The 57,671-nt window shown below is 44.6% G+C and carries 59 protein-coding genes (1 of these 59 running past the window's edge); 41 read left to right on the forward strand and 18 right to left on the reverse strand.

The features are described 5' to 3' along the window. Nucleotides 1–402 precede the first annotated feature (402 nt). Complete coding sequence (locus AWH61_RS11385; RefSeq protein WP_014975261.1) at nt 403–1,443, reverse strand: UDP-N-acetylglucosamine 2-epimerase; 1,041 nt, start codon at nt 1,441–1,443, stop codon at nt 403–405. 215 nt (nt 1,444–1,658) lie between these two features. Between AWH61_RS11385 and AWH61_RS11390 the strand changes: the two genes are divergently transcribed. After that, nucleotides 1,659–2,201: a gamma carbonic anhydrase family protein gene (locus tag AWH61_RS11390; protein WP_014947739.1), complete on the forward strand. Its 543-nt coding sequence runs from the start codon at nt 1,659–1,661 to the stop codon at nt 2,199–2,201. Here the strand turns inward: AWH61_RS11390 and aroE are convergent. Continuing rightward, complete coding sequence (gene aroE, locus AWH61_RS11395; RefSeq protein WP_075177131.1) at nt 2,198–3,037, reverse strand: shikimate dehydrogenase; 840 nt, start codon at nt 3,035–3,037, stop codon at nt 2,198–2,200. The two genes, AWH61_RS11390 and aroE, sit on opposite strands and share 4 nt — an antisense overlap. Here aroE and AWH61_RS11400 point away from each other — a divergent pair. Further along, complete coding sequence (locus tag AWH61_RS11400) at nt 3,036–3,467, forward strand: group II truncated hemoglobin (RefSeq protein ID WP_014947737.1); 432 nt, start codon at nt 3,036–3,038, stop codon at nt 3,465–3,467. The genes aroE and AWH61_RS11400 overlap by 2 nt on opposite strands. A 124-nt stretch (nt 3,468–3,591) precedes the next feature. Here the strand turns inward: AWH61_RS11400 and AWH61_RS11405 are convergent, their stop codons facing one another. The 7 genes from AWH61_RS11405 to AWH61_RS11435 form a co-directional block, all read right to left on the reverse strand. Further along, entirely contained in the window at nt 3,592–4,272 is a 681-nt protein-coding gene (locus AWH61_RS11405) for an OmpW family outer membrane protein (RefSeq protein WP_014947736.1), read from the reverse strand. 233 nt (nt 4,273–4,505) lie between these two features. Continuing rightward, on the reverse strand, nt 4,506–5,438 hold the full coding sequence (gene hemF / locus AWH61_RS11410; protein WP_075177132.1) for an oxygen-dependent coproporphyrinogen oxidase: 933 nt from the start codon (nt 5,436–5,438) through the stop codon (nt 4,506–4,508). Then, complete coding sequence (gene tsaC, locus AWH61_RS11415; RefSeq protein ID WP_014947734.1) at nt 5,435–6,040, reverse strand: L-threonylcarbamoyladenylate synthase type 1 TsaC; 606 nt, start codon at nt 6,038–6,040, stop codon at nt 5,435–5,437. The genes hemF and tsaC overlap by 4 nt, the downstream gene beginning before the upstream one ends. 44 nt (nt 6,041–6,084) lie before the next feature. Then, nucleotides 6,085–6,627: a DNA topoisomerase family protein gene (locus AWH61_RS11420; RefSeq protein ID WP_014975256.1), complete on the reverse strand. Its 543-nt coding sequence runs from the start codon at nt 6,625–6,627 to the stop codon at nt 6,085–6,087. Between the two features lie 85 nt (nt 6,628–6,712). After that, nucleotides 6,713–7,189: a DUF494 family protein gene (locus AWH61_RS11425; RefSeq protein WP_014947732.1), complete on the reverse strand. Its 477-nt coding sequence runs from the start codon at nt 7,187–7,189 to the stop codon at nt 6,713–6,715. Between the two features lies 1 nt (nt 7,190). Further along, entirely contained in the window at nt 7,191–8,300 is a 1,110-nt protein-coding gene (gene dprA, locus AWH61_RS11430) for a DNA-processing protein DprA (protein WP_075177133.1), read from the reverse strand. Between the two features lie 39 nt (nt 8,301–8,339). Further along, nucleotides 8,340–9,413: a LysM peptidoglycan-binding domain-containing protein gene (locus AWH61_RS11435; RefSeq protein WP_014947730.1), complete on the reverse strand. Its 1,074-nt coding sequence runs from the start codon at nt 9,411–9,413 to the stop codon at nt 8,340–8,342. 216 nt (nt 9,414–9,629) lie between these two features. On the opposite strand from AWH61_RS11435, the gene def reads away from it, so the two are divergent. The 4 genes from def to trkA all read left to right on the forward strand — a co-directional run bounded on the left by def (nt 9,630) and on the right by trkA (nt 13,864). Beyond that, nucleotides 9,630–10,139, forward strand: coding sequence for a peptide deformylase (def, locus tag AWH61_RS11440; protein WP_014947729.1), 510 nt, complete (start codon nt 9,630–9,632; stop codon nt 10,137–10,139). A gap of 8 nt (nt 10,140–10,147) precedes the next feature. Beyond that, nucleotides 10,148–11,098, forward strand: a complete 951-nt coding sequence (fmt, locus tag AWH61_RS11445) for a methionyl-tRNA formyltransferase (protein WP_075177134.1) — start codon at nt 10,148–10,150, stop codon at nt 11,096–11,098. A gap of 2 nt (nt 11,099–11,100) precedes the next feature. Then, nucleotides 11,101–12,420, forward strand: coding sequence for a 16S rRNA (cytosine(967)-C(5))-methyltransferase RsmB (rsmB, locus tag AWH61_RS11450; RefSeq protein ID WP_075177135.1), 1,320 nt, complete (start codon nt 11,101–11,103; stop codon nt 12,418–12,420). A 64-nt stretch (nt 12,421–12,484) separates the two neighbouring features. Next, on the forward strand, nt 12,485–13,864 hold the full coding sequence (gene trkA, locus AWH61_RS11455) for a Trk system potassium transporter TrkA (RefSeq protein WP_014947726.1): 1,380 nt from the start codon (nt 12,485–12,487) through the stop codon (nt 13,862–13,864). Between the two features lie 115 nt (nt 13,865–13,979). Here trkA and AWH61_RS11460 read toward each other — a convergent pair whose 3' ends face one another. Beyond that, a complete protein-coding gene (locus AWH61_RS11460) occupies nt 13,980–15,431 on the reverse strand; it encodes a TrkH family potassium uptake protein (protein ID WP_075177136.1) in 1,452 nt (483 codons plus the stop codon). Nucleotides 15,432–15,697: 266 nt separating this feature from the next. Further along, a complete protein-coding gene (elbB, locus tag AWH61_RS11465) occupies nt 15,698–16,351 on the reverse strand; it encodes an isoprenoid biosynthesis glyoxalase ElbB (protein WP_075177137.1) in 654 nt (217 codons plus the stop codon). A 421-nt stretch (nt 16,352–16,772) separates the two neighbouring features. Here elbB and polA point away from each other — a divergent pair, with 421 nt between their 5' ends. After that, nucleotides 16,773–19,565 carry a DNA polymerase I gene (polA, locus tag AWH61_RS11470; RefSeq protein ID WP_075177138.1) on the forward strand — a complete coding sequence of 931 codons (2,793 nt, stop codon included), beginning with the start codon at nt 16,773–16,775 and terminating at the stop codon, nt 19,563–19,565. Between the two features lie 416 nt (nt 19,566–19,981). On the opposite strand, the gene yihA is transcribed toward polA, so the two are convergent. Next, nucleotides 19,982–20,617 carry a ribosome biogenesis GTP-binding protein YihA/YsxC gene (yihA, locus tag AWH61_RS11475; RefSeq protein WP_014947722.1) on the reverse strand — a complete coding sequence of 212 codons (636 nt, stop codon included), beginning with the start codon at nt 20,615–20,617 and terminating at the stop codon, nt 19,982–19,984. Between the two features lie 174 nt (nt 20,618–20,791). Between yihA and AWH61_RS11480 the strand changes: the two genes are divergently transcribed. From AWH61_RS11480 to AWH61_RS11495, 4 genes are all read left to right on the forward strand, one after another. Continuing rightward, the gene (locus tag AWH61_RS11480) at nt 20,792–21,415 is read left to right on the forward strand and encodes a c-type cytochrome (protein WP_014947721.1); all 624 of its coding nucleotides are present in this window, start codon (nt 20,792–20,794) and stop codon (nt 21,413–21,415) included. Between the two features lie 300 nt (nt 21,416–21,715). After that, complete coding sequence (locus AWH61_RS11485) at nt 21,716–22,417, forward strand: class I SAM-dependent methyltransferase (protein ID WP_081333941.1); 702 nt, start codon at nt 21,716–21,718, stop codon at nt 22,415–22,417. Nucleotides 22,418–22,544: 127 nt separating this feature from the next. Then, the gene (gene yihI, locus AWH61_RS11490) at nt 22,545–23,048 is read left to right on the forward strand and encodes a Der GTPase-activating protein YihI (RefSeq protein WP_014947719.1); all 504 of its coding nucleotides are present in this window, start codon (nt 22,545–22,547) and stop codon (nt 23,046–23,048) included. A gap of 19 nt (nt 23,049–23,067) precedes the next feature. Further along, the gene (locus AWH61_RS11495; RefSeq protein ID WP_075177139.1) at nt 23,068–23,529 is read left to right on the forward strand and encodes a DUF2489 domain-containing protein; all 462 of its coding nucleotides are present in this window, start codon (nt 23,068–23,070) and stop codon (nt 23,527–23,529) included. 112 nt (nt 23,530–23,641) lie between these two features. Here AWH61_RS11495 and AWH61_RS11500 read toward each other — a convergent pair whose 3' ends face one another. Then, on the reverse strand, nt 23,642–24,250 hold the full coding sequence (locus tag AWH61_RS11500) for a DNA-3-methyladenine glycosylase I (RefSeq protein ID WP_075177140.1): 609 nt from the start codon (nt 24,248–24,250) through the stop codon (nt 23,642–23,644). 146 nt (nt 24,251–24,396) lie between these two features. Here AWH61_RS11500 and glyQ point away from each other — a divergent pair, with 146 nt between their 5' ends. The 3 genes from glyQ (at nt 24,397) to AWH61_RS11515 (ending at nt 27,911) form a co-directional block, all read left to right on the forward strand. Continuing rightward, complete coding sequence (glyQ, locus tag AWH61_RS11505; protein ID WP_014996763.1) at nt 24,397–25,302, forward strand: glycine--tRNA ligase subunit alpha; 906 nt, start codon at nt 24,397–24,399, stop codon at nt 25,300–25,302. A 2-nt stretch (nt 25,303–25,304) separates the two neighbouring features. Then, nucleotides 25,305–27,383: a glycine--tRNA ligase subunit beta gene (gene glyS, locus AWH61_RS11510; protein ID WP_075177141.1), complete on the forward strand. Its 2,079-nt coding sequence runs from the start codon at nt 25,305–25,307 to the stop codon at nt 27,381–27,383. Between the two features lie 84 nt (nt 27,384–27,467). Beyond that, complete coding sequence (locus tag AWH61_RS11515) at nt 27,468–27,911, forward strand: hypothetical protein (protein WP_039234509.1); 444 nt, start codon at nt 27,468–27,470, stop codon at nt 27,909–27,911. Between the two features lie 171 nt (nt 27,912–28,082). On the opposite strand, the gene gyrB is transcribed toward AWH61_RS11515, so the two are convergent. The 4 genes from gyrB to dnaA form a co-directional block, all read right to left on the reverse strand. After that, nucleotides 28,083–30,503: a DNA topoisomerase (ATP-hydrolyzing) subunit B gene (gyrB, locus tag AWH61_RS11520; RefSeq protein WP_075177142.1), complete on the reverse strand. Its 2,421-nt coding sequence runs from the start codon at nt 30,501–30,503 to the stop codon at nt 28,083–28,085. Nucleotides 30,504–30,511: 8 nt separating this feature from the next. Beyond that, the gene (gene recF, locus AWH61_RS11525) at nt 30,512–31,600 is read right to left on the reverse strand and encodes a DNA replication/repair protein RecF (RefSeq protein ID WP_075177143.1); all 1,089 of its coding nucleotides are present in this window, start codon (nt 31,598–31,600) and stop codon (nt 30,512–30,514) included. Nucleotides 31,601–31,725: 125 nt separating this feature from the next. Then, complete coding sequence (gene dnaN / locus AWH61_RS11530; protein ID WP_012516526.1) at nt 31,726–32,826, reverse strand: DNA polymerase III subunit beta; 1,101 nt, start codon at nt 32,824–32,826, stop codon at nt 31,726–31,728. 32 nt (nt 32,827–32,858) lie between these two features. Beyond that, on the reverse strand, nt 32,859–34,514 hold the full coding sequence (gene dnaA, locus AWH61_RS11535; protein WP_039228897.1) for a chromosomal replication initiator protein DnaA: 1,656 nt from the start codon (nt 34,512–34,514) through the stop codon (nt 32,859–32,861). 438 nt (nt 34,515–34,952) lie between these two features. On the opposite strand from dnaA, the gene AWH61_RS20145 reads away from it, so the two are divergent. The 25 genes from AWH61_RS20145 (at nt 34,953) to AWH61_RS11655 (ending at nt 56,291) form a co-directional block, all read left to right on the forward strand. Next, complete coding sequence (locus AWH61_RS20145) at nt 34,953–35,120, forward strand: hypothetical protein (RefSeq protein WP_155279887.1); 168 nt, start codon at nt 34,953–34,955, stop codon at nt 35,118–35,120. Nucleotides 35,121–35,140: 20 nt separating this feature from the next. Beyond that, entirely contained in the window at nt 35,141–35,275 is a 135-nt protein-coding gene (gene rpmH, locus AWH61_RS11540; protein ID WP_014290886.1) for a 50S ribosomal protein L34, read from the forward strand. Nucleotides 35,276–35,290: 15 nt separating this feature from the next. Further along, nucleotides 35,291–35,650 carry a ribonuclease P protein component gene (gene rnpA, locus AWH61_RS11545; RefSeq protein ID WP_015000154.1) on the forward strand — a complete coding sequence of 120 codons (360 nt, stop codon included), beginning with the start codon at nt 35,291–35,293 and terminating at the stop codon, nt 35,648–35,650. After that, nucleotides 35,635–35,883, forward strand: coding sequence for a membrane protein insertion efficiency factor YidD (gene yidD / locus AWH61_RS11550; RefSeq protein WP_014951464.1), 249 nt, complete (start codon nt 35,635–35,637; stop codon nt 35,881–35,883). The genes rnpA and yidD overlap by 16 nt, the downstream gene beginning before the upstream one ends. A gap of 10 nt (nt 35,884–35,893) precedes the next feature. Continuing rightward, on the forward strand, nt 35,894–37,552 hold the full coding sequence (gene yidC / locus AWH61_RS11555) for a membrane protein insertase YidC (RefSeq protein WP_069945256.1): 1,659 nt from the start codon (nt 35,894–35,896) through the stop codon (nt 37,550–37,552). A gap of 64 nt (nt 37,553–37,616) precedes the next feature. After that, a complete protein-coding gene (locus tag AWH61_RS11560) occupies nt 37,617–38,099 on the forward strand; it encodes a YajQ family cyclic di-GMP-binding protein (RefSeq protein WP_014977844.1) in 483 nt (160 codons plus the stop codon). 2 nt (nt 38,100–38,101) lie between these two features. Next, nucleotides 38,102–39,490 (forward strand): tRNA uridine-5-carboxymethylaminomethyl(34) synthesis GTPase MnmE, encoded by a 1,389-nt coding sequence (gene mnmE / locus AWH61_RS11565; protein ID WP_014951461.1) that lies wholly within the window; start codon nt 38,102–38,104, stop codon nt 39,488–39,490. Nucleotides 39,491–39,587: 97 nt separating this feature from the next. Then, nucleotides 39,588–40,025, forward strand: coding sequence for an FMN-binding protein MioC (mioC, locus tag AWH61_RS11570; RefSeq protein WP_014977843.1), 438 nt, complete (start codon nt 39,588–39,590; stop codon nt 40,023–40,025). 27 nt (nt 40,026–40,052) lie between these two features. Further along, on the forward strand, nt 40,053–40,721 hold the full coding sequence (locus AWH61_RS11575) for a DnaT-like ssDNA-binding domain-containing protein (protein WP_015000151.1): 669 nt from the start codon (nt 40,053–40,055) through the stop codon (nt 40,719–40,721). Nucleotides 40,722–40,727: 6 nt separating this feature from the next. Further along, nucleotides 40,728–41,555 carry an ATP-binding protein gene (locus AWH61_RS11580; RefSeq protein ID WP_014951458.1) on the forward strand — a complete coding sequence of 276 codons (828 nt, stop codon included), beginning with the start codon at nt 40,728–40,730 and terminating at the stop codon, nt 41,553–41,555. Between the two features lie 896 nt (nt 41,556–42,451). Next, on the forward strand, nt 42,452–44,353 hold the full coding sequence (gene mnmG / locus AWH61_RS11585) for a tRNA uridine-5-carboxymethylaminomethyl(34) synthesis enzyme MnmG (protein WP_039228881.1): 1,902 nt from the start codon (nt 42,452–42,454) through the stop codon (nt 44,351–44,353). 318 nt (nt 44,354–44,671) lie between these two features. Continuing rightward, a complete protein-coding gene (rsmG, locus tag AWH61_RS11590; RefSeq protein WP_075177144.1) occupies nt 44,672–45,307 on the forward strand; it encodes a 16S rRNA (guanine(527)-N(7))-methyltransferase RsmG in 636 nt (211 codons plus the stop codon). 35 nt (nt 45,308–45,342) lie between these two features. After that, nucleotides 45,343–46,137: a ParA family protein gene (locus AWH61_RS11595; RefSeq protein WP_014951455.1), complete on the forward strand. Its 795-nt coding sequence runs from the start codon at nt 45,343–45,345 to the stop codon at nt 46,135–46,137. Between the two features lie 45 nt (nt 46,138–46,182). Further along, the gene (locus AWH61_RS11600) at nt 46,183–47,061 is read left to right on the forward strand and encodes a ParB/RepB/Spo0J family partition protein (protein ID WP_014951454.1); all 879 of its coding nucleotides are present in this window, start codon (nt 46,183–46,185) and stop codon (nt 47,059–47,061) included. 206 nt (nt 47,062–47,267) lie between these two features. Further along, nucleotides 47,268–47,654 (forward strand): ATP synthase subunit I, encoded by a 387-nt coding sequence (locus AWH61_RS11605; RefSeq protein WP_075177315.1) that lies wholly within the window; start codon nt 47,268–47,270, stop codon nt 47,652–47,654. 101 nt (nt 47,655–47,755) lie between these two features. Further along, entirely contained in the window at nt 47,756–48,589 is an 834-nt protein-coding gene (atpB, locus tag AWH61_RS11610; RefSeq protein WP_075177145.1) for a F0F1 ATP synthase subunit A, read from the forward strand. 99 nt (nt 48,590–48,688) lie between these two features. Next, nucleotides 48,689–48,919 (forward strand): F0F1 ATP synthase subunit C, encoded by a 231-nt coding sequence (atpE, locus tag AWH61_RS11615; protein ID WP_075177146.1) that lies wholly within the window; start codon nt 48,689–48,691, stop codon nt 48,917–48,919. Between the two features lie 37 nt (nt 48,920–48,956). Continuing rightward, a complete protein-coding gene (gene atpF, locus AWH61_RS11620) occupies nt 48,957–49,427 on the forward strand; it encodes a F0F1 ATP synthase subunit B (RefSeq protein ID WP_075177147.1) in 471 nt (156 codons plus the stop codon). A gap of 14 nt (nt 49,428–49,441) precedes the next feature. Continuing rightward, complete coding sequence (gene atpH, locus AWH61_RS11625; RefSeq protein ID WP_014951451.1) at nt 49,442–49,975, forward strand: F0F1 ATP synthase subunit delta; 534 nt, start codon at nt 49,442–49,444, stop codon at nt 49,973–49,975. A gap of 13 nt (nt 49,976–49,988) precedes the next feature. After that, the gene (atpA, locus tag AWH61_RS11630; RefSeq protein ID WP_014951450.1) at nt 49,989–51,530 is read left to right on the forward strand and encodes a F0F1 ATP synthase subunit alpha; all 1,542 of its coding nucleotides are present in this window, start codon (nt 49,989–49,991) and stop codon (nt 51,528–51,530) included. Nucleotides 51,531–51,588: 58 nt separating this feature from the next. Then, nucleotides 51,589–52,449: a F0F1 ATP synthase subunit gamma gene (gene atpG / locus AWH61_RS11635; RefSeq protein ID WP_012520217.1), complete on the forward strand. Its 861-nt coding sequence runs from the start codon at nt 51,589–51,591 to the stop codon at nt 52,447–52,449. Between the two features lie 33 nt (nt 52,450–52,482). Then, the gene (gene atpD, locus AWH61_RS11640; protein WP_014951449.1) at nt 52,483–53,868 is read left to right on the forward strand and encodes a F0F1 ATP synthase subunit beta; all 1,386 of its coding nucleotides are present in this window, start codon (nt 52,483–52,485) and stop codon (nt 53,866–53,868) included. 60 nt (nt 53,869–53,928) lie between these two features. Next, nucleotides 53,929–54,342 (forward strand): F0F1 ATP synthase subunit epsilon, encoded by a 414-nt coding sequence (locus tag AWH61_RS11645; RefSeq protein ID WP_014951448.1) that lies wholly within the window; start codon nt 53,929–53,931, stop codon nt 54,340–54,342. Between the two features lie 199 nt (nt 54,343–54,541). Continuing rightward, nucleotides 54,542–55,528 (forward strand): hypothetical protein, encoded by a 987-nt coding sequence (locus tag AWH61_RS11650; protein ID WP_039228875.1) that lies wholly within the window; start codon nt 54,542–54,544, stop codon nt 55,526–55,528. Nucleotides 55,529–55,691: 163 nt separating this feature from the next. Further along, nucleotides 55,692–56,291 (forward strand): glutathione S-transferase family protein, encoded by a 600-nt coding sequence (locus AWH61_RS11655; RefSeq protein ID WP_075177148.1) that lies wholly within the window; start codon nt 55,692–55,694, stop codon nt 56,289–56,291. A gap of 23 nt (nt 56,292–56,314) precedes the next feature. On the opposite strand, the gene AWH61_RS11660 is transcribed toward AWH61_RS11655, so the two are convergent. Further along, complete coding sequence (locus AWH61_RS11660; RefSeq protein WP_069945253.1) at nt 56,315–56,896, reverse strand: tRNA-uridine aminocarboxypropyltransferase; 582 nt, start codon at nt 56,894–56,896, stop codon at nt 56,315–56,317. 79 nt (nt 56,897–56,975) lie between these two features. Between AWH61_RS11660 and AWH61_RS11665 the strand changes: the two genes are divergently transcribed. Both AWH61_RS11665 and AWH61_RS11670 read left to right on the forward strand, forming a co-directional pair. After that, nucleotides 56,976–57,314 carry an MGMT family protein gene (locus AWH61_RS11665; RefSeq protein WP_014951444.1) on the forward strand — a complete coding sequence of 113 codons (339 nt, stop codon included), beginning with the start codon at nt 56,976–56,978 and terminating at the stop codon, nt 57,312–57,314. Between the two features lie 67 nt (nt 57,315–57,381). Beyond that, nucleotides 57,382–57,671, forward strand: the 5' end (the start) of a protein-coding gene (locus tag AWH61_RS11670; RefSeq protein WP_075177149.1) for a cyclic di-GMP phosphodiesterase. The gene runs 910 nt beyond the window's last position; only the first 290 of its 1,200 coding nucleotides appear in the window; the start codon lies at nt 57,382–57,384; the stop codon falls past the right edge of the window.

The raw sequence follows: 57,671 nt of genomic DNA on the forward strand, positions 1-57,671 counted from the left end.
GCGTTCAATCTGAGCCATGATCAAACTCTTCAATTAAATATATCGAAATATGAATCGTCGTTGTGACACTCTTAACGAGTGCCCACACAGATTGTCTTGTCTAAATTTTTAAAGAACATTCACTTGAAGCCGCTGCTTCTTAGTGACTCACCCTGTTCGAGTGAGGTGCGCATTATACGCTGGAAGTTTTCGTTGTCAACACTTTTTGAAAATTTATTTTCTGAAGTGTTGCTTCTAAACTCCCGTCTTTACTGGCCTATAAAGGTAGTAGAGACTTACTTCAGGAGGCTTGCTGTTTTGCTTTTCCCCCGAAGCGGATGCGCATTTTAGGGAAATGAGCGCTCACGTCAACACTTATTTTAAAAAAAGTGTCATATTCGTTTTGAACGCTCAAAATACCAACTATTTCCAGTATTTCAGCTTATTCCTTAACCTGAACTTGCGCCAAAGGTTAAGCGGCTTAGCTTTTATCTTACCTTTATAGTTACTATTAAAGTCATCGACTGCATCTAAAATACGTTCGCAATTACGTCCATCTCTATAGGCTTCATGATAATGGGCAAAGTCATTAACCTCTTTCATTAATGATGCTGGTCGCGTTAATGCAGTTTCAATGGCGTTTTCTACTTCGCTTACTTCTGTGACATTAAGTAAATGTTGTCCAGGGTTTGTATTGCGATAAGTGACAACAGGTTTGTTCATCATCATAAACTCTAAAATTATAGAGCTGCTGTCACACAACATGACATCTGATTGCTGAAAATCTTCAAGACGCACATTATCGACAAACGTAACGTTACTATATTCATCTGCCAGCGCACGATATCTATCTAATAGTGCTTGATCGTTGAGTTTAGGATGGAATGTTAAACGCCAATTCCATTTCTTTTCTTTCACTAACCTACTAATTGTATCGACAAGTACAGGAGCGGAGGTAATGCCTTTAGAAAAAGTGGTGGCGTAGAGAATAGTGGGAACATCGTTTTCCTTCTTATATGAAGAAAAGTAGTCATCCACTTTAGCCCAACCTGTTTGATACACTTTAAAAAACTGATGCTTTGCTTCAAGCTGCTTAAAATACTCTGTGCTACTTGGCCCCTGAGTACAGTACATATCAAACCACCCGCGAATAGAGAAGTGATCATCTGTAGCGCTACTCTTCTCCCCCCGCTTGCCAATCGGGTAACCGTGAAATACTGATACCTTTATACCTGGCAAAAAGTGATAGATGATATTTCCACACGCAAATATGGCTAAGGGGTTGTATTCAATAACATCATTAATAGTATGAAGGCGAATTTCATCAGGCTTTAATAGATCGGGACATTCTCCTTCCAAAAACCACGCTACTTCGTCACCTCTAGCCCTAATGGCCTCTTGTAGTGGTCTATAAATAGGATACGCATAGGAAAGGGCAGTGAAAAATACATAGCGCTTGGGCATTACAACGTCTCGATAAATTCTATTAGCAAGCTACATTATCATTTTTCTCCTTGTGATTTACTACCCTCCTCTTCGCGTGTTGCTACCCCAAGATAGTTACCTGTTGCTTAAAGCATTACAGGTAGGCTCTGTAACCACCCTACTAGTACCAACTCATCGGCATTGCTGTTAGAGTTTGCGTAATTCACTTTCTGCGCAATTTATATGAGTGTGTAATGCATAAATCGATTGATAGTTTTAAAGGTGTTTCTCCTACATTAGGAAAGAATGTCTATGTTGATGGCTCGGCAAGAATCGTCGGTGATGTAGTTTTAGAAGATGATGCGAGTATTTGGCCGCTGGTTGCAGCTCGTGGCGACGTGAACAAAATTCGTATTGGTGCCCGTTCTAATATTCAAGATGGCAGTGTTTTACACGTTACCCGTAAATCTGAGAAAAACCCCAACGGCTTCCCACTTATTATTGGTGAGGACGTTACCGTTGGGCATAAGTGTATGCTGCACGGCTGCCAGTTGGGTAATCGAATTCTCGTTGGCATGGGCGCTATTGTAATGGATGGTGTTGTTGTTGAAGACGATGTGTTTATTGGTGCAGGTACATTAGTACCGCCGAACAAAAGATTAGAAAGCGGATTTCTTTACGTGGGAAACCCCATGCAAAAGAAAAGACCGCTCAACGACGCTGAAATGGCGTTCCTGAAACAATCTGCCGTTAACTATGTTGTATTGAAAGATGAGTACCTTGAAGAAGCGAACTAGTTTCGCTTCTCACCTTGCTCAACGATAGCCCTGACACGTTTTACAATATCTGAAGTATCGGGGCGCTTTTGTGTCCATATGTAGAATGCTTCAGCCGCTTGCTCAACCAGCATCCCTAACCCATCGATTTGTGTTTTAACACCAAGTTCGGCCGCCTCTCTCATAAAGCGCGTGGGTGAGTTTTTGTAAACCATGTCGTACACCACTTCACAGTTTTGTAAAACACCATCATTTAAACGGCACGGCAATTCATTGCTTAAACTGGCGGCTGTTGAATTAATAATAATATGAGGCGCAACATCTGCGATATCTTCAAGCGCAGCCACCTGCACTTTAGCGTTTGAAGCGGCACTTGCCACTTCCTCTGCTTTCGCTTTGGTTCTATTGGTGATGGTTAAAGAGGCGGCCCCTGCTTTTAATAACGGGGAGATTACGCCACGGGCGGCGCCGCCGGCACCAATAAGCAACACGCGCTTACCCTTAATTTCCACACCGCTGTTAAGCAAGTCGTTTACCAGCCCTACACCATCAGTGTTGAATCCCCATATTTCACCGCTTTCACCATTCATCAGCGTATTAACAGCTTGTGCATCTTTGGCTGCTTGGTCATCTACCTTTGCCATGTTGAATGCATCAAGCTTAAAAGGCATGGTGACGTTACAACCTACCGCGCCTTCCTGAGCTAAAAACGCGTTGGCGGCATCTACAAAACCATCCACTGGCGCAAGTATCTTTTCATAAGAAATCTTTTCTCCCACTTGTTCAGCAAACATTTGATGGATAGTTGGTGATAAACTCTGTGCAATAGGATTTCCGAATACAGCGAATTTTTTCATGGGAATACGAGACTTATTTAATATAAAGAAGAAAAGCGATAATCGTGCTTCGCAGAGTACACCATATGAACGTATAGGTGGAGAGGAGAAAGTACGGGAATTAGCAAATACGTTTTACGACATAATGGAAACCGATCCACTCGCCAATGAACTGCTAGCTATTCACCCCCAGCCATTAGACAGAATTCGCCACGTGTTCTTTCTCTATTTAAGTTTATGGCTTGGTGGTCCTGATGATTATCAGCAGCAGTATGGCCACCCGCGTCTGCGTGCACGCCACCTACCTTATACCGTAACACCAGAGTTAAAAGCTCAGTGGATGTATTGTATGCGAAAAGCCATGTTTAAAACGGTTGAAGATATCGCCTTAGCTCAACAGTTGATAGACGCACTTGATCAACTCGCCAATCACATGGTGAATACGAAATAAAAAAGCGCGTTGAAAGGGTTAACCTTTTAACGCGCAACTCCCCTGTTACTGTCTACGCTCTTTATGGCGCATAAAGTAGTGCAATTGTGAAAGCCTAATAGTTAATAAGGCGTGAGACTAATAATTAGAATGTGTAACCCACCGATAAGGTATACACCCAAGGATCTATTTCAATATCACTTACCTTTCCAGCAGCATCACCCACTTTAAAGGTTGCTTCGGTATCTATATCAATGAATCGAACCGATGCATTGACATGCCATTTGGTATCAATTTGGTAATCCATTCCCACCTGTGCTGACAAGCCAAATGAATTATCAAGCGAAAGGTCGCTTAAGCCAGCTGTTTCATTCGCACCTGTAAACTCTTCATCAAATATAAAGGTATAGTTGATACCTGCACCAATGTACGGCTGAAACGCAGAGCTGGCATCATTAAAATAGTAGTTTGCGGTAAGCGTAGGAGGAAGATGCGTGACTTCACCAAGCTGATTACCCGTCCCTAACGGATCAGCAACAGAAAAATTAACGTCGTGCTTAAAGGGCGTTGCGGCAAGCAGCTCAATATTAATGTTGTCAGTAATAAAGTACGCTACATTTAAACCTAGCTGAGTATCGTTATCGATATTAAGGGCCACGCCAAGATCAGTTCCACCCGCGACGATGTTAGAGGTAGATTCGTCAGGAGCAACGGTAGTAAGACCGCCACGAACAATCCAGTCGCCCTGCTGGTGAGCGCTAGCTAAAGGTGAGAGTGCAGCAAGAGTAAGGCAAAGTGCAGATGCAGATAAAAAGTGTTTGCGCATGATATGTCTCATTTGTGGTTAACTAAGATAGGGCTACTTTACGCCTGTAGTTATGAGAAACATTGATCCAGCGCAAGCTTGATAACTCACTGAAACACTGAAGATATTCGACCTTGATATAGATCAAAAAAACGCCGCATTAACGTTAATGCGGCGTTTTTTAGTCATTAAAGGTGAAAGCTGCTATCGGCGGTCCGCTTAAGGATTTAAGCGCAGCCTTATTTAATAATTAATCACCAATCAGTAGGTTTTAACCAGTCTGTCAGCTTGGCTTCGGCGCTACCCGGTGCAGGTGTATAACAATACTCCCAGCGCGCTAGCGGCGGCATCGACATTAAGATAGATTCGGTGCGCCCGCCGGTTTGCAGTCCAAATAAAGTGCCTCGGTCGAATACAAGGTTAAACTCAACGTAGCGGCCCCGGCGATAAAGTTGGAAATCACGCTCTCTTTCGCCGAAATCGGTTTGCTTACGGCGCTCAACAATAGGAACGTAAGCATCGATGAAGCCATTACCAACAGCCTGCATAAATGCAAATGACTGTTCAAAGCCCCATTCATTCAGGTCGTCGAAGAATAAACCGCCCACTCCGCGGGTTTCATTGCGATGCTTTAAGTAAAAGTAGTCGTCGCACCACTTTTTATACTTAGGGTAGACATCATCGCCAAACGGCTTACATAATTTTTTAGCGGTATCATGCCAGTGTACAACGTCATCTTTAAACGGATAAAATGGCGTCAAGTCGAAGCCGCCGCCAAACCACCAGATAGGTGCTTCGCCCTCTTTTTCTGCAATGAAAAAGCGAACATTAGCGTGTGACGTGGGGATATACGGGTTATGTGGATGAATAACGAGTGATACACCCATAGCCTGAAAGTTTCTTCCTGCTAATTCAGGCCGATTAGCCGTTGCTGATGCCGGCATTTGACTGCCAAACACATGGGAAAAGTTAACGCCGCCTTGTTCAATCACCGCACCATTTTTTAGTACTCGAGAGCGGCCACCGCCACCCTCTTCTCGCTGCCAGCTGTCTTCAACAAACTGGCCCTTACCATCGGCAAGTTCAAGGGTTTGGCAAATGGTGTCTTGCAGCCCTAGTAAATAGCTTTTTACTTGTTCTATTACTTCAGCGGCATTTTTACCGTCCAGTAATTCTGCTGATGTCATGCTCTTATTACCTCTGCTGTGTCACCATCGCGAATGGTACTGGGTTTAGTTGCACCGCCTACTTCCCCTTCTACATAAAAAACGGAATCAGCGAATACGGCTTTTGCTTCTTCAGTGGTGGTGGCAGGCGGTTGGCCGGTCAGGTTAGCGCTTGTAGAAACTAACGGTTTACCTAACTTGTTGCACAATTCCACTACTACAGGGTGATTAGTTACGCGCACCGCTATTTTACTATGCTTGCCGGTTAACCAAACTGGCGCAGATGACGACTTAGGTAATAGCCAAGTATTAGGGCCTGGCCAGCTCGAAAAAATATCGGTGCGTCTGTCAGGGCGAATGGCGTTGTCGTTAACATAAGGCAGTAGCTGACTGTAGTTTGCTGCAATCAATATCACGCCCTTTTCTACCGGTCGCTGTTTTATCTCTAACAGCGCATTTACAGCGGCTTCATTGTCGGGGTCACATCCGATGCCCATTACCGCTTCGGTTGGATAAACGATTAAACTGCCAGCTTGGAATGCGGCAACAACAGGGTCTACTTCAGGTGAGTTAGCCTCAACGGGGGTAAACGTGTTTACGTTCCCATTTTGGATATCAGACATGGTTTTAATCTCTACGTATAGTTCTTCTTTAGTTGTTCGTATAATTACTTTTTAAAGCCACAACTAGGCTGAGGACACTGTAACTGCCCCTTTTTATCTATCAATACTCCCCAACCGCAGTCTGGGCAGCTTTCATTAACCGGCGTGAAATTTAGCACATATCGACATTGTGGATAATGGTTGCACGCAAAAAACTGTTTGCCGTATTTGTTAGTACGCGAGATTAGATGCCCTTTCTTACACTTTGGACAATCCACCAAAGTATCTTCTTTTTCTTTAATGGGCTCTATGTGATGGCATGAAGGAAAATTGGTACAGCCGATAAACATGCCAAACCGCCCTTTCTTTATGGCTAAGTCGGATGCGCATTCAGGGCAGGCTACACCGTCTAAGGTTTTCAGTATGGTGGTTTGTTTATCGTGAAGTGGCTTACTAAAGCTACATTCCGGATAGCCCGTACACCCGATAAAAGGGCCGGATTTACTGTTCTTTATATGAAGAGGTTTACCGCACTCGGGGCAATCTCCGAAATTATCATCGAGAGCATGCTCGTGCGCTGAAAAGAGTGAATGGTCTATTTTAGACATGTATTGGACGTTAAGGCCTTAAACGCGCTGTAATTTCACAGCGCATTTTTAAGTAAAGATTCAAATACCAGTGACTACAACTGCATTAATGCAGAACACCATCTGGCTCTTCGAACAAAAGATCTTCCATTTGTGCGTAGGCTTTCTCTTTGCCAGGTACGTTGAATAGTACCATTAGCACAACCCACTTCAGGTCTTCCAAGCAAAATTCATTGGAATCAATTTCCATAACGCGATCTATAACCATTTCGCGTGTGGAGGCATCCAACACATTAACCTGTTCTAAGAACATAAGAAAACCGCGACATTCCACATCTAAACGCATTTGTTCTTCATGCGTGTAAATACGGCTTAAGCTAGTGCTAATACCTTTGCAAAAGTACGGTTTGATGTCTGTCTCTTGCAGTGCCGCTAACTTTTCTAACCATGCGAGGGCTTTATAAATCTCATCGTGATGAAATCCTGCGCGCACAAGCTCTTCCGTTAACTCGTCTTGGTCAACACGAATTTCCGTTTCACTGTGAATGAAGTTTTCAAACAGATACATGAGGATATCGAACATATTATTTTCCCCTCAATTTAACGTAACCACCAGGGACAGCGGCCACTAAACCACGCAACTCATATTCTAATAATGATGCCATTGCTTGCGATACAGATAAGGCATTGCGCTGGGCTATGACATCAATAGCGGTGATGTCATAATCCACACTAGCTAATAATTTATCGGTTGCCAAGCTATTCGCTGTACTTTTTTCGTTTTGCTCGTCAACATTCAAGCCTAGTTGTTCCGGCTGAACCCCAACTTCATCTAGAATATCGTCTATATTAGTTACTAATTTTGCGCCCTGTTGGATTAACCAGTGGCAACCTTCAGCGTAAGCGTTAGCGATATTACCCGGCACAGCGAATACTTCCCGCCCCATATTTGCGGCCAAATTTGCAGTTATCAAGGTGCCACTCTTAATTTTTGCCTCTACCACTAAGGTTCCAAGGGATAACGCTGCGATAATTCGATTTCGCCTTGGAAAATGCCAAGGCTTAGGTCCCTGCCCCGGAAAAAACTCTGTAACGGTAACACCTCCGTCATTGTTGATAGCTTTATAGAGCTTACTATTTTTAGCCGGATATACCTTTTCAGGTCCCGTACCCATTACCGCAATGGTTCCGGTGCTACCAGACAGGGCGCCTTGGTGTGCGGCGCTATCAATGCCCATGGCAAGGCCGCTCGTCACTACAACTCCGCTACTAGATAATCCATAAGCAATGTCGGTTGCGGTACGCTTACCCTGAAGGCTGGCCCTTCTGCTTCCCACTATAGCAATCTGTGGTTTTTGAAATAGCGCTTTGTTTCCCGTGGCAAATAGCGCGAGGGGCGGACTATCCAATTGTTTAAGTGATTCTGGATAGTGAGGCGATGACAACGGCACGATGTGTCTATTGTCGCTCGCTTGCAGCCAGTTTATTGCTGCATCAATAAGAGGCGGTGAAATGTTGTTGGTGAGTTGTTTAACCTCGTTAGGCAGCGAAGACGTGTTGCTGCCTAAATCGACAGTAGAAAGTTGATATTTTTCGAGAGCCTGTAGCCATAGTTTAGGTGAAACACGCTGAGCGGAAGCCAGTGCTATCCATGCTAATGCTTCGCTGTCTAACTGAGAAGATTGTGGTGCCATTATCGCTCCTAATGCGAGCGACAATGAACCATGCAACGTTTAAGGCTTGGCGACAATGAAGCCGCGCTTTATCCCCTTATTCGCTCGCGTAATTAATCCGTAACTTGCCGCATCAAATGTTTTAAACACAACAACTTCACCTACTTTAAGCGCGGGTTGCGATACCGTATCGATAAACCACTCACCACCAGTGTTAGCGCCGGGTTCATCTACATAGCGTGGACTTTCTTCGTCAATAATGGCTGGACCTTGTGAGTAAAGCCCCAGGACCGTACCTGGCGCTACTTCCATACTGCCTAAATCAAGAATGACAACGTCGTATTTGCCAAGTAAATCGTGATCATGCAAATCTCCAACTATTGCGCCTCGCTGCGAAGTAGCCGGAACAAGTTCAAAGCCTTCAGGATGTTCAAATCCACCCGCCATTAACTTATCACCGCGCTTAGCTTCTTGGTTCGCATCGTCGATGAAAAGCAACATCGTGTTGCTACCTTCATCTTTTTCCACTAGTGAAGCTGTTGAAACATGGGTAACTTGAATACCAAGGATTTCCCCATCAAGATTTCTAATCGTAGCGTGCTTTCTTACTACTCTGTACTGATCGTCGGTACTGAATTGTTGCTGGCTTAACACAAAATCATCAGACGCAAACCTTACGTTTCCATCCTGATTACCCAGCAATTTAGGTAGCGAAGCATAGCTTTCCTCGTCTAGCAGCATATGTTGTCTAATGAATGGAGAGATAGTTGTCCACGACAACACATCAACAGGCTTCGGTTTTACTCGCTTATCGGTAGCCGGAGAAAGCTTATAGGAAGGCTTGTCGCGCTTTACACTTAATACAGGCTGCCCATCAACATACCCAACGACGATAACATCGCCCGGGTAAATAAGGTGTGGATTGTCGATTTGGGTGTTGGTTCGCCATAATTCAGGCCAGAGCCAAGGCTCATTGAGAAAAACGTTAGCGATTGCCCATAGCGTGTCCCCACGCTTTACTGTGTAGGTTTCTGGCGCGCTCTCTTTTAGCTGCAGCGCAAAGGTAGGCAAAGAAAGCAGTACACCTAAGATAAACAATGCTGCACGACGCGCGTAAATCAATCGCTTTTTCAAATTAACCACCTGCAAATTATTCACTGTCACTCATTGTTGTTTTTTCAGACAATAGCACTATATCGGCATAACTAGGTATTCTAATAGGGTTTCGGTAAAAAACTGCACGAAACAGCCCGATATACGTTAGAATAGTAACTTAATAAGCACTGTAAAGTGTGCTGGCAATTAGATCGTATATGAATATATACAGCGAAAAGGTGAAGTAAGCGAGAAATGGCAATTTTAGACGTATTAAGTTTTCCTGATGAACGTCTTCGCACGGTAGCTAAGCCGGTTGAAGAGGTTAACGACGAAATTAAACAATTGGTATCGGACATGTTCGAAACCATGAAAGACGAGAACGGTATTGGCCTTGCTGCAACGCAAGTTAACCGCCACGTTCAAGTTGTTGTAATGGACGTATCGGAAGATCAAAACGAGCCACGCGTATTTATTAACCCTGAAATCATTCGTAAAGATGGCTCCACGATTAGCGAAGAAGGCTGTTTATCAGTGCCGGGTAATTACGCGAAAGTTGAGCGCGCCGAATCAATTACCGTAAAAGCGCTAGATCAGAATGGCGAAAGCTTTGAGTTGGATGCAGAAGGTTTGTTAGCGATTTGTATTCAGCACGAGCTGGATCATCTAAAAGGCAAATTGTTTATTGATTACCTTTCACCGCTTAAGCGCCAACGTATTCGTAAAAAGCTTGAGAAAGAAGCGCGTCTTGCTGCAAAAGCCTAAGGAATAACGTGACAACTCCATTGAAAGTGATTTTTGCCGGTACTCCGGATTTTGCAGCTAAACATCTATCAGCGTTACTCGAGAGCGAGCACGAAGTCATTGCTGTTTACACTCAGCCTGATAGACCCGCAGGGCGAGGTAAAAAGCTTACCGCCAGTCCGGTTAAAGTATTAGCAGAAGAAAACGCCATTCCAGTTTACCAGCCTCAGTCGCTTAAAGCTCAAGACGCTCAGGAAGAATTAGCCTCGCTCAATGCCGATTTAATGGTAGTTGTCGCTTACGGACTGATACTGCCTACCGCGGTGTTAAATGCACCTAAGCTAGGGTGCATTAACGTGCACGGCTCTATTCTGCCTAAGTGGCGAGGCGCGGCACCAATACAGCGTTCAATCTGGGCAGGTGACGCTGAGACCGGCGTAACCATAATGCAAATGGACGAAGGTTTAGATACGGGTGACATGCTTCACATAGCAACATTACCTATTACCTCTGAAGATACCAGCGCCACCTTATATGAAAAGCTTGCAGAGCTAGGGCCACAAGCGTTGGTTGAGGTCGTTAATGAATTTGATCGTTACACGCCCACCAAACAAGACGACTCTCAAGCGACCTACGCGAAAAAGCTATCAAAAGAAGAAGCCCTGATTAATTGGGCAGACGATGCTGAGCAAATAGAGCGAAATATCCGCGCCTTCAACCCTTGGCCTGTAGCGTGGATGCAGGTCGAAGATCAGAATGTTAAAGTATGGTCTGCCAGCGTTGTTCCGTTAAATAAAGATGTAACGCCAGGTACGGTAATCGGTGCCAATAAAGAAGGCATTACTATCGCTACAGGACGCGATGCGCTTTGCATTACATCACTTCAAATTCCAGGTAAAAAGGCGCTTCCAGCGTCAGACGTTATCAATGCTCGCCAAACGTGGTTTGAAGTGGGTCGTTGTCTGACACAAGCGGACTAAACGTGAAACCATTACCCCTTCCCAAACAAAAAAACCTGCGTGCAGATTGTGCGTGGGTCATCTATCAAATTTTAGAGCAAGGCAAGTCATCGCGTGAGTGCTTAGAACGCGTTCAGCGCAGACACAACGCCAAAGATAACGCATGGATTCAAGAGATGTCACTAGGGGTAATGCGTCGCCTTCCCCTTTTACAGCACTGGCTGCGCTCTTTGTTGGATAGGCCTTTAAAAGGCAACAAGAAAGTCATAGAACATCTTATTCTTCTTGGTTTGTACCAGCTTAATTTTTCCCGCGTTAGCAACCACGCTGCCGTGGGTGAAACCGTCGCTGCAGCGTCTTATTTAAATGCCGCAGGATTAAAAGGGTTAGTTAATGCGGTACTGCGTAATTTTCAGCGAGAGAACCTTGCAGACAAACCTGTAGACGACGCAATCATAAACAGCGGCTTGCCAAAGTGGTTGTTTAAGGCAATAGAGAACGCCTATGGTGACGACGCCGAGCAGGTTCGTAACGAAACGAATGCCATGGCCCCCATTTGGCTTCGCGTAAATAAGTTGCAAACATCGTTGGCAGCATTTACTCAGGCGTTAGATAAAGCAGGGGTTGAATATACCCTTAGCGCAAACCATGCTGATGCCGTAATTCTGACTAAGCGAGAAGACATTACTGCCCTGCCTGGTTTTGAAAAAGGTCACTTTGCGGTACAAGATGGGGCTGCGCAATTAGCTGCGCATTACCTAAAGCCTCAAGCGAACGAACGCATTCTAGACTGTTGCGCCGCACCAGGCGGAAAAACAGGGCACATTGTTGAGTCTGCACCTGATACACAGTACGTATTAGCGCTTGATGCTGATGCTACCCGCCTAAAACGGGTAGAAGAAAACATGACTCGCCTTAAGCACACTGTCGATATTAAGCAAGGTGATGCAGCTAATCCTGATACCTGGTGGGACGGAAAGCCCTTCGACAGAATATTACTGGATGCCCCCTGCTCTGCTACCGGCGTGATTCGACGTCACCCAGATATTCGCTGGCTTCGAAAAGCCAATGACATCGACAACTTAGCACAGCTTCAACGGCGCATATTAGAAACATTGTGGGGTCTATTAAAGCCAGGCGGCACGCTGCTTTATGCAACATGTTCTATTTTGCCAAAAGAGAACATGGCGCAAATACAGCAGTTTCTCGCCGACACTCCAGATGCCTCGTTATCGCCCATAGTGAAAACAGAAACCGTTGATAAACCCGGGCGCCAGATAACGCCAGGAGAGCAACAAATGGATGGTTTCTATTATGCGAGGCTGGTAAAGTCAGCAGACTGAGTTCAATAGTTGTGCAACGTCACACAGTTAAGACTTGCACGAATATGAAGGCAAAATAATAACGATGAAGATCATCATTTTAGGGGCCGGCCAAGTAGGCGGAACACTTGCTGAAAACTTAGTGGGTGAGAATAACGAAATAACAGTTATTGACTCTGACCCCACTATATTGCGCGCACTTCAAGACCGTCTTGATTTACAAGTAGTAACAGGCGTGGGCTCACACCCTGATGTGTTGCGTAAGGCCGGTGCGGAAGATGCAGATATGCTGATTGCCGTAACCAATAGTGATGAAAGCAATATGTTGGCCTGTCAGGTGGCCTACAGCCTATTTAAAACCCCCACTAAAATCGCTCGCGTACGCTCTGAACAGTACATCATTTACCAAGAGCAGCTATATAAGCAGCAAGACATTCCCGTTGACCACATTATCGCTCCCGAGCAGTTGGTAACTAAGGCCATCAAACGTCTTATCGACTACCCGGGTGCACTTCAGGTGGTTGAGTTTGCTGAAGGCAAAGCCAGCCTTGTTGCGGTTAAAGCCTATTACGGTGGCTTATTGGTAGGCCACGCGTTATCTGCGCTTAAAGACCACATGCCTAACGTTGAAACCCGGGTTGCTGCCATTTACCGACGCGGCCGCCCTATTCGCCCGTTAGGTACCACGGTTATTGAGGCCGATGATGAAGTGTTCTTTATTGCCGCTACCAAGCACATTCGCGCAGTAATGAGTGAGCTTCAAAAGCTCGAATCAAGCTACAAACGAATTATGATAGCCGGTGGTGGCTTGATTGGCGCAGGCCTTGCGAAAAAGTTAGAGCACAATCATAACGTTAAGCTTATTGAATACAGCCCAGAAAGGGCCAAATATTTATCTGCGAACTTAGATAAAACCATTGTATTTAGCGGTGACGCGTCTGACCCTGAATTGCTAAGTGAAGAAAATATCGAGCAAGTTGACGCTTTCATAGCCGTTACCAACGACGATGAAGCGAATATCATGTCGGCCATGCTGGCAAAGCGTATGGGTGCACAAAAAGCCATGGTGCTTATCCAGCGAAGTGCTTATGTGGACTTGGTGCAAGGCGGTGAGATAGATATCGCGTTTTCACCTCAACAAGCCACTATCTCGGCGCTACTGACTCACGTACGTCGAGGTGACATTGTAAACGTGTACTCATTACGACGAGGTGCTGCCGAGGCTATTGAAGCGATAGCACACGGTGATGAAAATACCTCTAAGGTGGTTGGCAAACAAATAGGCGATATTAAACTACCGCCAGGTACTACGATTGGGGCTATTGTTCGAGACGATCAGGTGATTATTGCTCACAGCGATACCAAGATTGAAGCAAACGACCATGTAATTTTGTTCTTGGTTGATAAGAAGTACATCAACGACGTGGAAAAGCTGTTCCAACCCAGCGCATTTTTCTTTGGCTAGCGCTTTTTGCAAAGCGTCGTAGGTGCCGCAAGATTAAAAGTTGAAGACATAAGAATAAAGGGCGATATTTATCGCCCTTTATTTTTAGCTCGTATCAAAACTACCGGTTTAATTGTTAACTGCGCCAGAACGTAGGTGAGAACAAGACCAGCAATGAGAAGACCTCTAGTCGCCCAAATACCATGGCAATCACCAGTATCCATTTGCCTGCGTCAGTAACATCAGCATAGTTGGCCGCTACGCTGCCCAATCCCGGACCTAAGTTATTCAGCATGGCCGCAGTAGCGGTAAAGGCGCTTAGGTTATCTAAACCCGTGGCAATCAAGCCTATCATAATGATAACAAACACCACTGCATAAGCTGAAAAGAACCCCCATACGGCCTCTACTACTCTGTCAGGCATGGCACGGTCGCCAAACTTAACGCTGTATACCGCTTTCGGGTGAATTAGCCTATCAACCTCACGCTTGCCTTGTAGAAACAGTAGGCACACGCGTACTACTTTTAAGCCCCCACCTGTAGAACTTGCGCACCCGCCGATAAAGCTTGAAAAAATAAGCATAATAGGGAGGAATGCCGGCCAGACTGAAAAATCAGTGGTTGCAAACCCTGCTGTGGTACTAATAGATACCGCTTGGATCATAGCTTGGTCTAAAGCCTGCTCTGCCGAGCTATAGTAGCCTGATAGTGTAAGTACTAAGAAACAAATCCCGATGAGTGAGGCTTGAATGATAAAGAACGCCTTAAACTCTGGATCGTTAAAATAGCCTTTAACCGAACGAGAGCTCACCGCCACATAGTGTAATGAGAAGTTTAACGCAGCAATAAGCAAAAACACGGTACACACCACGTTTACCATAGGACTATTAAAATAGCCTAAGCTGGCGTCGTGGTTCGAAAAGCCACCAATAGCAACCGTTGAGAAAGAATGGCAAATCGCATCAAAAACATTCATTCCCGCAAGCCAGTATGCACCGGCACATGCAATGGTTATGGATAGGTAGATGTACCACAAATGCTTTGCCGTATCGGCAATACGCGGAGTCATTTTATTATCTTTAACTGGGCCAGGAGTTTCTGCCCGATAAAGCTGCATGCCCCCGACTCCAAGGATAGGTAAAATGGCAACTGCGAGTACGATGATACCCATGCCGCCTAACCACTGAAGCTGTTGACGGTAAAACTGTACTGAATGAGGAAGAAAATCTATCCCCTCGATAACCGTAGCTCCCGTTGTAGTCAGGCCAGAAAATGACTCAAAGAAAGCATCGGTTACCGTCATGCTTGGTTGCTCTAGCAAGATAAGTGGAATTGCCCCCACGCTTGCTAGTACTGACCAAAACAGCGCAACAATCAGAAACCCTTCTCGTGCTCTTAAGTCATTTTTCTGCTGGCGATTGGGGTACCACAATGCCATACCGCCGATGACACAAAATATAAATGCGAGGATAAAAGGCAGGCCACTGCCATCTTGATAAATCAACGACACGATAGCGGGAGGGATCATGGTTACGCTAAAAAGCGCAATTAATAACCCTAGTATTCGTATGATGGCACGGTAGTGCATTGTTTGTTATGCCTTTATTTTTATAGTGCGCATAAGGACTACTGAGCCCTAGTTACAATGTGCTTTTTGATATGGTTTCAAAAAGCGAATCTATCTACGTGAAACAAGGTAGATGAAATCCTATACGTTACGCATAGGGTTTTGATTATAGGACTATAATGAACAAGGGGAAACCTTTGTCTCCCCACTACATTAGGCTAATTACACATAAAGGCACCTGATCTTTTCACTAGGAAAAAACCAACCACTTTTATTTTTTTAGTTTTCTATTTCACAGCAAGCACGGTTTTGACCATCTTAGTAATACTCGCATTGGCTTCACTAATGCTTTGCGCCAGCATATACGCAGGTGTAGTAACAAGCTTTGCGTCATTATCAACAACCACCTCATCAACTGGGCATTCTACATGCGTTGCACCTAAGGCATTCAACCCACCAGCCGTGGCTTCGTCACTGCCAATGGTCAGTTTAGTTTTGTTGCCATACACTTTTGCTGCTAGCGCAGGTGCGATACACGCGTACGCTGCGGGCTTTTTAGCTTGTGCAAAGGCTTTGCACACTGTCAGCACCTCTTCGTTAAAGGTACAATTTTCACCGTCTACAGCAAACGTGCACAGGTTCTTCGCAGCGCCAAAGCCACCAGGTAGAATAAGTGTGTCAAAAGCAGTTACGTCGCACTCAGTCACGGGTTTTATATCACCTCGGGCAATACGGGCCGACTCTACTAACACATTTCGGGTTTCACCTTCTGATACCTCACCGGTTAAGTGATTGACTACATGCAGTTGGTTTACATCTGGAGCAAAACACTGGTAAGACGCACCTTCTTGCTCAATGGCTAAAAGTGTCAATACCGCTTCGTGTAACTCAGCCCCGTCAAACACACCACTACCACTTAAAATAACGGCTACTTGTTTCATATTGTCCTCCTAGACGCTATGCCATCTACTTATTCAAAATTTGGCTATTAAACACACAACTGTTCAAAAAAAGTTCTTAATAATACGTGTATACATTGTTAATGGTTATGCTACATTACTTGACCAACTTGGTTAAACCAAAAATAAACGTACACCAAGTTATCCACATAAAATGGAATGGTAAGTAGCAGGTACGCTGTTTTCACACCTAAGTCTCATTCCCTTATTTTTCTTGATTTGAAAGGTGATCTTTAACTTGACAAAGATCATCCGGATCACTGTGCCCAAAATTTTAGATCACAAAGTTATCCACAGGCGAAATGCGATCCGCTATCGACCTTAATGTTCCTTCATGATATGGCGATCTGCCCTAGCCTGTGGCATCCTTGCGCTCATATTCTCTATTGGAAAATCGCCATCTATGCCTGATTCTAAAAAGCCTCCATTTATTCTTGTCGATGGATCGTCATATCTTTTTCGTGCCTTTCACGGTTTACCACCATTAACTAACTCAAAAGGCCAAGACACCGGTGCTATTTATGGTGTTGTGAACATGCTTAAAAGCTTGATCAAACAATACAACCCGACGCATATGGCGGTGATTTTTGATGCTAAAGGCAAAACCTTTCGCGATGACATCTATAAAGAGTACAAAGCGAACCGTCCTCCGATGCCGGATGAGCTTAGAAGCCAGATCGAACCGTTGCACGCCATCATTAAGGCAATGGGTTTACCTGTTATTGTTGAATCGGGTGTAGAAGCTGATGACGTGATTGGCACGTTAGCCAGACACGCCACAGAAAAAGGTATTGATACCCTTATCAGCACCGGCGATAAAGACATGGCGCAGCTAGTAAATGAACATGTCACCTTAATCAACACCATGACAAACCAACTGATGGATGTCGAAGGTGTAAATACGAAGTTTGGTATTCCACCAGAGCTTGTGATCGACTTCCTTGCGCTTAAGGGCGATAAAGTCGATAACATTCCAGGTGTACCTGGTGTAGGTGATAAAAGTGCTCAAGCCTTGTTAAACGGTATTGGCGGTATCGACGACATATATAAGAACCTGGATAAAATTGCAGATCTATCGTTTAGAGGCAGTAAGTCGATGGCGGCTAAAATGCAGGAATACGAAGAGCAAGCTCGGCTTTCTTATACCCTAGCTACTATCAGCATCGATCTTGACCTTGACTACGACGTTGAGACGTTAATGCCGTGTCAGGCCGATAACGAACAACTTCGCGATCTGTTTGCCGAATACGAGTTCAAACGCTGGCACGCGGAAGTAAGCGCGCTTGTAGCCGGCGGAGATACCTCTAGTGCCAGCGCAAACGCCAACGAGGAAAAGAGCGATAGCGCAGAAGAGAGCGAACAAAGTGAATCGGTAGAGATAGATAAGTCGAAGTATGAGACCGTGCTTGATGAGGCGCGTTTTAACGCTTGGGTAGCGAAGCTAGAAAAAGCCGAACTCATCGCTTTTGATACCGAAACAACCAGCCTTAACTACATGGATGCGGAGTTAGTTGGCGTTTCATTTTGTATAGAGGAAGGTGAAGCTGCTTATGTACCTGTTGCTCACGATTATCCAGATGCACCCGCCCAGCTATCACGGGAATTTGTATTAGACGCATTAAAGCCTATTTTAGAATCGGACACCGTGATCAAAGTAGGCCAACACATAAAATACGACAAAAATGTGTTAGCGAACTATAACATTACCTTAAACGGCATCGGCTTTGACACCATGCTTGAGAGCTATGTACTAAACAGTACTGCGCAGCGCCATGATATGGACTCACTTGCCCTAGCCTACCTTGGTCATAAAACTATTCACTTTGAAGAGATCGCAGGTAAAGGCGCAAAACAGCTTACGTTTAATCAAATCAGCCTTGAAGAAGCGGGGCCTTATGCCGCAGAAGATGCTGACATTACGCTTCGCTTACACAACGCCATTTGGACTAAGTTGAAAGAAATTCCTGAGCTTAAAAATCTATTGATAGATGTTGAGGTTCCCCTAGCCTGTGTACTTTCTCGTATGGAACAGGAAGGTGTATTGATAGACAGCCAAAGACTGCGTCAGCAAAGCCAGGATCTTGCCACACGGATTGCCGAGCTTGAAAGTGAAGTACATGAGGAAGCTGGCGAGCCATTCAACTTAGGTTCTACTAAGCAGCTTCAACATGTCTTGTTCGAAAAAATGTCGCTACCGATCATAAAGAAAACGCCTAAAGGGGCGCCGTCTACTTCTGAGGACGTACTGCAAGAACTTGCGCTTGAGTACCCGTTGCCGAAGAAGATCATGGAATACCGTGGCCTAACCAAGCTAAAGAATACCTACACGGATAAACTTCCTAAGATGATCAATCATCGTACGGGTCGAGTGCATACTTCTTATCACCAAGCAGTAACCGCCACGGGACGACTCTCATCTACCGATCCTAACTTACAGAACATCCCTATCCGAAATGAGGAAGGTCGCCGCGTGCGTCAGGCATTTGTACCAAGAGAAGGAAATAAGTTCGTCGCAGCCGACTACTCACAAATTGAGCTGCGCATTATGGCGCACCTTTCTGGCGATAAAGGTCTGTTAGATGCCTTTGCGCATGGTAAAGATATTCATAAAGCAACCGCTGCGGAAGTTTTTGGTGTACCACTTGATGAGGTAACTACCGAACAACGCCGCAGTGCAAAAGCGATTAACTTTGGCTTAATTTACGGTATGAGTGCCTTTGGGTTGTCGAAGCAACTTAATATTCCACGTAATGAAGCACAAAAATATATGGATCTTTACTTCGAGCGCTACCCAGGCGTGCTTGAGTACATGGATTCAACACGTGAGAGCGCGAAAGAAAAAGGTTATGTAGAAACCGTATTTGGTCGCAGACTTTATTTGCCTGATATTAAAGCCAGTAATGGTGCACGTAGAAAAGGCGCAGAGCGCGCAGCGATAAACGCGCCTATGCAAGGCACAGCGGCAGACATTATTAAGATGGCAATGATCAAAGTTGATGACTGGATTAGGAAAAATGCATCAGATGATGTGACAATGATGATGCAGGTGCACGATGAATTGGTTTTTGAGATAAAAGAAGACAAAGTGGAAACCTATGTCTCTACTATTACTGCTCTTATGGAAAGCGCAGCTACGCTAAATGTTCCGCTGGTTGTTGAGGCTGGTGTGGGCGAAAACTGGGATGAAGCGCACTAGTTTGGTAATTAGATTACAGTTTTCACATTAAAAGGCGCGTTATATTCATTAAATTTGGTAATTTAATTACATAACACCCTTGCCTTTTCTGTGCTTTGTTGTAATATTACACATGTAGGGTACAGAGGTGAGAAAGCTGTTTTCAAACCTTTGCTTTAACCCCGACAGTTTTGTCGGGGTTTTTTTATATCTGCGTAAAATAAATAATCCAAAAATATCAATAACTTAAAAAATAAAGCGAATTTTATTTTAATTTTTCTGAACTTCTCTATTTATCACGACTCTATATCTACGGTTTTTATGTGTTTTCTCTCAGTTTACGCCTCGCTCTATGCGGGGCGTTCTTTTTTCTAACACCCCATCATGCCTATCCATCGGGCACGTCAGATCAGCACAAACGGTAAGGGTAAATTGCGCTACTGTACTTCGCTATCAGACTCTTCTGTTTCGTCTTGTTTATCTAAGCCAAACCACGTATCCAAAATACGCTCTAATTCGGGTAACCCGTGCTTATTTAATGACGAGAAGGTTTGCACGGTAACATCGCCCATAAATGCCATCGCAGCTTCACGCGCCATTAACAGCTGTGCCTTTCGCTTACCGCTTTTAAGTTTGTCGGCTTTAGTGAGAAGTGCCAGTACTGGAATATTTGAGGCTACTGCCCAATGGATAAGATCTTGGTCTAAATCTTTGAAGGGGTGACGAATATCCATTAAAACGACTAATCCTTTAAGGGACTTGCGCTTTTGAAGATATTCACCAAGTGACGCCTGCCACTTCTTTTTCATGGCTACTGGCACTTTTGCAAAGCCATATCCTGGCAAATCAACCAAGCGTAAGTCTTCTTCTAATTCAAAGACGTTGATCAATTGGGTGCGACCCGGTGTTTTACTGGTTCTTGCCAAGTTCTTCTGACGAGTTAACGTGTTAAGTGCACTCGATTTACCCGCATTAGAGCGGCCCGCGAACGCTACTTCAATTCCGGTATCATTCTTTAAATGACGAATATCAGGTGCGCTCGTAAAGAATTTTGCTTTGGTGTAATACGACATCTAGACTTACCTCCACATGCGTCTCAACCTTCGGTTTACAGTTTTTTAATGAATAAACCAACTAAAAACCATAGTTTTATCATGGAATAGGTTTTTCTGACGCGTTAAATGTGTAAAATACGCATGATATCACGTATATCACGCGAGCCGTTGGATCCATTTAAGAGATTTATTATGAAAAAACTGTGTTTGTTGGTATGTATGTCTTTAGGTTTAAGCGCAACTGCTATGGCAGAAGGCGACGCCGAGGCAGGTAAAGCGAAATCTGCAGTATGTGCAGCCTGTCATGGCCCTGATGGCAACAGCATGATTGACATGAACCCAAAGATTGCTGGCCAGCATGAGAAGTACATTGTTAAGCAATTAACCGAATTTAAACTTGCCTCTCAAACAGGTGGCGAGGAAGGTCGTAACAATGCTGTGATGAACGGCATGGCTGCCCCACTTTCAGAGCAAGACATGAAAGACCTAGCCGCTTATTTCTCAAGCCAAGAGCCAAAGGCGGGTGAAACACCAGAGCAATACGTTGAAGCTGGCCGTGCATTGTACCAAGGTGGCGACGAGTCTCGAGGCGTAACTGCATGTATCGCGTGTCACGGTCCTAAGGGCAACGGCATGGGCTTAGCAGGTTTCCCTGATATCAGCGGTCAACATGCAACTTACACTGCAGCTCAATTGAAAGCATTCCGTTCAGGCCAACGTCACAATGACATGAATGGCATGATGCGTGATATTGCGATGAAATTAACCGACGAAGATATTGAGATTTTATCTAACTATATCGCGGGCTTACACTAAGCATTACCGTTTTTGCACATTGTTGTTAAAAATTTGTTACCGAAAAAGTTGTATTTTGAAATTATTCGTGTAATCTAACGGCGTAGTTTGTAGGTGCCTTTGAAAAGCTACAAGCTAAATAACAAGAATAATAATAAAAATGCAGCATGGAAGACGGGATAAAGAGCCACGAGGGCCAAAAACAACAATACAGCTCTGCTAACAATAAAAATAAGGGGAGCACGGCTAGGGAAGCAAAATACACATAGAAGTGTATAACGGGAGAGGTGTCATCTGACACTCATACAATGTAAGGTGATGGTGAGAACCATCACCTTTTTCTTTTTTAAGCCCCTTATTATTGTTCACTTTCCTATGTACTGTCCTTTATGCAAAAGCGCTAACGCGCCATCTCACTATCACTCAGATAAAAAGCGCGATTACCTTCAATGTAATCAATGCAAACTCGTTTATGTTTCTCCTGAATTCTTGCCATCGAAAGAAGTAGAAAAGCAGGAGTATGACCTTCACGAGAATAGCTTTGAAGACGAAGGGTATCGAAAGTTTTTAGGAAAGGTTTTAACGCCACTTACACCTTTTATAAAAGACATGAAATTTGGTGAACTCCGAGGACTAGACTTTGGCTGTGGCCCTGCGCCTGTTTTAGCAAGTATGCTGGAAGAAGAAGGCGTTAGGATGAATATGTACGATCCCTTCTATGCACACAACTTATCGGTACTTGAGCAAAGCTATGACGTAGTGACATGTACAGAGGCTATAGAACACTTTCACGCCCCTCATGTGGAATGGGCGCTATTTAACAAACTTGTAGCTTCTGGTGGCGTTCTTGCCATCATGACCAAGCGCGTACTTGATAAAGCCAGGTTTGCAAATTGGCACTATAAAAACGACGTCACCCACGTTAGCTTTTTCAGCGAAGCAACCTTTCAATATTTGGCACAACGAGATGGCTATGATGTCACTTTTCCTGCCAGCGATGTCGTTCTATTGAGAAAGCGCTGAAACAAATTCCCGTAATACTTTATGTTCCCCGTATTGATTTTGCACTGCATACCCAAAGATCAATACGTAGACACTAATTCGCGCTATAATAGCGCTGTTTTTTCACTCTCTTTGTTATTTGGAAATTATGGCACGTTCAAAGAAATCACGTAAAGTCGGCCTAATCGGCGTTCGTAAAGATCCTGACTTTAAACCAAGCGAAAACCGTAAATCAGACTCGCCTCGCCCTAAAAAGCATAAAGGTAAGCCCGCTGGTAATCGCCACAATGTTGAACAGAAAAAAGTGACGGGCAAAAAGAGTGCTGAGAATAAAGATCCGCGCCACGGCAGTAAAAAGCCTATTCAGCTTGTAAAAGCAGTGACGCCCACCCCTGCTCAAAAGAAAAAGTACGCCACACCAGCCCAAGAACTGGCAGCGCTTGAAGCAGATCAACGCTTGTCAGATTTACTCGACAAACTTGACGACGATAAACCGCTCACCCGTGAGCAACAAGCTTATGTCGACGAGAAGATGGCACGCCACCGCATTCTTTGTGACCTACTAGGAATAGTAGAAGAGGATGATGAAGACGACGATATGGATCCGTTTAATGATTTAGACGCTATTAATATCGACGACTTTAAGCACTAATAAAAAACGGGAAAGAGTCATGCTTTGGGCAGTACTTTCAGGCATCGCGCTACTAATTATTCTTGCGCTAGGTTTTTACGCAGGCAAACTGCTGTTTATGTTAAAACAACAAAAAGAGCGACAAGAAGCGGCAAGGCAGTCGCGCGTAGCCACTATAACCGACAGTATTATAGTAATAGCTAAGGCGATGGAGCAGCAGCAATGTGATTTGTCAGAAGGCGTAATTCGCATCGTGAACTTGCTTAACGCGCTTCCAATAAGTACTCCGCCTGATTTTAAAGCGCAGTATCCCAACATTCATGCACTATTCACAGAGGTAAGCGGTTTTGCGATTTTAGAAGCAAGGCAACAGCTACCTAAGAATGAGCGAAGAAAGCAAGATGTCGCTCGCGAGCAGATTGAATCGGAGTACGAATCTAAGGTTTTGGACGAATTACCACCGCTGAAGGCGTATTGTGAGACACTTATAGCCACTAAATAACGAGTAAGCGCTACGCTGATTTAAAAGATAAAAACTGATGCAAGCAACATCGAAAATGGCCGAGTACAGTATGTATTCGGCCATTTTTTTAACCCGCCTACCTTTGCCTATATCACTTTATCGCGAGCTCGCAGGTACGCTCGTAGCAATGACACCCTACCTCGTGGTCATTGACCATACCTACAGCTTGCATAAAAGCATAGCAAATCGTTTCACCTACAAAATTAAATCCGTGCTTTTTAAGTGCTTTTGACATTGCTTTTGACGCATCAGTTGATGTGGGTGCTTGCCTGAAATCTTCCCACGCATTAATGACCGTACGTCCATCTGTAAATTGCCAAATAAAATCAATGAATGGCTGCGACGCTTCGATAGCTAAAAAACCCTTGGCATTTTTAATAATCGACTCTATTTTGAGCTTGTTTCTGATTATGCCGCTGTCCTGCATCAGCCTGTCGACATCAGCGGGGCCCATCTTCGAAATTTTCTCAGGGTCGAACTGATAGAATGCCTTTTCAAAATTCTGCTGTTTTTTCAAAATAGTCAGCCAAGATAAACCGGCTTGCTGTCCATCGAGGCATAATTTAGCAAACAACGCGCGACTATCTAACTCGGGTACCCCCCATTCGTTATCATGATACGCTAAATAAATAGGGTCGCTGCTTACCCAACCACAGCGATGCAAAGGCGTATTTTTTTCTATTTTTGTTTGATTGGGCATGGCTTAAGATTAAATCCTTGTTGTGAAGTAGCATATTGGCTTTATTCGTGACGTTTTTTCACCCTTTACACCTACATACTATGCCTCACAAATTGTATACTATCCCACCTTTATTTTAAGTCAGATAACTAACAAGCAGCGGATGTATGCAGAAATACGATATTAAGACCTTTCAAGGGTTGATCCTTGCGCTTCAAGATTATTGGGCGCGTCAGGGCTGCGTTATTATTCAGCCTCTGGATATGGAAGTGGGTGCCGGTACTTTTCACCCTATGACGTTCCTACGTTCTTTAGGTCCAGAGCCAATGAGTAGCGCCTATGTTCAACCGTGCCGTAGACCAACCGATGGTCGTTACGGTGAGAACCCAAACCGCTTACAACATTACTATCAGTTCCAAGTAATGCTTAAGCCTTCACCTGACAATATTCAGGAGTTGTACTTGGGCTCTTTGAAAGAGTTAGGTTTCGATCCGCTGGTTCATGACATTCGCTTCGTAGAAGACAACTGGGAATCACCCACGCTTGGTGCATGGGGTCTAGGTTGGGAAGTGTGGCTAAATGGCATGGAAGTAACTCAGTTTACGTACTTCCAGCAGGTAGGCGGTCTAGAGTGTAAGCCTGTTACCGGCGAAATTACCTACGGCTTAGAGCGACTCGCCATGTACGTTCAAGGTGTCGATAGTATCTACGACCTGGTTTGGACTGACGGCCCTATGGGCAAAGTGACCTATGGCGATGTGTTCCATCAAAACGAAGTAGAACAATCGACGTATAACTTCGAACACGCCAACGTTGAAGCTTTATTTAGAACCTTCGACGAATGTGAAGCAGAAAGCCAAAAGCTTATCGAAAACAACCTTCCACTTCCTGCCTATGAGCAGGTTATGAAGGCGTCACACGCATTTAACTTGCTTGATGCTCGTCATGCTATTTCAGTGACTGAACGCCAGCGCTATATTCTTCGCGTTCGAACGCTAGCCAAAGCGTGTGCAGAAAGCTATTACCAAGCACGTGAAGCACTTGGCTTCCCACTATGTAACAAGGAGGCATAAGCGTGCGTACAGAAAATTGTTTAGTTGAATTAGGTACTGAAGAACTCCCACCAAAAGCGCTTAAATCTTTAGGTGAAGCCTTCGCCACGCAGTTTGAAGCTGCGCTTACGCAAGCTGACTTAAGCTTTGATTCAGTCAGCTGGTTTGCAGCTCCTCGCCGCTTAGCCGTTTATGTTTCAGGTCTTGCTGAAGGTCAGGCTGACAAAGTAGTAGAGAAACGCGGCCCAGCTGTATCAGCCGCGTTTGACGCCGACGGTAACCCCACTAAAGCAGCACAAGGTTGGGCGCGCGGTAACGGCATTGACGTTGCTGACGCAGAGCGCCTTGTAACTGACAAAGGAGAGTGGTTACTTCATAAAGCCCACGTTCCAGGGCAATCAGTTGCAGAGCTTCTAGAAGGGCTGATAAACCAAGCGGTAAGCAAGCTACCTATTCCAAAGCCAATGCGTTGGGGTAATTACAATACTCAGTTTATACGCCCAGTTCACACCCTTTGCGTGCTTTACGGAAGCGAAGTGGTTAATGTTTCTGTATTGGGCTTAACAAGCGGCCGCGTTGTTCAGGGTCACCGGTTCCATGGCGCAGGTCGCTTTGAACTTGATCATGCTGACAATTACGCCTCTGCCCTTGAGCAACAATATGTGCTGGCAGATTTTGAGGCGCGTAAAGATAAAGTGCGTCAGCAGCTTGAAGACGCAGCGCAAAGCTTGTCGCTTAAGCCAGACTATAATGAAGACTTACTAGAAGAAATCGCGTCACTTGTAGAGTGGCCGGTTGTACTTCAAGCTGGGTTTGATGAGGCTTTCTTAGCAGTACCGAAAGAAGCGCTTATCTATACCATGAAAGACGACCAAAAATATGTGCCGCTGCTAGATAGCGATGGTGCACTTTCAAACACTTTCTTATTCGTAACGAATATCGAAAGTCGCGATGCCTCTCAAGTTATTTCAGGCAATGAAAAGGTTATCCGGCCTCGTCTTGCAGACGCTGAGTTCTTCTTTAACAGCGATAAAAAGACGACATTAGAAAGCCGCCTTGAAAGCTTAGAAACCGTGTTGTTTCAAAAACAGCTTGGTACGCTAAAAGAAAAGTCTGAGCGTATATCTGCCCTATCGGCGTTTATCGCGTCGCAAATAGATGCGAATGAAACACAAGCTGCACGAGCAGGTCTTCTAGCTAAAACCGACTTGATGTCGAACATGGTTATGGAGTTCCCAGACGTTCAAGGTGTTATGGGTAAATACTATGCGCTAAACGACGGTGAAGATGCGCCTGTTGCAGAAGCACTGTATGAACAATACATGCCGCGTTTTGCTGGTGACGCACTTCCTAGTTCAGGCGTTAGCGCGTCGGTCGCGCTTGCTGACAAACTAGATACTCTTGTGGGTATTTTTGGTATTGGCCAGTTACCTAAGGGTGATAAAGACCCATTTGCGCTTCGTCGTGCAGCTATCGGTGTATTACGTATTGTCACTGAGCTGTCACTGCCGCTAGATCTTGAAACGCTAGTAAGCAAAGCTATCGATGTGTATGGCGATAAGTTAACGAATGCAGAAACACAATCTCAGGTTGTTGATTTTGTATTGGGTCGATTTACTGCGCTCCTACAAGATCAAGCTATCGCCATTGACGTTATTCAGGCCGTTGCTGCTCGTCGCCCTACTAAGCCAGCTGACTACTTAGCCCGAGTTCATGCAGTTGATAAGTTCAGAGCATTGGAAGAAGCCGAAGCGCTAGCTGCCGCTAACAAGCGTGTTGCAAACATCCTTGCTAAGCAGAACGTTGAAGTGACAGACACAGTGAATATTGATGAGTCACTGTTAGCTGAAGAAGCTGAAAAAGCGCTTTATGTTGAGCTGAAAGCCGCACAGGAAGAAGTTGATATTGCTGTTCCTTCACAGGACTACACGCGTATTCTTACTGCGCTTGCAACCTTACGTAATGTAATCGATAACTTCTTCGATAACGTAATGGTTATGGCTGATGACGATGCGGTTAAGAATAACCGACTTGCTTTACTGTCGCTTTTAAGGCAACTTTTCCTTACTACCGCAGATATATCTATTCTCGCGAAGTCGTAGGCTAGTAAGAGTTAGCGCGGTTTTATGCCGCGAAAAACAAAGAGCCCAGCCTTAACGTTGGGCTTTTTTATAAATGGAGACGCTGTGAAAAAGTTACTAACTATTGCTTCTATGTGCATAGCACTTTCAGCATGCTCAAGCAGTGGAAGTTTTAAAATTCCTGAAATAGCACCGGACGTGCCTCGCATTCAATTCGAAAACATGTTTCTTAGAGGTGTGTTTAACTGGTGGGAGGCTGACCCAAGTTACAAGTTCAAACGATCAAATTCAGGCTGGACAGTGGACGTTGAACTCATAGCCGACGGACAACCTTATGATTTTAGGTTGTCAGATGCAAAATGGACGCCCTCACAAAGCTGTGGCGGCAAATATAAAGGGCAGCCTGTAATGTTAGGCTCCACTGTTTATTTAGTCTGTGAACAGGGCTCAGAGAACTTGCAATTTACCCCCTCCTCAACTGGCACCTATCGCTTTACAGCAACAGCAGCAAGTGCGGGGGAAGTCGCTCTGGTTGTTTCTAAAGTTTAGACTTGAGTGCCGTGTAGTAGTAGCGGCATTCACCAAGCTTTTTTCATTGTAAAGACTCTTGCCTCACATTCAATGCCAATAAAAAGTTCTCTGTTTTGTACGAGTAATTCACCTGAGCTTAGGCACAAAAAAAGCGACCATTGGGTCGCTTTTTTCAAATAGCTAAAAGCTCTACACGTCTAAGTTTTCCACTTTCAGCGCGTTAGCTTCGATAAACTCTCGACGAGGCTCAACTTGGTCACCCATCAATGTAGTGAACAGCTGGTCACAACCAATGGCATCCTCAATGGTAACTTGAAGCATACGGCGGCTTTCTGGGTCCATGGTGGTTTCCCATAGTTGCTCAGGGTTCATCTCACCTAGCCCTTTATAGCGCTGAATGTATTGGCCGCGTTTCGCTTCATTCATTAGCCACTCTAGGGCTTCTTTGAAAGACTCAACTGGCTGTCTACGTTCGCCACGCTGAATATAGGCGTCTTTGCCCATCATGTCGTTAATGGCAAGGTTAAGCTCTTTAAGACGCTGGTATTCAGACGACTCGATGAACTCATGATCGATAATGTACTCATAATCAATTCCGTGCATACGCATAATGATTGTAATGTAGTACTCGCTAAGTTCAGCATCAGTGCGAATTTCATAACGGTATGTAGCACCATCGTTTTCGCGCTCTGTAAGCTGCTCTACGAAGTGTTTCGCCACATGCTCTAGTGCAGATTGATCTTTAAGGTCTTCAAGGTTTAGCGTAGGCGTGTAAAGCATTCTGTAGAGGATAGATGCAGGCATAAGACGTTTCATACGTGCAATCATCTTCTCTACCGATTGGTACTGCTTAACAAGGTTTTCAAGGCCTACACCACTAATACCTGGGTCTTCATCGCTGGTGTGCAAAGACGCACCGTCAATTGCGATTGATGTTAGGTAGTTAGTTAGCGCATCGTCATCTTTAAGATACTGCTCTTGTTTACCCTTCTTCACTTTGTATAGCGGTGGCTGTGCAATATATACATATCCACGCTCAATGATTTCAGGCATTTGACGATAGAAAAATGTGAGTAGAAGCGTACGAATGTGAGAACCATCTACGTCAGCATCGGTCATGATAATGATGCTGTGATAGCGTAATTTTTCAGGGTCATACTCGTCACGACCGATACCACAACCTAGTGCCGTGATAAGCGTCGCAACTTCCTGAGAAGAAAGCATCTTATCAAAACGCGCTTTCTCAACGTTTAGGATTTTACCTTTAAGCGGCAGAATAGCTTGGTTTTTACGGTTACGACCCTGCTTAGCTGAACCGCCCGCAGAGTCACCCTCCACTATGTATAATTCACTAAGTGCAGGATCTTTTTCCTGACAGTCAGCTAGCTTACCCGGCAGACCAGCCAAGTCGAGCGCACCTTTACGGCGTGTCATTTCACGGGCCTTTCGTGCAGCTTCACGAGCACGAGCAGCATCAATAATCTTACCCGCAATAATTTTACTTTCTGCAGGGTTTTCTAATAAGAACTCTGCTAGCTTTTCATTCATTGCCGATTCAACAGCTGGACGAACTTCAGAAGATACAAGCTTATCTTTAGTCTGTGAGCTGAATTTTGGATCTGGTACTTTAACGGAAATAACCGCGGTTAGACCTTCACGCGCGTCGTCACCACTGGCATTCGTTTTAGCCTTTTTGTTCAGGCCTTCCTTTTCCATATAGTTATTCAATGTACGCGTCAACGCTCCACGGAAGCCCGCCAAGTGAGTACCGCCGTCGCGCTGAGGAATGTTGTTGGTGAAACAGAACACGTTCTCTTGGAAACTATCGTTCCATTGCATCGCTACTTCTACTGCAATACCGTCTTCTTGTTCACTGCTGAAATGAAACACTTTCTGGTGAACAGGTGTTTTCTTTTCATTTAGGTACTCAACGAACGCTTTGATACCACCTTCGTACATGAAGTGGTCTTCTTTTCCATCGCGTTCGTCTTTCAAGCGAATAGACACACCAGAGTTCAAAAATGATAGTTCACGAAGACGTTTAGCAAGAATATCGTAGTGGTAAAGCGTATCTGTGAAGGTGTCTGAACTTGGCCAGAAACGGATCATAGTTCCCGTTTTGTCTGTATCGCCTGTTACTGCTAGTGGCGCCTGTGGAACACCATGATGATATTCTTGTTCATGCGCTTTACCACCGCGACGAATACGAAGCTTCAGTCGGCTTGAAAGTGCGTTTACTACTGATACACCTACACCGTGCAAACCGCCCGACACTTTATAAGAGTTATCGTCGAACTTACCGCCGGCGTGAAGAACCGTCATAATAACTTCAGCTGCAGACACACCCTCTTCTGGGTGCAATTCAGTTGGTATACCACGTCCATCGTCAGACACAGATACTGAGCCATCGCTGTGAATGAGCACAGTAATCTCAGAACAATGTCCAGCAAGTGCTTCATCGATAGAGTTATCGACCACCTCGAAAACCATGTGGTGTAATCCGGTACCATCATCAGTATCACCGATATACATACCAGGACGCTTTCTTACGGCATCTAATCCTTTAAGTACTTTAATACTGGACGAGTCGTAGTTGTTCTCTGCTGACATACTAGCTTTTACTCCTCTTTCACGCTTCCATGTTCCACGTGAAACATTTTCTTTTCGTTGTATTTTTGTATAAAAGCGAGTTGCGTGGATTCTATTGCAGTAACGAAAACCTGCGTATCCATTTTGAGCAACCCATCAATAAATTGTTCTCTTTTATCGGCATCTAGTTCGGCACCTACATCATCAAGTAAAAAGATACTTTTGCGCTGCGTTGCCTTATTAAATAGCTTAGTCTGTGACATTTGAAGCGCTGCCACAGCCATTCTAAGCTGTCCTCTCGATAAAAGCTCCTGGGCGTTTACCCCATTTACTTTAAGCCGTAAATCGGCTTTATGGGGCCCAGAAGAGGTATGTCCTATTTTACCATCATACTCACGTTTTTTAACTAGGCTTTCTGATAAACCGACATCTTTTTCCCACCCTTTATGGTAACTTAATTCCACATCGAAGTTAGGAAGAAATTCTTGCGCATATTGCTTAAAAATAGGCGTGAGGGTGTCCACATATTCCTGACGAGTAGCCGATAGAGACTCACCTAGTACTGAGAACTGAGACTCCCAATATTGATTTTGTGGTGCGCTTAAATTTGCCTGCTGTTTCAGTAAGGCATTTCTATGTTTTAAAAATTTACCATACTGATTAGCAAGTGATTGAAACTGATGTTCCACGTGAAACAATCCCCAATCACAAAAACGTCGACGCTCGGAAGGCGAACCAATTATAAGGTCAGTACTCTGCGGAGTAAAAAGTTGAAGTGGTACCAAGCTAACTAAATCTGATAACTTATTTGAATGTTCACCGTTAATACTACAGGTGAATGTCTCATTTCTACTTCGTTGAAAACCTAGCTTTAATTCATCCCCTTCTTCAGTTTTGCATGACGCGAAAACACTGAAGCTGTCTTTCTCATTTTGAATAACCGAACTGTGTTTATTTGTTCTAAAAGAACGTCCAAAGCCTAGGTAATAAAGTGCTTCGATTAACGAGGATTTCCCACTCCCATTCACGCCTTTAATGATAGTCAACGCTGGTGAAGGAGAAAGTGATACGGAACTAAGATTACGAAACTGTGTAATCTGGACGCGGTCCAGTTTCATGAGGTCACACTGATGAAAGAAAAGAAGCGAGGAGTATCAACACTCATCGCTTCTTGAATTGATAATTTAAATGACAAAATAACGTGGAATATGCGAAACGCTGCAAACACTTAATGTAGTAGTGACTACAGTCGCATTGGCATAATAACGTATAACGCGGCGTCATCAGCATCATCTTCGATTAGCGCACTCGCGTTTGAGTCTGATAGGCTCACTTTAACGCCATCAGATCCAAGCGCATTCAATACGTCAATTAGATAGGCAACGTTAAAGCCAATTTCTAAATCGTCACCTTGATATTGAACATCAACGATTTCTTCCGCTTCTTCTTGCTCTGGGTTATTAGCCGTTATCTTAAGCTCACCAGAAGACAAGTTTAATCGTACGCCTCTAAACTTTTCGTTAGATAGAATGGCCGCACGTGAAAAAGCTTCTTTTAATACAGCTTTACTCGCAATAATTTCCTTGTCGCCATTTTGAGGTAAAACACGGCGATAATCAGGAAATCTGCCATCAACTAATTTCGAAGTGAAAATGAAATCGTTTGAGAAAATTCGAAGATGGTTTGCGCCTATTTGCACCTTAAGAGATTTGTCATCTTCGCTAATAAGACGAGAAATTTCTAACACGCCTTTACGTGGAATAATTACCTGACGAGATGGCAAAGCGGTCTCATAGTTTAGGCGACAAAGTGCAAGGCGGTGACCGTCTGTTGCAACGGTACGAATGATATTCTCTTCCGTCTCAAGGGACATACCATTTAAGTAATAACGTACGTCTTGCTGAGCCATTGAGAAGCTTGTTGCATCAATAAGACGTTTTAGATCACTGCACGATAATTCAAACTCAACTTCGCCTTCCCAGTCTTCTAGATTTGGGTAGTCGTTGGCAGATAAAGTAGAAAGCGTATAACGACCTCGACCGGCACGAATAAGTGCTTTGCTGCCGTCTAACGAGAAATGAATATCTGTTCCTTCAGAAATACCGCGAATAATATCAAACAGTTTTTTAGCAGGAACAGTAATCTCACCTTCCGTGAATTCACCTTCTAATTTCACGCTAGAAATTAGTTCTACTTCTAAATCTGTACCAGTAAGCCAAAGTGCGTCCTCACTTACTTTGATGAGAACATTGGAAAGAATTGGCAGTGTGTGTCTACGCTCTACAGCACCAGATACCAACTGTAGGGGTTGTAAAAATTGTTCGCGGCTTATAGTAAATTTCATCGCAGTGCTATCTCGCCTCTAAGGTCGTGGTGTTAGGAAGACAAAGTCCTAATGAGGTTCTTATAGTCCTCTTTTATATCATGACTTTCTTCTCTTAGCTGCTCTATTTTTCTACAAGCGTGTAAAACCGTAGTATGGTCTCGTCCACCAAACGCGTTTCCTAGTTCAGGTAAACTGTGGTTGGTAAGTTCTTTGGCCAGCGCCATCGCGACTTGGCGAGGACGCGCCACACTACGACTACGTCGTTTAGACAAAATATCAGCTACTTTTATCTTATAATAATCTGCGACGGTTTTCTGAATATTATCAACGGTTACCAATTTTTCTTGAAGTGCGAGAAGGTCTCGAAGCGCTTCGCGAACGAAATCAATAGTGATAGGGCGACCGGTAAAGTTTGCGTTAGCAATAACACGGTTAAGTGCACCCTCGAGCTCACGTACGTTTGAACGCAATCGCTTAGCTATAAAGAACGCCACTTCATTAGGTAAGTGAATCCGGTTCTCTGCCGCTTTGCGCATCAAAATAGCCACTCGGGTTTCAAGCTCTGGTGGCTCTATAGCAATAGTTAAACCCCAACCGAAGCGCGATTTCAATCGATCCTCTACCCCATCAATCTCTTTAGGATATCTATCAGAAGTAAGTATGATTTGTTGGTTACCTTCAAGAAGCGCATTGAACGTGTGGAAGAACTCTTCTTGTGAACGCTCTTTATTAGCAAAGAATTGAATATCATCGATAAGTAACGCATCAACGCTGCGATAGAAGCGCTTAAAGTCCTCTATCGCGTTATTTTGCAGTGCCTTAACCATATCCTGCACGAAACGCTCTGAATGCATATACACAATTTTAGCGTCACCGTTATTAGCTACGATGCCATTACCCACTGCATGTAATAAGTGAGTTTTACCTAAGCCCGTACCACCGTAAATAAACAGTGGGTTGTAAGAACCGCCTGGGTTATTTGCGACTTGAGTTGCAGCCGCACGTGCTAGCTGGTTAGATTTACCTTCGACAAAGTTGTCGAATTGATAAGTCGGATTAATATTACTTTTATGCTTCATCGCCTCAGGGATCGGGATCACTTTCGGCGGTGTAGACGATCTTGGCGCTTGATCTGCGTATGCATTATATCCATTACGGTCGTGGTTTTGCGCACCGCGATCATTTAGATCCATACCCTGTGTGTATGAAGGTGATTTTGAAAACGCATTGTTTTGTCCTTGATCACCCGCTTGGCTTGCCGATGATGGCATACCGCTATTCGACATTGGTGAATAAGACGATGTGTGCTGCCCATTACTGCCGCTGTGAACAGGCTGATTACTAGTATTATAGTTCTGATACCCTTGACCGCCCGCAGGTGCACTAGGCTTACTTGGTTGATTATTAGGCGTATTTGGAGCAGGCGAAGATCCGCTGGTACTTACAGGCTGACTACGGCTTACGCTGTGACGATTCATCACTTCTAAACGCAATTGTGGTGCGTCACTTCCGGCAAACTCTTTTAGTAGTGCGGTAATATTATTCAGGTACTTGTCTCTTACCCAATCAAGTACAAAGCGATTGGGAGCATAGAGTGCAACCACGCCTTGTTGTTCTTCACAAACAAGCGGTCGTATCCACATACTAAACTGCTGCGTTGGTAATTCTTGACGCAATCTTTCAAGGCATTGGTTCCACAAGGACATGGTACGTAGTTAGCTCCCGTAACTCGCTAGAAAAACCAACTCCTGAAAAGCCAAGCATAAAGAAAGCAGGCACTAAAAAGCGCCATTAGAAGAAAATAGCGTTGGAAGTGTTGGGTAGCAGCGAGAAATTAAGTTATCGTTTTAATCGCTGTGGATTATCTTACTTTATCAACACAATGTAAATGGTGATCCCGTTCGATCTTTTCGATCAAAACAACAAGTAACTGATTGTTATGACTTTTTCTTTTAGATCAAATCAAACTATAACGAGAAAAATTCATTCTAAATTTGTGCTAAAAAACCGTTAGATCACCTTGCTTTTTATATCTATCTCTGTGTTTTTCACAACGCACTGTGGATAACCTAACCAAATTTTACGCGTTATTCACAGACGATTTGTACGAAAACTGCGTTATCGATTAAGCTATCGGTTAGAAAATGCAAAAATTGTTCACTTATTCATCCGAAAAGCGAGAATATGCATTGACAGCACGCCCCGAGATCTCTAGAATTCAGCGTCCTTTTTCGATGGGCTTTTCTGGTGAAAACACCACATTGTTCTGGCAACAGCATAATGTGTTACCAAAAACGCCTATGTTTAACTAAATATAAGTGAGACTTTGGTCATGAAAAGAACATTTCAACCGAGCAATCTAAAGCGCAAGCGTTCTCACGGTTTTCGTGCTCGTATGGCGACTAAAAATGGTCGTAAAGTACTAGCAGCTCGCCGTGCAAAAGGCCGCGCTCGTCTTTCAGCTTAATTGAAAGACGCCAAAGTGGGCGAGAATAATTTTTCTAGGGAGTTACGTCTGTTAACTCCCACCCACTTTACCTATGTGTTTGATAACGCAACCCCAGCTGTATCTCCCTCTTTTACTGTCCTAGCCAGAAAAAATACACTTTCAACTCCTCGTTTAGGCATTACGCTCGCGAAAAAACGTATCCGTAAAGCTCACGATAGAAATCGTTTGAAGCGATTAGTCAGAGAAAGTTTTAGGCATAAACAGCACAACTTACCCAATGTCGATATTATCGTTATTGGCAAGTCTGGCGCTGACAACCTTAGCAACCAAGAAGTTTTCGCTACATTGGACAAGCTATGGAAAAAATTAAACAAGCGTTGCGGCAACTCTTAATTGCAGTGCCTTTGGCATTGATAAAATTTTATCAATGGTTCATTTCCCCTATGTTAGGGCAACGATGTCGTTTCCATCCTTCTTGTTCTTGGTATGCTATAGACGCATTAAAAACGCACGGATTAGTAAAAGGCGGTTGGTTATCTATTAAACGCATATTAAAATGCCACCCTTTGCATGCCGGCGGATATGATCCAGTGCCGGAAAAACAACAAGATAAACACTCAAAATAAAGAGACCTCTATGGAATCGCAACGTAGTTTTCTGATAATTGGCCTTGCGCTAGTTAGCTTTTTGCTTTGGCAATCATGGCAAAAAGATTATGGGCCACAGCCAGTTGTGCCTGTTGAGCAACAACAAACGCAAGAGACATCACAAGGCGTACCGTCATTTAATGAAAATGGCAGCGAAGATGTACCTAGTAGTGATAGCGTTCCTGCTGCACAACCTATCGCAGCGGCGCAAAGCTCAAACCGCATTATTGAAGTAAAAACCGATACGCTTGATTTACGCATCGATTTGCTAGGCGGCGATGTAGTATCAGCAGACTTACTTAAGTTTCCGGTAGAGCAAGGTTCGGATATTCCTTACAGCCTACTTCGCTCTGGCAACGGTCTTTATGTAGCGCAAAGTGGCCTAATCGGTGCTCAAGGGCCTGATGCAAGCAGCAGTGGCCGCCCGGTGTATAATGCACAAAGTGACTATTATGAAATGACTGGCGACACCCTTGTTATTCCTCTTACATGGAAAAACAACCAAGGCTTGTCAGTTACCAAAACCTTCACTTTCACTAAAGGTCAGTACGACGTAAACGTAAGCTATAGCGTGGAAAATGGTACTGGCAGCGCAGCAACGGTTCAGCCGTATGCACAGCTTAAGCAAGTGATGGAGTTTGAAGACGACGGTAACATGTTTATGCCAACGTACCGTGGTGCTGCATTTTCAACGGAAGATGACCGCTACCAGAAGTACTCGTTCGACGAGATTGAAGATGACAACCTACGCGAAACCACGAAAGCGGGTTGGGTTGGCATGCTTGAACATTACTTTGTATCAGCATGGGTACCTTCACAAGAGCAAACTAACACGCTTTATTCTCGTAATCTGAAAAATCAGTATGCGGTAATTGGTGTATTGTCTCCGTCTGAAAGCGTAGCGCCTGGTGAAACCAAAACCCTTGCATCTACCCTTTACATGGGTCCTAAAGATCAAGAAAGCCTAGCGAAAATTGCGCGCGGATTAGACCTAACCGTTGATTACGGTATTCTTTTCTGGATTTCACAGCCGCTGTTCGCCCTTCTTACCTTCCTTCATAGCCTAGTTAATAACTGGGGTGTGGCAATTATCCTTATCACTATTGTAGTGAAAGGCGCGATGTACTGGCTAACTAAGAAGCAATACGAGTCAATGGCACGTATGCGCAACTTAGCACCTAAGATGCAGCAGCTAAAAGACCGTTTTGGCGACGACAGACAAAAAATGTCTCAAGCTATGATGGAGCTTTACCGCAAAGAGAAAGTAAACCCAATGGGCGGTTGCTTACCTCTTCTTCTGCAAATGCCTATCTTCCTTGCGCTTTACTGGGTACTGATGGAAAGTGTTGAACTACGTCACGCAGACTTTGTGCTTTGGATCACTGACCTTTCTACAAAAGACCCGTACTTTGTGCTGCCAATTCTAACTGGCGCAAGTATGTACCTATTGCAAAAACTTCAGCCAACCACCATTACTGATCCAATGCAGCAGAAAATCATGCAATGGATGCCGGTAGCAATGAGTGTATTCTTCCTGTGGTTCCCTGCAGGTCTGGTACTATACTGGCTAGTCAGTAACGTGATTACCTTGGTTCAAGCCAAAATGATTTATGCTTCAATGGAGAAGCGGGGCATCAGCAGTAAATAACACGCTGGTCAATGAATTATACAGCCCGCCTATGCGGGCTGTTTTGTCTTAAGAGGAATAACCTGTGCCATCATTTGATATTGTTTCTGAAATCAACATGGAAGAAGTACGTAACGCCACTGAAAACGCAAGCCGTGAGCTATCAACGCGTTTCGACTTTCGCGGTATTGACGCGAGCTTTGAGTACAAAGATAAAACCGTGGTCATGAAAGCTGAAGCTGAATTCCAACTTCAGCAAATGGAAAGCATGTTTAGAACGGCGATGTCGAAACGTAACGTAGACACTTCATCTATGGATGTTAAACCCTACGATGCACACGGTAGAACTTACCGTCAGACCATTACCTTTAAAGAAGGTATTGAGCAGCCGATGGCGAAGAAGATTGTGAAGCTGGTGAAAGACGCCAAAATCAAAGTGCAAACGGCTATTCAAGGCGAAGAACTTCGCGTAACAGGTAAAAAGCGTGATGATTTGCAGCAAGTGATTTCGCTGGTTAAAGAGTCGAACTTAGGCCAACCTTTCCAATTTAAGAACTTCCGCGACTAATTATGGAATCACTCACCCTTTCTACCGACACTATTACCGCACAAGCGACAGCGCCCGGTCGTGGCGGCGTAGGTATTGTACGTGTTTCAGGTCCTAAGGCTAAAGCCATCGCAGAGGCGTTAGTACCAAGCGCACTAACACCACGTCTTGCGACCTATACGCCGTTTGTTGATGCTAACAACAGCGTAATAGACCAGGGCATAGCACTGTTTTTTAAAGGGCCTAACTCATTTACCGGTGAAGATGTACTTGAACTGCAGGGCCATGGCGGTCAAGTTGTCATGGACATGCTGATTGATGCCGTGCTTGCAACGGGCGATGCCCGGCTTGCCAATCCAGGTGAATTCAGTGAACAAGCCTTTTTAAATGATAAATTAGACCTTGCGCAAGCAGAGGCGATTGCCGACTTGATTGATGCAAGTTCTAAACAGGCAGCAAAAAGTGCGCTGCGCTCGCTACAGGGTGAGTTTTCTACACAAATTCAAACGCTATCTGACCAAATCGTGCACCTCCGTATGTACGTAGAGGCGGCCATCGATTTTCCTGAAGAAGAAATTGATTTCTTATCTGATGGGAAAGTATCAGGTGACTTAAGCGCAATTATGCAAAGCTTAACCAAAGTGCGCGAACAGGCTAAACAAGGCACCTTGTTGCGCGAAGGTATGCAGGTGGTGATTGCGGGGCGACCTAACGCCGGTAAATCGAGCTTATTAAACGCCCTGGCAGGACGAGATAGCGCCATTGTTACCGATATAGCCGGTACCACGCGAGACGTGCTTAAAGAGCATATTCACATTGATGGTATGCCGGTGCACATTATCGACACAGCAGGACTTCGAGAAAGCCCAGATAAAGTGGAACAAATTGGTATTGAGCGCGCGTGGCAAGCTATCAATGAAGCTGACCACGTATTATTCGTTGTAGACTCTACCGCAACTGCTGTTATCGACCCTTATGAAATATGGCCAGAATTTATGGCCCGATTGCCACAAGGCATCCCCGTTACCGTAGTTCGCAACAAGGCCGACCTTAGTACCTTAGATATTGGACAAAGCACGGTTGCCACCGAGCAAGGCGATATCTCAGTCATTAATCTATCAGCCAAAGAAGGTAGCGGCGTCGACACGCTAAAAGCACATCTGGCAAAAACCATGGGCTTCGATACTACAACTGAAGGTCAATTTATTGCGCGCAGACGACACATAGATGCACTCGACCAAGCCTACAGTTATGTAAGCACTGGCGAACAACAACTGCATGACGCTATGGCGGGTGAGTTGCTTGCTGAAGAATTGCGCTTGGCTCACCAGGCACTATGTGAGATAACCGGTGAATTCACGTCAGACGACCTACTTGGTAAGATTTTTTCATCGTTCTGTATTGGTAAGTAGCGCAACCAATAAAGTTATAAGTAAGATGGTGAATAACGTAACGGATAAGCCGTACTTACGTTAAGACGACAATTGTAAATAGAGAAGCGACCCAGTAATGAGCAAGCATTTTGAAATCATCGTTGGCACCATGTTAGGCGCCGCAGAATACGTGGCAGATGCCATTGCGGAAAAACTTGATGCGAGCGGGCACACCCACACTATTCACGCTGAACCAAATTTAGATGAGATTAAAACAGAATCAACGTGGATCGTGTGTACATCAACACACGGTGCTGGCGAATTACCTGACAACATCCAGCCGTTCGCAAAACAGCTAGAGGGCGCGGATTTAAGCGCAGTAAATGCCTACGTTATTGGGCTAGGTGACACCAGTTACGACACCTTTTGTTTCGGCGCAAAAGAAATGGAAAAGCATATTAAAAACGCAGGTGGCACGTTAATTACCGACGCGCTATACATCGATGTGCTAGAACACCCTATCCCTGAAGATGCCGCCGTAGAATGGTTTGACGAAAAGCTGGCCAATGCTTAACAAGCGTTTTTACGTGGAACCAATGCGATGAACAGCAACCTTACCCAAGCTGAACTGGCGGCGTTGCAATCTCCCCTTTCTAACGATTGCCGGGTACTGTATTTACTTGGGCTTCGAACAGGTGCAAATTCGGCAACGACATCGTCAGCACCTATTGATTATAAGCAATTATTGAATTTGCTAAACGGCGACAGCAAAGACGAGCCTTACCAACGCGGTCGTCAAATCAATAGCTTGGTGAAGCAGCTTGAACAAGTGGGTTTGGTTGCCCTTCCCCTTGAACTTGATCTTGAGCATACAATCAACGGGAAAACCCTACTTCTTCCGCTTCTAAGCGAGCCACAGTCAGACTTCGACCAACTACACGCCCGTCATAGCGCCATGACCCCTAACTGGACGCCCAACAAGGCGTTGTTTGAAGAAATGGCCTCGCTACTGGGTATTATCGATAAAACATTTGATGACAACGAAGTGGGTGAATTCATTGCCTATTGGTTGGGAAGACCAAGTTCAGTGTTTAGCGAATTTCAATGGACACAAAAGTTTGCCAACAATATCAAGCGTAAGCGTCTCGCTTCAGGCTACGCCCCAACAAAAGTGGTGGGAACGCAACAAGTGAAAGTTGCAGCCGGCATAGAAGCAGATGATAATGCTAGAAAGCTGGTGGAAAAGTATGCCGCAACTAAGAAGAGTTAATTCGTTATGGATCGTATAACCGACAAAATTGCTAACTTAGCGAGAGCGCTCAACAAAGACGTCGATCCCAATCGTGAATACATCGACTATAAAACGCTTCGTAAGCAGTACGAGGCGAAAGCGAACGAAGAAGTATCACAACTACAGCAGCGTAGTAAAAAAGCGCGTGTAGAGGCTATTCATGGCCGTTCTGATCTGAATCCTAAATGGACCTTCGCCAACTTAGTTGAAGACAGTGACGATGTGATTGAAGCCGTATCTATAGCTCAGTCTTTCATTGCTGCCCATGACGACCCAGCATGGCGTCAAAGTGGCTCGCATATGATGCTGTTTTACGGCGATTACGGTCGTGGTAAATCACATATTGCCGGTGCCATTGCCCATCAACTTATAGAGCAGTACGAAATTTCAGTGCTTTATCGTCAACTGTCTACACTGCTTGAAATGCGCAATTTCTCGTTTGATTTTGGGGCTTCGGACAATGCGGGGCAGCGCTTCAGGGAGATCAATCAGGAACTGCTAGACGTTGATCTGCTTATTCTTGATGAGGTGTGTGTAAACGAAAGCGTGTTAAAGAAAAATGCGCAGAGTTGGTTTGGTAACCTGCTAAGACAACGCTTGGTAAACAAGAAAAACTGTATTTTGATCACCAATCACAATTTAGCCGAACTTGAAAATGCCCTTGGCCCCTATTGTTTTGAGTCGATAAAAGAATACGATACCTATAAGGTTAGGTTCCAAGGCCCAAGCCGCCGTGAAGGCTTAACCATTGAACAAGAAGACATGCAAGGCTCTGTTTCACAGCCACGCTATCAACCCAATCAGGTGCGCTAATAGCACCTGGTTTCCTCTCTCTCGAAACCTAGCTCTTACTCTGCTAGGTCTTTTCCTTCATTAAACCTTATTGCATGTTCCTATTGTGCCAGGTAATAGCGAATCACTTAGCCTATTGATCACGCTTTTACCAAAACAATACGGTTTTAATTCATAGATACACTCAACGATCTCCTTCAGCTAAACAAATAACCATTCTTACAGACCGACTTCTTGCTTGTAAAAGTGACTGTATTTTGGTCAGCTCCTATGTTCTTCTTCTGAAAAATGGGCTGTTTTGAAAAAATAATCTTGTCGTTAATAAAAAAAGTGCACTTTTTTTGAAGGTGTTGATAAATGCGATCGGGCGATCTAATCACAGCTTTTGGAAAAGATCTCCTCCACAATGTGATCACGCTATAACGCACGTATCTACACGATCTTTTGATCGCGATACATAAATAGCAAACATTTTATCCCCAGTTGGATCACATCTTGATCACCCCTGTGGATAGGATCCTACAAACCACTGTGCATAAGCTTTGATCGAAAAAAGAATAACTTTTCAAACGATTCGGGGTGTGGATAAAAAGGCCATTTATACACAAGTTTGAGGTAGGGTTATGGATCGGGGTTTCCCAATGTTATTGATCGCGTAACTTGATGATCTTTATGTGCTTTGATCGGTTACCCACAGATCTTGATGATCCTAATAAAAGTAAAAATAAACAGATCTAAAAGAGATCTTAAGATCTTATAATTCGATCACACCTTTTCAAAAACAGGTTTTGAGGAAAATTTAATCATTTTCTTTATCCAATAAGTCAGATAAAATACGCGCCCTTTTTTCAGCAGTCTCTGCGTGAGAAAAATTAGTTTTTAATCGGCTTATCGTAAGTTAATAGTGAGGTTTAACCATGTTTTATGCTGAAGCATTTGATGTCATCGTTGTAGGTGGTGGACATGCAGGTACAGAAGCGGCACTTGCAGCTGCTCGCATGGGTGCAAATACGCTGTTGCTCACTCACAATATTGAGACGATAGGCCAGATGTCGTGTAACCCTGCAATTGGTGGGATCGGTAAAGGCCATCTTGTAAAAGAGATCGATGCGTTAGGTGGTGCAATGGCACTGGCTATCGACAAAGGTGGTATTCAGTTTAGAACATTGAATTCTTCTAAAGGCCCAGCTGTTCGTGCAACGCGTGCGCAAGCGGACCGTACGCTTTACAAAAACGCTATTCGCGACATTGTTGAAAATCAAGAAAACCTAACCTTGTTCCAACAGAGCGTTGACGATCTGATTGTTGAAAACGATCAGGTATGCGGTGTTGTTACGCAAATGGGCTTGAAGTTTAAAGCCAAGTCAGTGGTACTGACAGTGGGTACTTTCCTTGGCGGAACCATTCACATTGGCCTTGAAAACTATCGCGGCGGTCGTGCCGGCGATCCACCGTCTATCGCACTTGCAGATAGACTACGTGCCCTTCCGTTTCGTGTTGACCGTTTAAAAACTGGGACACCAGCAAGACTTGATGCTCGCTCGTTAGATTTTTCTGTAATGCAGCCTCAACCTGGTGACAATCCTACGCCGGTATTTTCGTTCATGGGTGATAGAACCATGCACCCTACACAGATCCCGTGCTATATCACCCACACTAACGAAAAAACCCACGATATCATTCGCGGGGGATTAGATCGCTCACCCATGTTTACAGGGGTTATCGAAGGTATCGGACCGCGCTATTGCCCAAGTATCGAAGATAAGATCACCCGTTTTGCAGATAAGACATCGCATCAAATTTTTGTTGAGCCAGAAGGTTTAAACAGCATTGAAGTTTATCCAAATGGTATTTCAACCAGTTTGCCATTTGACGTACAGATGAACCTTGTCCGCTCGATCAAAGGTTTCGAAAATGCGCACATTGTTCGCCCGGGCTATGCGATTGAATATGATTTCTTTGATCCACGCGATCTGAAACAAACACTGGAAACGAAGTTTATTCGAGGTTTGTTCTTTGCTGGCCAAATTAACGGTACCACTGGCTATGAAGAAGCGGGTGCGCAAGGGTTAGTAGCAGGCGCAAACGCAGCGCTACAAGTTCAAGAAAAAGACCCGATGATTTTACGCCGCGATCAAGCATACATGGGCGTACTTATCGACGACTTAGCCACCATGGGTACGAAAGAGCCGTACCGCATGTTCACTAGCCGTGCAGAATACAGACTACTGCTTCGTGAAGACAATGCCGATAGCCGTTTAACCGCGATGGGCCGAGAGATTGGTCTTGTTGATGATGCGCGCTGGGCGAAATTTAACGATAAGATGGAAGCGGTAGAAAGTGAGCTGCAGCGTCTACGCGGTCAGTGGATCCACCCTGATCACGCGGCAACGCCGGAACTCAATACCATGCTGAAAAATCCGGTGAGTCGTGAACATTCTCTTGAAGAGCTGATCCGTCGACCTGAAATGACTTACGGTCAGTTAATGGAAATTGAAAGTGTTGGCCCAGGTCTTGAAGATCCGATTGCTGCAGAGCAAGTGGAAATTCAAATTAAGTACGCCGGCTACATTGCCCGTCAAATGGATGAAATCGCGAAAACGCAGCGACACGAAAATACATTGTTGCCAGTTGATATGGACTTCAGCAAGATTTCCGGCTTGTCGAACGAGGTTGTAGCCAAGTTAACCGAAGCCAGACCGGAAACTATCGGTAAAGCATCGCGTATTTCGGGCATTACCCCTGCGGCCATCTCTTTACTACTGGTTTACCTTAAAAAACACGGCATGTTGCGCAAGCAAGAGAAAATCAGTGCGTAAAACACGCGCTTAACTCAACACATTACTCGCAGCGCTTAGTTTTTCCTATTTATTCGCGTATTATGATAATCATAATTGCCTAAACTATGCGAAAACTAGAAAAACTCGGCGCTTTTCACACTGTCCCATTGCACCAATTTACATTCGTTGTGCGGCTTTGATTAATTCATGTGCCTTCTTCAAGCTTACTTGTATCGAGCATGAAGAGCTGCAATAACAAACGGCTGTAAATGAGCGGCAAATAACGATTCGCCACGCGTGTTTATGGTATGGACTGTGTAGAGCAAAAAACATTAACGCGAACAGACAGATTTTTCGATGACGATACAGCAAGAATTGCACACCATTTTGGTGTCTGGACTCGATGCCCTTTCACTAGATTTAAGTGATAAGCAACAGCAGCAGTTAGTTGACTATGTGCTGCTTATGGACAAATGGAATAAGGCGTACAACCTGACTTCTGTGCGCGATCCCAAGCAAATGATGGTGAAACACATTCTAGATTCGCTGGCGATTGTGCCCTTTCTTGATGGTAACAATATCATTGATGTTGGAACGGGCCCTGGCCTTCCAGGTATGCCGTTGGCAATCGCGTTTCCAGATAAATCATTCACATTGCTAGACTCATTGGGCAAGCGTGTACGGTTTATGACTCAATGTGTGCACACGCTTGGATTAACTAACGTAACTCCTGTGCAAAGCCGCGTTGAAGAGCACAATGGCGATACACCTTACGATATTGTGCTAAGCCGAGCTTTCGCTTCGCTAAAAGATATGTTGCACTGGTGTCAGCATCTGGTAGATTCAGAAGGTCAATTTTTGGCGCTTAAAGGTCAGTTTCCACAAGATGAGATAGGCGAAGTGAGTGATCACTTCCATGTGAGCAAAACGGAAAACCTCACTGTGCCAAATTTGGTAGGCGAACGACATCTGGTTTGGCTAAAAAAGAAATAGCCGAAAAATAGAAATAGACGAGAACAGGATCTAACGTGGCTAAGGTAATCGCGATCGCGAATCAAAAAGGTGGTGTTGGAAAGACAACCACCGCAGTTAACGTGGCAGCGTCAATGGCAGCAACCAAACGTAAGGTGTTGCTCATTGATCTCGATCCACAAGGTAATGCGACCATGGGAAGCGGCGTTGATAAATACGACGTTGAATCTACGGCATTTGAATTGTTGATTGAAGAAAAGCCAATTAACGATGTTATCGTTAAAGCGACAAGCGGCAAGTATGACCTCATCGCGGCGAACGGTGACGTAACCGCGGCAGAAATCAAGCTGATGGAAATGTTTGCCCGTGAAGTAAGGCTTCGCAATGCGCTGAAGCCCGTTATGGATTACTACGATTTTGTCTTTATCGACTGCCCGCCTTCGCTAAACCAGTTAACGGTGAACGCCTTGGCGGCTGCCGATTCGGTAATGGTGCCTATGCAGTGTGAATATTACGCACTAGAAGGCCTCACTGCCCTTATGGATACCATTCAAAAATTGGCATCCGTAGTGAATCCAGAATTGAAGATTGAAGGCGTATTGCGTACTATGTACGACCCGCGCAATCGCCTTGCTAACGACGTTTCAGAACAGTTGAAGCGCCATTTTGGTGAACAGGTTTATCGCACGGTTATTCCGCGCAATGTTCGTCTAGCTGAAGCACCAAGCTTCGGTACGCCAGCGATGTACTATGATAAATCATCGACAGGCGCTAAAGCCTACTTGGCACTGGCGGGTGAAATACTGCGTCGTAGGGACAAAACAACGCCTGCACAGGCAAAAGCAAGTTAAACGACAATAAGCTGAACACTATCAGCACATGCCATAGAGGACACTATGTCAGCACGTAAAAGAGGCCTTGGCCGCGGTTTAGATGCGCTACTCGCAACCAGCCAATCATCTGCTCAAAAAGAACAAGATGCCGCCGAGGTAAATTCAACCAACGGTGAGTTAAGCAAGCTCCCTATTGAATACTTAGTGCCGGGCAAGTATCAGCCTCGTAAAGACATGTCACCTGAGGCATTAGAAGAATTGGCATCGTCCATTCGTGCGCAAGGTATTATTCAGCCTATCGTAGTGAGAAAAGTCGACGAGCACCGCTATGAAATCATTGCCGGTGAACGTCGCTGGCGAGCTTCACAACTGGCACAGCTAGACGAAGTGCCTTGTTTGGTTAAGAACGTGCCTGATGAAGCGGCGGTGGCCATTGCGCTTATCGAAAATATCCAGCGTGAAGATTTAAATGCCATGGAAGAGGCGCAAGCCCTCGACCGTTTAATGAATGAGTTCGCGCTTACCCATCAAGAAGTTGCTGAAGCGGTGGGAAAATCACGCACCACAGTGACAAATTTACTTCGTCTGAATAATTTGAACGACGACGTGAAACTGTTAGTCGAGCATGGCGATATTGAAATGGGTCATGCTAGAGCGCTGTTAGCGCTAGAAGGTGATACCCAGTCGGAAACTGCGCAAGTAGTATCGGGCAAAGGTCTTACCGTGCGCGATACAGAAAAGCTTGTTAAAAAGCTTTTGGAGCCAGCTAAACCTAAGCCTGAGAAGAAAGTTGATCCCGATGTGCAAAACCTTATGACACGACTTTCAGAAAATTTAGGCACTCCTGTGAGTATTGATCACAATGCGAAAGGCAAAGGCAAGCTGACAATTAGCTTTAGTGATCTTGAACAATTAGATGGAATTATCTCTAAAATTCAATAGTTTAAAATAAAATTAGTAGAGAAGCTCCCTTTGCCAACCCGCAATTGATACGCTGTTCGGTGCAAACGCCGGACACTCTCCTTTCCGGTTATAGCAATAGAAAATTTTCAGAATAACTTTCAAAAAGCGTTGTACTGTTGAAAATTGTCGGTAAAACAGTATACTTCTGACGCTTTTTGTAAGACGTGAACAAGCTGCGAGTAAAAGTGACGAACAAGTTAGCAAAACGCGGGTTAGACCTCGCCAAGAAAGGGCTACTTTTTCAGGCTATTACAGCCCTAGTCGTTACCGCTTTCGCAGGCGCCGCAGGAGGAAGTCATTCCGCCATGTCGGCAGCGGCAGGTGCCTTAATAAGTATACTGCCTACAATAGTGTTTGCTGGCTTTGCATTTCGCTATGCAGGCGCCAGTAAAAACGACCTTGTTGCACGAAGTTTTAGCCAAGGCTCAAAAATGAAGCTGGCACTGACAATCATTTTATTTGTAATTGCGTTTAAAGGCTTGAATGCTACGCCGCTTGAGATTTTTGCAGCGTTCGTGATTACAACCGCTAGCCATGCGCTAGCCATGTTTCACTACGGTACGAAAGAATAAAGACAACGCATGGCGTTGCGATAACGAAAACAACGTAATCGACCGATTGAGACTAAAGAACCAGTCACCAAATTTTTACACTTTACAACTTGGGTTAAACAATGGCATCTGAATACACTACCTCAGAATACATCAAGCACCACTTGACCAATGCCACCATGTGCTCAACTGACAACGGAATAGCTTTTAATAAAGCGTGTTCTGACGCTGGTTTTTGGGCATGGCATGTTGATACACTGGCATGGTCTATCGGTCTTGGTCTTCTTTTCCTAATTATCTTTAGAAGCGTTGCTTCAAAAGCTACAACCGGCGTGCCTGGCAAAATGCAGGCATTTGTTGAGCTAATCGTTGAGTTTGTCGATGATAACGTGAAGAGCACTTTCCACGGTAAGAGCGCACTTATTGCGCCATTAGCACTGACTATCTTTGTATGGGTATTGCTAATGAACCTTATGGACCTTATCCCTGTTGACGTGCTGCCTACTATCGCAGGCCTAATTGGTTCTTCAGCGTTTGGTATGGATCCACACGACGTATACATGAAGGCAGTTCCAACCACTGACCTTAACCTTACGTTTGCACTAGCGGCGGGTGTATTCATCCTAATTCTTTACTATTCAATCAAGATGAAAGGCATTGGTGGCTTTACTAAAGAGCTTACTATGCAGCCTTTCGGTCACCCGCTTTTCATTCCGGTGAACTTTATTCTTGAAACCGTTACTTTGCTTGCGCGTCCGCTTTCACTAGCGCTGCGTTTGTTCGGTAACTTGTATGCCAGTGAGCTAATCTTCATTTTGATTGCTACAATTGGTTATTTCCAGCTTCCACTGCACTTCATGTGGGCTGTGTTCCATATTCTGGTACTTCCGCTTCAGGCGTTTATTTTCATGATGCTAACCATCGTGTACTTAAGCCTAGCGGCAGAAGACCACTAAGAATTAACGGGTACCGGGAATAGGTTTGCCGGTACCGTTTTTAACCGAGTTTTATTTTAAACATTAACCTTAACTAAACTTTAAATCGGAGATTTAAACATGCTTGCAATCGCAGTTGCTATCCTAATTGGTATGGGTGCTCTTGGTACCGCTATCGGCTTCGGTCTTCTAGGTGGTAAATTCCTAGAGTCTGCTGCTCGTCAACCAGAACTTGCACCACAACTACAAGTTAAAATGTTCATCGTAGCGGGTCTTATCGACGCCATCGCGATGATCGGTGTTGGTATCGCACTATTCCTATTGTTCGCTCCACCTCAGTACCTACTTTAATTCATACTCTAGCGAACTTTTATGAGGAGAGGCGATAGTGAATATTAACGCCACTTTTATTGGTCAATTAATCGCTTTCGCTGTGTTCGTGGTGTTCTGCATGAAATATGTATGGCCTCCACTAATGGCAGCGATTGAAGAACGTCAGAAGAAAATTGCCGATGGGCTTGAAGCTTCTGAACGTGCAGAGAAAGACCTAGAGCTAGCTCAAGCGAAAGCAACAGAGCAGCTTAAAGATGCGAAAGCGCAAGCAGCTGAAATTATCGAGCAGGCCAAAAAGCGCGCCAACCAATTGGTTGACGAAGAAACGCAAAAAGGCCATGCGGAACGCGAAAAGATTATCGCTTCTGGTTATGCCGAGATTGAAGCTGAACGCAATCGTGCCAAAGAAGATTTGCGCAAGCAGGTTTCTGCACTTGCAGTAGCTGGCGCACAGCAAATCTTACAACGTGAAATCGATGCAAACGCACAAAACGACATTGTTGAAAAACTTGTCGCTGAGCTTTAATAGGGAGATGAGCCATGTCTGAATTGACAACCGTTGCTCGTCCTTATGCTAAAGCTGCTTTCGATTTTGCTGTCGAGAAAGATGCCGTTGCAAAATGGCAAGAAATGCTCGCCTTTGCAGGCGCTGTAGCAGCGAACGATGACATGCACCAGCTTTTGTCTGGTGCGGTTGCCGCTGACACGCTTGCCGACATTTTTAACAATGTTTGTGGTGAGCAACTCGACGAACACGGCCAAAACCTGGTTAAGGTTTTGGCTGAGAATAAACGTTTAGCCGCGTTGCCTGAAATTTCTACTTTGTTTGATGCGTTTAAAGCAGATTACGACAAAGAAATAGAAGTGGACGTAACCTCAGCATCTACGCTGACTGATGCACAACAAAACGAGTTGGTTGCATCTTTGGAAAAACGTTTGGCACGTAAAGTGAAGCTTAATTGTAACGTGGACCCTGCCCTGATCGCTGGAATGGTAATTAATGCCGGCGATACAGTTATTGATGGTTCCGTAAAGTCGAAATTGAACCGTCTAGCAGACGCGTTGCAAGCATAACGGGGATAAGAGCATGCAACTTAATTCCACTGAAATTGCTGAACTGATCAAGAAAAGAATTGAACAGTTCAATGTAAGCAGTGAAGCACGTAATGAAGGTACTATCGTCGCAGTAACAGACGGTATTATCCGCATTCACGGCCTTGCAGATGTAATGCAAGGTGAAATGATCGAGCTTCCTGGAAGCCGTTACGCAATTGCACTAAACCTTGAGCGAGACTCTGTAGGTGCAGTTGTTATGGGTCCTTATGCGGACCTTAAAGAAGGCGATAAAGTACAATCTACTGGTCGTATTCTTGAAGTACCAGTAGGTAATGCACTACTAGGTCGTGTTGTTAACACACTAGGTGAGCCTATCGATGGTAAAGGCGCAATCGACGCAGCTGGTTTCGAGCCAGTTGAAAAAATTGCACCTGGCGTAATCGAGCGTCAATCGGTAGACCAGCCAGTACAGACTGGTTATAAGTCAGTTGATGCCATGATCCCAGTAGGTCGTGGTCAGCGTGAGCTTATCATCGGTGACCGTCAGTGTGGTAAAACAGCAATGGCTGTTGACGCTATCATCAACCAAAAAGGTACAGGCATTAAATGTGTGTACGTAGCGGTTGGTCAGAAAGCATCTACTATCGCTAACGTAGTACGTAAACTAGAAGAGCACGGTGCACTTGACCACACTATCGTGGTTGCAGCATCTGCATCTGAGTCTGCTGCGCTTCAATACCTAGCGCCTTACTCTGGTTGTACTATGGGTGAATTCTTCCGTGACCGCGGTGAAGACGCGCTAATCGTATATGATGATTTGTCTAAGCAAGCTGTTGCTTACCGTCAAATCTCACTACTACTTAAGCGTCCACCAGGCCGTGAAGCTTACCCAGGTGACGTATTCTACCTTCACTCACGTCTACTAGAACGTGCTGCACGTGTAAACGAACAATACGTTGAGCGTTACACAAACGGCGAAGTGAAAGGCAAGACAGGTTCATTGACTGCGCTTCCAATTATCGAAACGCAAGCTGGTGACGTATCTGCATTCGTACCAACTAACGTAATCTCAATTACCGACGGTCAGATCTTCCTAGAAACTGACTTGTTTAACGCAGGTATCCGTCCAGCGGTTAACGCTGGTATCTCGGTATCTCGTGTTGGTGGTGCTGCACAGACTAAAATCATCAAGAAGTTGGGTGGCGGTATCCGTCTAGCCCTAGCTCAGTATCGTGAACTTGCGGCGTTCTCGCAGTTTGCTTCTGACCTTGATGACGCAACTCGTGAGCAACTTGAGCACGGTGAGCGCGTAACTGAGCTAATGAAGCAGAAGCAGTACGCACCACTTTCAATTGCTGATATGGGTGTATCTCTGTTCGCGGTAGAAAAAGGTTTCCTTAAGGGTATCGAGCTTAACAAAATCCTAGATTTTGAAGCCGCTCTTCACTCTTACATGAACAGCGAACACGCTGACCTTATGAAGACTATCAACGAATCAGGTAACTACAACGACGAGATTGCCTCTAAGTTGAACGACGCTTTAACAAACTTTAAAGCGACACAAACTTGGTAATCAATGGTGCTGGTGTTTAACCACCAGCGCAATTCGTTGAGTAATCGGAGAGATAGTCATGGCCAGCGGTAAAGAAATAAAAGGTAAGATTGGGAGTATCAAAAATACTCAGAAGATTACCAGTGCGATGGAAATGGTTGCTGCGTCTAAAATGAAAAAGGCGCAGGAACGCATGGCTTCTGGCCGTCCATATGCACAAAATATGCTTAAAGTGATTGGTCACATTGCAAACGGTAACCTTGAATATCGCCATCCTTATTTGGAAGAGCGTGAAGTCAAGCGCGTCGGTTACATTGTGATTTCCACTGACCGAGGCTTATGTGGTGGCTTGAACACCAATGAATTTAAGCTCGTCACTCAAGACGTCAAAAAATGGCGTGAACAGGGTGTAGAAGTGGATTTCGCTGCATTAGGTTCTAAGGCGTGCAGTTTCTTCAACCGCTTTGGTGGCAAGTTGCTTGCTGCTGAATCTGGTTTAGGTGACAAGCCGTCTGTGAGCGATGTAGTGGGTGTTGTACGCGTTATGCTTAAAGCGTACGACGAAGGACAAATTGACCGAGTATTCTTGGTATTCAATGACTTCGTTAACACCATGACACAGAAACCTGTGATCAATCAGTTATTGCCTTTGCCAAAGTCAGAAGACGAAGAATATCAACATCGTTGGGACTACATCTACGAGCCAGATCCAAAAGAAATTTTGGAAGCACTAATGGTTCGTTACATTGAGTCTCAGGTGTATCAGGGTGTTGTAGAAAACGCGGCGTCAGAACAAGCTGCGCGAATGGTTGCCATGAAGGCAGCAACCGACAACGCCGGTAACCTCATTGATGAGTTACAACTGGTATATAACAAAGCGCGTCAGGCTGCAATCACACAAGAAATCAGTGAGATTGTGAGCGGTGCCGCAGCGGTGTAGGCAAAGGTTTAAAAGAGATAACGAGGACAAATTATGAGTCAAGGTAAGGTCGTCCAAATCATTGGCGCCGTTGTGGATATTGAATTTCCACAAGATGCGGTACCAAGAGTTTATGACGCACTACGAGTTACCGAAGGTGACTTGTCAGGTCTAACCCTGGAAGTGCAACAGCAATTAGGTGGTGGTGTTGTTCGTGGCATCGCACTAGGTACTACTGACGGACTAAAACGTGGTCTTGCAGTAGAAAATACCGGTAACCCAATCATGGTTCCAGTTGGTACGAAGACACTTGGTCGTATCATGGACGTATTGGGTAACCCAATCGACGAAGCAGGTCCAATTGGTGAAGAAGAGCGTATGTCTATTCACCGTGAAGCGCCTAGCTACGAAGATCAGTCTAGCTCGGTAGAACTACTAGAAACTGGTATCAAAGTAATCGACTTGGTTTGCCCATTCGCTAAGGGTGGTAAAGTTGGTCTATTCGGTGGTGCGGGTGTAGGTAAAACCGTAAACATGATGGAACTTATCCGTAACATCGCAATCGAGCACAGCGGTTTCTCAGTATTCGCTGGTGTTGGTGAGCGTACGCGTGAGGGTAACGACTTCTATCACGAAATGAACGAATCAAACGTACTTGATAAAGTATCGCTTGTATACGGTCAGATGAACGAGCCACCGGGTAACCGTCTACGTGTTGCACTTACCGGTCTAACAATGGCTGAGAAGTTCCGTGACGAAGGCCGTGACGTTCTATTCTTCGTAGATAACATCTATCGTTATACCCTAGCAGGTACTGAAGTATCAGCACTTCTAGGTCGTATGCCATCTGCGGTAGGTTACCAGCCTACTCTTGCAGAAGAGATGGGTGTACTTCAGGAACGTATTACGTCAACGAAGACAGGTTCAATCACTTCAATCCAAGCGGTATACGTACCTGCGGATGACTTGACTGACCCATCTCCAGCGACAACCTTTGCTCACTTGGATGCAACGGTAGTACTTTCTCGTGATATCGCGTCTCTTGGTATCTACCCTGCGGTAGACCCACTAGATTCAACGTCTCGTCAGCTAGACCCGCTAGTAATTGGTCAAGAGCACTATGACGTAGCACGTGGCGTACAGACTGTTCTTCAGCGCTATAAAGAGCTGAAAGACATCATCGCGATCCTAGGTATGGACGAACTATCTGAAGAAGACAAGCAAGTGGTATCACGTGCTCGTAAGATTCAGCGTTTCCTATCTCAGCCGTTCTTCGTAGCAGAAGTATTTACTGGTGCACCTGGTAAATATGTATCGCTAAAAGACACAATCAGTGGCTTTAAAGGCATTCTAGACGGTGAGTACGATCACCTTCCAGAGCAAGCCTTCTACATGGTTGGTTCTATCGAAGAAGCGCTAGAGAAAGCCAAGAAAGCATAATGACAGGGCTAGCAGTTGCTAGCCTAGCATCATGCTAACGTACCTAATCAGGAGGTTCACATGGCAATGACAGTACATTTGGACGTAGTAAGCGCGGAGAAAGCGATTTTCTCAGGTCGCGTTGAAGCGATTCAGGTGACAGGTAGCGAAGGTGAGCTGGGTATTCACCCAGGGCACGCGCCACTTATCTCTGCTATTAAACCTGGTATGGTGCGTTTGGTTAAACAGCACGGTGAAGAAGAAGTAATCTATGTTGCTGGTGGTGTACTAGAAGTACAACCTGGCAATGTTACCGTACTGGCTGATACCGCGGTTCGAGCTGAAGATCTTGACGAGCAGGCAGCAGAAGAAGCCAAACGACGTGCAGAAGAGCACATCGCCAATCCAGGCGCTGACTTTAACTACGCTGAAGCAGCTCACGAGCTTGCAGAAGCTATTGCTCAACTTCGTCTTATTCAGAAGTTACGCAAGTAAAAAGCACAGCTTTGAAAAAACCCGCCAAATGGCGGGTTTTTTATTGCCGAACGAAAAGTGGTCGTTCACATTCTCTTACGTTTATTTTTATTGCTATCGCACTACACAAAGCTTATCGTTAGAGCGTTTTAACCGATTTAAATTAAAACGTAATCGGCGCTAATTCTAGTGCCACCTTTGCCTGTAACGAATTATAGAAATGAAGCTTAACCCGTATTCCAACATGCACAAAGGTGCCTCTATTGGATTTTTTCCTCTGCTTACAACACTGATTTTACTTTCAGTGCATTATTTTACGGGTGCGTTAGATTGGCCTGAAGTGGGAAATGTACGTGCACAGCGCGACTTCAACTCTGCTATTGGTATGTCGCTTATTACAGGATACTTTTGGTTTGCGCTTCGTTTAATGCATCAAAACGTGGCTAGCACCCTTATTTCTTTGCTTGTAAAAACCAATCAGCTTAGTCAGTTTTCGGCGCATAGGCGAGAACTCGCCATTGAATTTAGACACCATATTTTCAATGCAATCATCATTTCTATTATGATCACGATCGTGTACTGCATATTCGAAGGATTGATCACGGTAAAACAAGAAATACACGTTTTATTCTTAACGGCCACAGCCGTCCCCTTTTGGTTCTTGGCCATTTTATTTTTGTTTCAGATCTCCTCCAACATTAAGTACCTAACTTCTAAAGTTTTGCCCCAAGCCGGTGGAAATATTGACCGACTTAAGTCCATCATGACGATTTTAAAATTAGGAACAACTAACAGCATATTTGCGATGGGAGCACTGGCCATTTTTCCTATCTTTTGGTTGAAAAAAGACATTCCTTCCATTGATGTACTAGTAGTGACGTTCTTCACGGGGATAGTGAGCGTTTATCTATTTTGGCCGGTAATAAAGCTTAAAAGTATGCTTGAGAAAGAGCAGAAAGCTGCTGTTCTGCACCTTGAGGAAAACATAGAAGACGGTATTAAACGATGTGCAAAGCACGAAGAATTCTCTACAGCTGCGTCAATTGAGCAACTAGAAAGCGAAAAAGAACGAGTCTTAAAAATGGGGGCGAGGGTTTTTGCCCCAAGAGATAAGGCTAGAGTGGCTGCGTGTATTGCGTTAATACCGATTTCTTGGGTTCTATTGTTCATTGTTGAATGGTTAATTCAACTCCCTCGCTATCATTAGTCTATTCGGGTCTGTTGATCTTTGCCTTATCTTTTCGCGGCGGTCTATGTGGTATCTAGACAAGGCTCGCTTAATTCCTTCTCGCACCCTAACAGCTATTAATAATTGTCGTATTCACATTGCGTTGGTATGGTAAATCTTCTTAGGTCATAGAGATATCATTGTGCGAATATACGGCGACACGCGTTCAGGAAACTGTTACAAACTCCAACTGCTTCTTTCTTTGTTAGGTAAAACCTGCGAATGGATTGATGTGGACATTATGAAAGGAGAAACACGCGCTCCTTCTTTCCTAGAAAAGACCCCTAATGGGAAAATTCCTTTGCTTGAACTAGACGACGGCAGGGTGTTGTCAGAATCCAATGCCATCATGCACTATCTAGCATCTAACACTCCTTTAATCCCCTCTTCTCCCTATAGTTTTTCGCAACTTTTACAGTGGCAGTTTTTCGAACAATACAGTCACGAGCCTTATATCGCCGTTGCTCGCTACATCAATGTTTATTTAGGGCTACCCGAGGACAGGAGAGCGGAGTACGAATCTAAACAAGCGGGTGGATATCGCGCACTAGCTGTCATGGAGCATCAACTTAAAATTACGCCGTTTTTGCTAGGTGACACGTTAACTCTTGCGGATATTTCATTGTTTGCGTATACCCACGTTGCCCACGAGGGCGGGTTTGACCTTTCCGCCTATCCCGCCATTCGAAATTGGATAAGTTTAGTCAAAGATCAAAAGGGCTTCATTCCCATGAACGCGTAATGTGCGCTAAACGAAGTTCTACGCTAGAAATGCCTTCTATGTGACATAGGGCCTTGCCACTTATCTTGTAAGGCTCTCTGTGCTCTGTAAAGCCCAGAAACGTCGATTTGATCTAAGCACTGTAGTGCATAAGCTGTTGCTTCTAGCGTGGAAAGTGCATTGCTTAATGTGGTATGACGAATAGCATAGTTAGAAGTGGGTGCAGAAATGAAGTGAAACGCTGGTAACTTTGTTAACCATGGGTTCTGTTTCACTAGACCAAATGCTTGTTTCCAACTTCCATCTATTAGAATTAGCGTTGTGATCTCAGAACGTGCAACGGCATCGACACTTTCTATCGGTGTACTGCATTCACTTGGGTAAACAAGCACTGAATGTCGACGTGAGCAGTGTTCGGATAGGGATTGCATAGCGACGACATCATTAGCAAGTATGATTCGCGTCGAAGGAATACACAATGAAACTAAGCGCGCCGTATTCTTGGCGTGAAGTGCTTCTTTTTCGTGTTGAACTATCACAATCTCTAACGATGTATCTACTGTGTTAATGTGAGAGCAAATACAGGTTTTTTGAGGATATCCACAGTGTTCACAATAAAGGCGCATAACTGAATTTCTTTATTCTCTTTTGAACGTTTATCGCACTTATTAACTAAGTAACTTAATAGATAGGATAATATACAACATGCCGAATGAAGCAGTACAATCTCGAGTAGAGAAAACGCTTTCTTTAGTGCCTGAGGGACAGGTAATAAGTTACGCCTTGCTCGCTGACCTGTGTGGATTACCCGGCAGAGCTAGAATGATGGGAAAGTGTTTAAGAGAGATAAATGCTGACTGCCACTGGCATCGCGTACTACGTGCTGACGGTAAAATTGCTTTTCCTGCTGGCTCTGATAAAGCGGATGAGCAGCGAGAGCGATTAGCAGAGGAAGGTGTGGTCGTTAAAAACTACCGAGTGAATATGACGAAGTTTGGTTGGAAGCCAGATTTACACACTATACTAGTAGAGTTAGAGTACTGAGCTTTCACTTTTTATATGAAAGCAGTTAGCAAATATATGGCGATTAATATAGTGCAGTGCATATAAGATGATAAAAAAGATTACTATTGATCAGTTAGTGCCAGGCATGTTTGTTCATCAAATTTTAGAGCAAAAAGGTGCGTTGAGGGTTACGAGCCAAGGCCGCGTTACGTCTGATGACGTGGTTAAAACACTTAGAAAGCGAGGTGTGAAAACCCTCGCCATTGATACAGATAAGGCGTTTAACGTTGAGCAACCTAGCTCATCGGCCACTGTGGAAAAGCACCAAAACTCGCCTTCTGATCAGCCGGTAAAATCAAAAAAAGTATCACTCGAAAATGAGCTGGTAAGAGCCGC

The organism is Alteromonas sp. W12, assembly GCF_001924945.1.
In the GTDB taxonomy this organism is placed as follows: Bacteria; Pseudomonadota; Gammaproteobacteria; order Enterobacterales; family Alteromonadaceae; genus Alteromonas; species Alteromonas macleodii.

What these genes read in the sequence shown, in the direction of transcription:
- AWH61_RS11650 (WP_039228875.1), top strand. Translation starts at nt 54,542, where the DNA reads ATGAAGCTTAACCCGTATTCCAACATGCACAAAGGTGCCTCTATTGGA.
- AWH61_RS11495 (WP_075177139.1), top strand. Translation starts at nt 23,068, where the DNA reads ATGCTTTGGGCAGTACTTTCAGGCATCGCGCTACTAATTATTCTTGCG.
- AWH61_RS11405 (WP_014947736.1), bottom strand. Translation starts at nt 4,272, where the DNA reads ATGCGCAAACACTTTTTATCTGCATCTGCACTTTGCCTTACTCTTGCT.
- AWH61_RS11400 (WP_014947737.1), top strand. Translation starts at nt 3,036, where the DNA reads ATGGGAATACGAGACTTATTTAATATAAAGAAGAAAAGCGATAATCGT.
- mioC (WP_014977843.1), top strand. Translation starts at nt 39,588, where the DNA reads ATGAGCAAGCATTTTGAAATCATCGTTGGCACCATGTTAGGCGCCGCA.
- mnmG (WP_039228881.1), top strand. Translation starts at nt 42,452, where the DNA reads ATGTTTTATGCTGAAGCATTTGATGTCATCGTTGTAGGTGGTGGACAT.
- atpD (WP_014951449.1), top strand. Translation starts at nt 52,483, where the DNA reads ATGAGTCAAGGTAAGGTCGTCCAAATCATTGGCGCCGTTGTGGATATT.
- AWH61_RS11385 (WP_014975261.1), bottom strand. Translation starts at nt 1,443, where the DNA reads ATGCCCAAGCGCTATGTATTTTTCACTGCCCTTTCCTATGCGTATCCT.
- mnmE (WP_014951461.1), top strand. Translation starts at nt 38,102, where the DNA reads ATGGAATCACTCACCCTTTCTACCGACACTATTACCGCACAAGCGACA.
- AWH61_RS11425 (WP_014947732.1), bottom strand. Translation starts at nt 7,189, where the DNA reads ATGTTCGATATCCTCATGTATCTGTTTGAAAACTTCATTCACAGTGAA.
- yidC (WP_069945256.1), top strand. Translation starts at nt 35,894, where the DNA reads ATGGAATCGCAACGTAGTTTTCTGATAATTGGCCTTGCGCTAGTTAGC.
- AWH61_RS11665 (WP_014951444.1), top strand. Translation starts at nt 56,976, where the DNA reads ATGCCGAATGAAGCAGTACAATCTCGAGTAGAGAAAACGCTTTCTTTA.
- AWH61_RS11580 (WP_014951458.1), top strand. Translation starts at nt 40,728, where the DNA reads ATGGATCGTATAACCGACAAAATTGCTAACTTAGCGAGAGCGCTCAAC.
- tsaC (WP_014947734.1), bottom strand. Translation starts at nt 6,040, where the DNA reads ATGTCTGATATCCAAAATGGGAACGTAAACACGTTTACCCCCGTTGAG.
- AWH61_RS11575 (WP_015000151.1), top strand. Translation starts at nt 40,053, where the DNA reads ATGAACAGCAACCTTACCCAAGCTGAACTGGCGGCGTTGCAATCTCCC.
- yihI (WP_014947719.1), top strand. Translation starts at nt 22,545, where the DNA reads ATGGCACGTTCAAAGAAATCACGTAAAGTCGGCCTAATCGGCGTTCGT.
- AWH61_RS11500 (WP_075177140.1), bottom strand. Translation starts at nt 24,250, where the DNA reads ATGCCCAATCAAACAAAAATAGAAAAAAATACGCCTTTGCATCGCTGT.
- AWH61_RS11420 (WP_014975256.1), bottom strand. Translation starts at nt 6,627, where the DNA reads ATGTCTAAAATAGACCATTCACTCTTTTCAGCGCACGAGCATGCTCTC.
- elbB (WP_075177137.1), bottom strand. Translation starts at nt 16,351, where the DNA reads ATGAAACAAGTAGCCGTTATTTTAAGTGGTAGTGGTGTGTTTGACGGG.
- AWH61_RS11645 (WP_014951448.1), top strand. Translation starts at nt 53,929, where the DNA reads ATGGCAATGACAGTACATTTGGACGTAGTAAGCGCGGAGAAAGCGATT.
- AWH61_RS20145 (WP_155279887.1), top strand. Translation starts at nt 34,953, where the DNA reads ATGCAAAAATTGTTCACTTATTCATCCGAAAAGCGAGAATATGCATTG.
- rpmH (WP_014290886.1), top strand. Translation starts at nt 35,141, where the DNA reads ATGAAAAGAACATTTCAACCGAGCAATCTAAAGCGCAAGCGTTCTCAC.
- gyrB (WP_075177142.1), bottom strand. Translation starts at nt 30,503, where the DNA reads ATGTCAGCAGAGAACAACTACGACTCGTCCAGTATTAAAGTACTTAAA.
- AWH61_RS11390 (WP_014947739.1), top strand. Translation starts at nt 1,659, where the DNA reads ATGCATAAATCGATTGATAGTTTTAAAGGTGTTTCTCCTACATTAGGA.
- dnaA (WP_039228897.1), bottom strand. Translation starts at nt 34,514, where the DNA reads ATGTCCTTGTGGAACCAATGCCTTGAAAGATTGCGTCAAGAATTACCA.
- atpG (WP_012520217.1), top strand. Translation starts at nt 51,589, where the DNA reads ATGGCCAGCGGTAAAGAAATAAAAGGTAAGATTGGGAGTATCAAAAAT.
- AWH61_RS11600 (WP_014951454.1), top strand. Translation starts at nt 46,183, where the DNA reads ATGTCAGCACGTAAAAGAGGCCTTGGCCGCGGTTTAGATGCGCTACTC.
- yihA (WP_014947722.1), bottom strand. Translation starts at nt 20,617, where the DNA reads ATGTCGTATTACACCAAAGCAAAATTCTTTACGAGCGCACCTGATATT.
- polA (WP_075177138.1), top strand. Translation starts at nt 16,773, where the DNA reads ATGCCTGATTCTAAAAAGCCTCCATTTATTCTTGTCGATGGATCGTCA.
- aroE (WP_075177131.1), bottom strand. Translation starts at nt 3,037, where the DNA reads ATGAAAAAATTCGCTGTATTCGGAAATCCTATTGCACAGAGTTTATCA.
- trkA (WP_014947726.1), top strand. Translation starts at nt 12,485, where the DNA reads ATGAAGATCATCATTTTAGGGGCCGGCCAAGTAGGCGGAACACTTGCT.
- dprA (WP_075177133.1), bottom strand. Translation starts at nt 8,300, where the DNA reads ATGGCACCACAATCTTCTCAGTTAGACAGCGAAGCATTAGCATGGATA.
- hemF (WP_075177132.1), bottom strand. Translation starts at nt 5,438, where the DNA reads ATGACATCAGCAGAATTACTGGACGGTAAAAATGCCGCTGAAGTAATA.
- atpE (WP_075177146.1), top strand. Translation starts at nt 48,689, where the DNA reads ATGCTTGCAATCGCAGTTGCTATCCTAATTGGTATGGGTGCTCTTGGT.
- atpB (WP_075177145.1), top strand. Translation starts at nt 47,756, where the DNA reads ATGGCATCTGAATACACTACCTCAGAATACATCAAGCACCACTTGACC.
- AWH61_RS11660 (WP_069945253.1), bottom strand. Translation starts at nt 56,896, where the DNA reads ATGCGCCTTTATTGTGAACACTGTGGATATCCTCAAAAAACCTGTATT.
- recF (WP_075177143.1), bottom strand. Translation starts at nt 31,600, where the DNA reads ATGAAACTGGACCGCGTCCAGATTACACAGTTTCGTAATCTTAGTTCC.
- glyQ (WP_014996763.1), top strand. Translation starts at nt 24,397, where the DNA reads ATGCAGAAATACGATATTAAGACCTTTCAAGGGTTGATCCTTGCGCTT.
- def (WP_014947729.1), top strand. Translation starts at nt 9,630, where the DNA reads ATGGCAATTTTAGACGTATTAAGTTTTCCTGATGAACGTCTTCGCACG.
- dnaN (WP_012516526.1), bottom strand. Translation starts at nt 32,826, where the DNA reads ATGAAATTTACTATAAGCCGCGAACAATTTTTACAACCCCTACAGTTG.
- AWH61_RS11480 (WP_014947721.1), top strand. Translation starts at nt 20,792, where the DNA reads ATGAAAAAACTGTGTTTGTTGGTATGTATGTCTTTAGGTTTAAGCGCA.
- atpA (WP_014951450.1), top strand. Translation starts at nt 49,989, where the DNA reads ATGCAACTTAATTCCACTGAAATTGCTGAACTGATCAAGAAAAGAATT.
- atpH (WP_014951451.1), top strand. Translation starts at nt 49,442, where the DNA reads ATGTCTGAATTGACAACCGTTGCTCGTCCTTATGCTAAAGCTGCTTTC.
- AWH61_RS11460 (WP_075177136.1), bottom strand. Translation starts at nt 15,431, where the DNA reads ATGCACTACCGTGCCATCATACGAATACTAGGGTTATTAATTGCGCTT.
- rsmG (WP_075177144.1), top strand. Translation starts at nt 44,672, where the DNA reads ATGACGATACAGCAAGAATTGCACACCATTTTGGTGTCTGGACTCGAT.